Source organism: Klebsiella sp. 64 (assembly GCF_018223915.1).
GTDB classification, from domain to species: Bacteria; Pseudomonadota; Gammaproteobacteria; order Enterobacterales; family Enterobacteriaceae; genus Klebsiella; species Klebsiella pneumoniae.
The window spans coordinates 1-54,231 of sequence record NZ_JAGRQZ010000044.1; the positions used below are offsets into that span (position 1 = coordinate 1).

Annotated in this window: 52 protein-coding genes and 1 pseudogene; 18 read left to right on the forward strand and 35 right to left on the reverse strand. The window is 57.1% G+C overall.

Annotated features, from left to right (window positions below; all coding sequences use genetic code 11):
- A pseudogene (locus tag KHQ23_RS24695) lies at positions 1-168 on the reverse strand ((2Fe-2S)-binding protein); the annotation flags it as partial.
- A gap of 125 nt (positions 169-293) precedes the next feature.
- Between KHQ23_RS24695 and hpxR the strand changes: the two are divergent.
- Positions 294-1,217, forward strand: a complete 924-nt coding sequence (gene hpxR / locus KHQ23_RS24700) for a LysR family hpxDE operon transcriptional regulator HpxR (RefSeq protein WP_002904781.1) — start codon at positions 294-296, stop codon at positions 1,215-1,217.
- Here hpxR and hpxO read toward each other — a convergent pair.
- On the reverse strand, positions 1,198-2,352 hold the full coding sequence (gene hpxO / locus KHQ23_RS24705; RefSeq protein ID WP_002904783.1) for an FAD-dependent urate hydroxylase HpxO: 1,155 nt from the start codon (positions 2,350-2,352) through the stop codon (positions 1,198-1,200). The genes hpxR and hpxO overlap by 20 nt on opposite strands.
- 345 nt (positions 2,353-2,697) lie before the next feature.
- Between hpxO and KHQ23_RS24710 the strand changes: the two genes are divergently transcribed.
- The 5 genes from KHQ23_RS24710 (at position 2,698) to KHQ23_RS24730 (ending at position 6,732) form a co-directional block, all read left to right on the forward strand.
- Complete coding sequence (locus KHQ23_RS24710; protein ID WP_004184021.1) at positions 2,698-4,077, forward strand: nucleobase:cation symporter-2 family protein; 1,380 nt, start codon at positions 2,698-2,700, stop codon at positions 4,075-4,077.
- The gene (gene uraD / locus KHQ23_RS24715) at positions 4,055-4,555 is read left to right on the forward strand and encodes a 2-oxo-4-hydroxy-4-carboxy-5-ureidoimidazoline decarboxylase (RefSeq protein ID WP_032434523.1); all 501 of its coding nucleotides are present in this window, start codon (positions 4,055-4,057) and stop codon (positions 4,553-4,555) included. Before KHQ23_RS24710 ends, uraD begins: the two co-directional genes overlap by 23 nt.
- Entirely contained in the window at positions 4,552-4,878 is a 327-nt protein-coding gene (gene uraH / locus KHQ23_RS24720) for a hydroxyisourate hydrolase (protein WP_002904788.1), read from the forward strand. Before uraD ends, uraH begins: the two co-directional genes overlap by 4 nt.
- Positions 4,879-5,143: 265 nt before the next feature.
- Complete coding sequence (hipB, locus tag KHQ23_RS24725) at positions 5,144-5,410, forward strand: type II toxin-antitoxin system antitoxin HipB (RefSeq protein ID WP_002904790.1); 267 nt, start codon at positions 5,144-5,146, stop codon at positions 5,408-5,410.
- Complete coding sequence (locus tag KHQ23_RS24730; protein ID WP_004176197.1) at positions 5,410-6,732, forward strand: type II toxin-antitoxin system HipA family toxin; 1,323 nt, start codon at positions 5,410-5,412, stop codon at positions 6,730-6,732. Before hipB ends, KHQ23_RS24730 begins: the two co-directional genes overlap by 1 nt.
- 16 nt (positions 6,733-6,748) lie before the next feature.
- Here KHQ23_RS24730 and KHQ23_RS24735 read toward each other — a convergent pair whose 3' ends face one another.
- The 5 genes from KHQ23_RS24735 to KHQ23_RS24755 all read right to left on the reverse strand — a co-directional run bounded on the left by KHQ23_RS24735 (position 6,749) and on the right by KHQ23_RS24755 (position 13,028).
- A complete protein-coding gene (locus tag KHQ23_RS24735) occupies positions 6,749-8,041 on the reverse strand; it encodes a glycoside hydrolase family 10 protein (protein ID WP_002904794.1) in 1,293 nt (430 codons plus the stop codon).
- A 141-nt stretch (positions 8,042-8,182) separates the two neighbouring features.
- Positions 8,183-9,187 (reverse strand): fimbrial protein, encoded by a 1,005-nt coding sequence (locus tag KHQ23_RS24740; RefSeq protein ID WP_032434525.1) that lies wholly within the window; start codon positions 9,185-9,187, stop codon positions 8,183-8,185.
- Positions 9,175-11,676 carry a fimbria/pilus outer membrane usher protein gene (locus KHQ23_RS24745; RefSeq protein WP_032412215.1) on the reverse strand — a complete coding sequence of 834 codons (2,502 nt, stop codon included), beginning with the start codon at positions 11,674-11,676 and terminating at the stop codon, positions 9,175-9,177. The genes KHQ23_RS24740 and KHQ23_RS24745 overlap by 13 nt, the downstream gene beginning before the upstream one ends.
- A 15-nt stretch (positions 11,677-11,691) precedes the next feature.
- Positions 11,692-12,387: a molecular chaperone gene (locus KHQ23_RS24750; RefSeq protein ID WP_004176194.1), complete on the reverse strand. Its 696-nt coding sequence runs from the start codon at positions 12,385-12,387 to the stop codon at positions 11,692-11,694.
- 77 nt (positions 12,388-12,464) lie between these two features.
- A complete protein-coding gene (locus KHQ23_RS24755) occupies positions 12,465-13,028 on the reverse strand; it encodes a fimbrial protein (protein WP_032434527.1) in 564 nt (187 codons plus the stop codon).
- Between the two features lie 445 nt (positions 13,029-13,473).
- Here KHQ23_RS24755 and KHQ23_RS24760 point away from each other — a divergent pair, with 445 nt between their 5' ends.
- Positions 13,474-13,761 carry a hypothetical protein gene (locus KHQ23_RS24760; RefSeq protein WP_004176193.1) on the forward strand — a complete coding sequence of 96 codons (288 nt, stop codon included), beginning with the start codon at positions 13,474-13,476 and terminating at the stop codon, positions 13,759-13,761.
- Between the two features lie 227 nt (positions 13,762-13,988).
- Here KHQ23_RS24760 and map read toward each other — a convergent pair whose 3' ends face one another.
- The 3 genes from map to KHQ23_RS24775 form a co-directional block, all read right to left on the reverse strand.
- Positions 13,989-14,771 carry a type I methionyl aminopeptidase gene (gene map, locus KHQ23_RS24765; protein ID WP_032412217.1) on the reverse strand — a complete coding sequence of 261 codons (783 nt, stop codon included), beginning with the start codon at positions 14,769-14,771 and terminating at the stop codon, positions 13,989-13,991.
- Positions 14,752-14,970 (reverse strand): ParD-like family protein, encoded by a 219-nt coding sequence (locus KHQ23_RS24770; protein WP_002904808.1) that lies wholly within the window; start codon positions 14,968-14,970, stop codon positions 14,752-14,754. Before KHQ23_RS24770 ends, map begins: the two co-directional genes overlap by 20 nt.
- 289 nt (positions 14,971-15,259) lie before the next feature.
- Positions 15,260-15,508 (reverse strand): hypothetical protein, encoded by a 249-nt coding sequence (locus KHQ23_RS24775; RefSeq protein WP_002904810.1) that lies wholly within the window; start codon positions 15,506-15,508, stop codon positions 15,260-15,262.
- A gap of 296 nt (positions 15,509-15,804) precedes the next feature.
- Here KHQ23_RS24775 and KHQ23_RS24780 point away from each other — a divergent pair, with 296 nt between their 5' ends.
- Positions 15,805-17,460: a bifunctional diguanylate cyclase/phosphodiesterase gene (locus KHQ23_RS24780; protein ID WP_004143447.1), complete on the forward strand. Its 1,656-nt coding sequence runs from the start codon at positions 15,805-15,807 to the stop codon at positions 17,458-17,460.
- 33 nt (positions 17,461-17,493) lie between these two features.
- Here the strand turns inward: KHQ23_RS24780 and iroE are convergent, their stop codons facing one another.
- The 7 genes from iroE to KHQ23_RS24815 all read right to left on the reverse strand — a co-directional run bounded on the left by iroE (position 17,494) and on the right by KHQ23_RS24815 (position 24,933).
- The gene (gene iroE, locus KHQ23_RS24785; RefSeq protein WP_032434529.1) at positions 17,494-18,429 is read right to left on the reverse strand and encodes a siderophore esterase IroE; all 936 of its coding nucleotides are present in this window, start codon (positions 18,427-18,429) and stop codon (positions 17,494-17,496) included.
- Positions 18,430-18,615: 186 nt separating this feature from the next.
- Entirely contained in the window at positions 18,616-18,756 is a 141-nt protein-coding gene (locus KHQ23_RS24790; RefSeq protein WP_002904814.1) for a hypothetical protein, read from the reverse strand.
- Positions 18,757-18,780: 24 nt separating this feature from the next.
- Positions 18,781-19,020, reverse strand: coding sequence for a hypothetical protein (locus KHQ23_RS24795; RefSeq protein ID WP_004143442.1), 240 nt, complete (start codon positions 19,018-19,020; stop codon positions 18,781-18,783).
- A gap of 416 nt (positions 19,021-19,436) precedes the next feature.
- The gene (locus KHQ23_RS24800; protein ID WP_002904819.1) at positions 19,437-19,880 is read right to left on the reverse strand and encodes a PTS sugar transporter subunit IIA; all 444 of its coding nucleotides are present in this window, start codon (positions 19,878-19,880) and stop codon (positions 19,437-19,439) included.
- Complete coding sequence (locus tag KHQ23_RS24805) at positions 19,870-21,315, reverse strand: sugar porter family MFS transporter (protein ID WP_032434534.1); 1,446 nt, start codon at positions 21,313-21,315, stop codon at positions 19,870-19,872. Before KHQ23_RS24805 ends, KHQ23_RS24800 begins: the two co-directional genes overlap by 11 nt.
- Positions 21,316-22,060: 745 nt before the next feature.
- Entirely contained in the window at positions 22,061-23,389 is a 1,329-nt protein-coding gene (locus KHQ23_RS24810) for a 6-phospho-alpha-glucosidase (protein ID WP_032412224.1), read from the reverse strand.
- 11 nt (positions 23,390-23,400) lie between these two features.
- Positions 23,401-24,933 carry a PTS transporter subunit EIIC gene (locus KHQ23_RS24815; RefSeq protein ID WP_016528926.1) on the reverse strand — a complete coding sequence of 511 codons (1,533 nt, stop codon included), beginning with the start codon at positions 24,931-24,933 and terminating at the stop codon, positions 23,401-23,403.
- Positions 24,934-25,200: 267 nt separating this feature from the next.
- On the opposite strand from KHQ23_RS24815, the gene KHQ23_RS24820 reads away from it, so the two are divergent.
- On the forward strand, positions 25,201-25,899 hold the full coding sequence (locus KHQ23_RS24820) for a GntR family transcriptional regulator (RefSeq protein WP_002904825.1): 699 nt from the start codon (positions 25,201-25,203) through the stop codon (positions 25,897-25,899).
- 5 nt (positions 25,900-25,904) lie between these two features.
- Here KHQ23_RS24820 and KHQ23_RS24825 read toward each other — a convergent pair whose 3' ends face one another.
- Positions 25,905-26,648 (reverse strand): sulfite exporter TauE/SafE family protein, encoded by a 744-nt coding sequence (locus KHQ23_RS24825; protein ID WP_032434536.1) that lies wholly within the window; start codon positions 26,646-26,648, stop codon positions 25,905-25,907.
- Positions 26,649-26,759: 111 nt separating this feature from the next.
- Between KHQ23_RS24825 and KHQ23_RS24830 the strand changes: the two genes are divergently transcribed.
- Together KHQ23_RS24830 and KHQ23_RS24835 are read left to right on the forward strand one after the other, a co-directional pair.
- A complete protein-coding gene (locus KHQ23_RS24830) occupies positions 26,760-27,644 on the forward strand; it encodes a LysR family transcriptional regulator (RefSeq protein WP_004190135.1) in 885 nt (294 codons plus the stop codon).
- Positions 27,645-27,755: 111 nt separating this feature from the next.
- Positions 27,756-28,631, forward strand: a complete 876-nt coding sequence (locus KHQ23_RS24835) for an NAD(P)-dependent oxidoreductase (RefSeq protein ID WP_032434538.1) — start codon at positions 27,756-27,758, stop codon at positions 28,629-28,631.
- An 82-nt stretch (positions 28,632-28,713) separates the two neighbouring features.
- On the opposite strand, the gene KHQ23_RS24840 is transcribed toward KHQ23_RS24835, so the two are convergent.
- From KHQ23_RS24840 to KHQ23_RS24905, 14 genes are all read right to left on the reverse strand, one after another.
- Positions 28,714-29,871, reverse strand: coding sequence for a sugar diacid recognition domain-containing protein (locus KHQ23_RS24840; protein WP_004190131.1), 1,158 nt, complete (start codon positions 29,869-29,871; stop codon positions 28,714-28,716).
- On the reverse strand, positions 29,868-31,043 hold the full coding sequence (locus KHQ23_RS24845) for a glycerate kinase (protein WP_021314357.1): 1,176 nt from the start codon (positions 31,041-31,043) through the stop codon (positions 29,868-29,870). Before KHQ23_RS24845 ends, KHQ23_RS24840 begins: the two co-directional genes overlap by 4 nt.
- Before the next feature lie 13 nt (positions 31,044-31,056).
- Positions 31,057-32,427, reverse strand: a complete 1,371-nt coding sequence (locus KHQ23_RS24850) for an MFS transporter (RefSeq protein WP_004176181.1) — start codon at positions 32,425-32,427, stop codon at positions 31,057-31,059.
- A gap of 76 nt (positions 32,428-32,503) precedes the next feature.
- The gene (locus KHQ23_RS24855; RefSeq protein ID WP_004148392.1) at positions 32,504-33,382 is read right to left on the reverse strand and encodes an SMP-30/gluconolactonase/LRE family protein; all 879 of its coding nucleotides are present in this window, start codon (positions 33,380-33,382) and stop codon (positions 32,504-32,506) included.
- 13 nt (positions 33,383-33,395) lie between these two features.
- Positions 33,396-34,733, reverse strand: a complete 1,338-nt coding sequence (locus KHQ23_RS24860; protein WP_002904838.1) for an MFS transporter — start codon at positions 34,731-34,733, stop codon at positions 33,396-33,398.
- A 135-nt stretch (positions 34,734-34,868) separates the two neighbouring features.
- Entirely contained in the window at positions 34,869-36,059 is a 1,191-nt protein-coding gene (locus tag KHQ23_RS24865) for a thiolase family protein (protein WP_004179834.1), read from the reverse strand.
- 11 nt (positions 36,060-36,070) lie between these two features.
- Complete coding sequence (gene fabG, locus KHQ23_RS24870; RefSeq protein WP_002904841.1) at positions 36,071-36,805, reverse strand: 3-oxoacyl-ACP reductase FabG; 735 nt, start codon at positions 36,803-36,805, stop codon at positions 36,071-36,073.
- Positions 36,806-36,816: 11 nt separating this feature from the next.
- Positions 36,817-38,409 (reverse strand): acyl CoA:acetate/3-ketoacid CoA transferase, encoded by a 1,593-nt coding sequence (locus KHQ23_RS24875; protein WP_004179836.1) that lies wholly within the window; start codon positions 38,407-38,409, stop codon positions 36,817-36,819.
- On the reverse strand, positions 38,406-39,962 hold the full coding sequence (locus KHQ23_RS24880; RefSeq protein WP_021314359.1) for a class I adenylate-forming enzyme family protein: 1,557 nt from the start codon (positions 39,960-39,962) through the stop codon (positions 38,406-38,408). Before KHQ23_RS24880 ends, KHQ23_RS24875 begins: the two co-directional genes overlap by 4 nt.
- Before the next feature lie 248 nt (positions 39,963-40,210).
- A complete protein-coding gene (locus tag KHQ23_RS24885; protein ID WP_004176179.1) occupies positions 40,211-40,600 on the reverse strand; it encodes a VOC family protein in 390 nt (129 codons plus the stop codon).
- A 1-nt stretch (position 40,601) separates the two neighbouring features.
- Positions 40,602-41,936 (reverse strand): L-fucose:H+ symporter permease, encoded by a 1,335-nt coding sequence (fucP, locus tag KHQ23_RS24890; protein ID WP_002904849.1) that lies wholly within the window; start codon positions 41,934-41,936, stop codon positions 40,602-40,604.
- 36 nt (positions 41,937-41,972) lie between these two features.
- Positions 41,973-42,914 (reverse strand): ribokinase, encoded by a 942-nt coding sequence (locus KHQ23_RS24895; protein ID WP_004184063.1) that lies wholly within the window; start codon positions 42,912-42,914, stop codon positions 41,973-41,975.
- 11 nt (positions 42,915-42,925) lie between these two features.
- Entirely contained in the window at positions 42,926-43,615 is a 690-nt protein-coding gene (alsE, locus tag KHQ23_RS24900) for a D-allulose 6-phosphate 3-epimerase (RefSeq protein ID WP_004151641.1), read from the reverse strand.
- Positions 43,616-43,724: 109 nt separating this feature from the next.
- Positions 43,725-44,525, reverse strand: coding sequence for a DeoR/GlpR family DNA-binding transcription regulator (locus KHQ23_RS24905; protein ID WP_004143408.1), 801 nt, complete (start codon positions 44,523-44,525; stop codon positions 43,725-43,727).
- A gap of 362 nt (positions 44,526-44,887) precedes the next feature.
- Between KHQ23_RS24905 and deoC the strand changes: the two genes are divergently transcribed.
- From deoC to KHQ23_RS24920, 3 genes are all read left to right on the forward strand, one after another.
- Positions 44,888-45,637: a deoxyribose-phosphate aldolase gene (gene deoC / locus KHQ23_RS24910; protein WP_032416188.1), complete on the forward strand. Its 750-nt coding sequence runs from the start codon at positions 44,888-44,890 to the stop codon at positions 45,635-45,637.
- Positions 45,638-45,690: 53 nt separating this feature from the next.
- Positions 45,691-47,196 (forward strand): FGGY-family carbohydrate kinase, encoded by a 1,506-nt coding sequence (locus tag KHQ23_RS24915; RefSeq protein ID WP_032416189.1) that lies wholly within the window; start codon positions 45,691-45,693, stop codon positions 47,194-47,196.
- A 61-nt stretch (positions 47,197-47,257) separates the two neighbouring features.
- A complete protein-coding gene (locus tag KHQ23_RS24920; protein WP_004213051.1) occupies positions 47,258-48,031 on the forward strand; it encodes a DeoR/GlpR family DNA-binding transcription regulator in 774 nt (257 codons plus the stop codon).
- Positions 48,032-48,167: 136 nt separating this feature from the next.
- Here the strand turns inward: KHQ23_RS24920 and KHQ23_RS24925 are convergent, their stop codons facing one another.
- Entirely contained in the window at positions 48,168-49,082 is a 915-nt protein-coding gene (locus tag KHQ23_RS24925) for an AraC family transcriptional regulator (RefSeq protein ID WP_004199872.1), read from the reverse strand.
- Positions 49,083-49,262: 180 nt separating this feature from the next.
- Positions 49,263-49,502: a hypothetical protein gene (locus KHQ23_RS24930; RefSeq protein ID WP_002904864.1), complete on the reverse strand. Its 240-nt coding sequence runs from the start codon at positions 49,500-49,502 to the stop codon at positions 49,263-49,265.
- A gap of 29 nt (positions 49,503-49,531) precedes the next feature.
- Here KHQ23_RS24930 and KHQ23_RS24935 point away from each other — a divergent pair, with 29 nt between their 5' ends.
- The 4 genes from KHQ23_RS24935 (at position 49,532) to gap (ending at position 53,431) form a co-directional block, all read left to right on the forward strand.
- Complete coding sequence (locus KHQ23_RS24935) at positions 49,532-50,629, forward strand: alpha/beta hydrolase (RefSeq protein ID WP_073553713.1); 1,098 nt, start codon at positions 49,532-49,534, stop codon at positions 50,627-50,629.
- Between the two features lie 199 nt (positions 50,630-50,828).
- Positions 50,829-51,200 carry a DUF2255 family protein gene (locus KHQ23_RS24940; RefSeq protein WP_004176172.1) on the forward strand — a complete coding sequence of 124 codons (372 nt, stop codon included), beginning with the start codon at positions 50,829-50,831 and terminating at the stop codon, positions 51,198-51,200.
- A 161-nt stretch (positions 51,201-51,361) separates the two neighbouring features.
- Positions 51,362-52,342, forward strand: a complete 981-nt coding sequence (locus KHQ23_RS24945) for a GlxA family transcriptional regulator (RefSeq protein ID WP_002904870.1) — start codon at positions 51,362-51,364, stop codon at positions 52,340-52,342.
- A gap of 78 nt (positions 52,343-52,420) precedes the next feature.
- Complete coding sequence (gap, locus tag KHQ23_RS24950) at positions 52,421-53,431, forward strand: type I glyceraldehyde-3-phosphate dehydrogenase (RefSeq protein WP_002904873.1); 1,011 nt, start codon at positions 52,421-52,423, stop codon at positions 53,429-53,431.
- Between the two features lie 421 nt (positions 53,432-53,852).
- Here gap and KHQ23_RS24955 read toward each other — a convergent pair whose 3' ends face one another.
- On the reverse strand, positions 53,853-54,017 hold the full coding sequence (locus tag KHQ23_RS24955) for a hypothetical protein (RefSeq protein WP_004221585.1): 165 nt from the start codon (positions 54,015-54,017) through the stop codon (positions 53,853-53,855).
- Positions 54,018-54,231 lie beyond the last annotated feature (214 nt).

Below are 54,231 nucleotides of genomic sequence, written 5' to 3' on the forward strand. Positions count from 1 at the left end.
GCCTTTAATACGATAGATAACCAGCTGTTCGTCCAGCAGGGTGGCTTTCACCGGGGCGCCGGCAATATCGCAGGCGCGGGCCACCGGGTGCCAGCAGCGGGCCAGCCGCAGCCAGTCTTCCGGGTCAAAGGTGCAATGGGCGGGGGGCGTGGGGGGGGTTGTCTTCATGATTTCTCTTCCTGCTCACATCGGTGATTGTTTTATTGTTGTGAGATTATTGTTGTCATATTAGGGTGTTCACATCCATCACCATTAATTCACTCTGCTGTTGCAAAAAAGAGTACAGGGGCGCCATGAGTCCATTTTCCCGTTTCGCGCACTATTTCATCGCCGTGGCCCGCTGCGGCAGCCTGCGCCGGGCCGCCGAGCAGCTGCATATTTCCGCCTCGGCGATTAACCGCCAGATCCTGCAGGCTGAGGAGGCCTTCGGCACCCCGCTGTTCGAGCGCCTGCCGGAGGGACTGCGGATGACCACCGCCGGTGAGTTGCTGTATGACAACCTGCTGCGCTGGCAAAAGGAGTTTCGCCAGACGCGGCAGAAATTCGATGAGCTGCAGGGGATGAAGCGCGGAAGCGTTAGCGTTGGCATGGTGCAGGCGCTGGCGGAAGGGGGTTTCGCCGCCGCGCTGGCGGAGATCATCGCCAGCTGGCCGTGGCTGGAGCTGGATCTGCAGGTGGCTGACAGCCACACCGTCAGCCAGAAAGTGCGTCAGGCGGACCTGGACGTCGGCCTGATCCTCGATCCGCAGGGGCAGGCTGGACTCAGCGTGCTGGCCTTTGCCGAACTGGAGGTTGGGATTGTGATGCGTCCGGACCATCCCCTGGCGGGGGCGAAAGCGCTGTCTTTGGGCGAGCTCAGCCTGGAGCGGCATATCGTGCCCGGCGCGCCGCTGATCGTCCATGAGCGGGTGGCGCTCCTCTATCGCCACCATGACTTTGCGCCGGAGAATACCATCAGCTGCAATGATATCCGGCTTATCAAGTCGTTGGTGCTGCGCGGCAGCGGCGTGACGCTCCTTAGCCTGCTCGACGTGCTGGACGAGGTCCAGCGTGGACAGCTGGCCTTTGTCCCGCTGCGCAGTACGCTGCTGCGACCGCTGACCCTGGCGCTGTGTACTGCGCCCTCGCGTCAGCTTTCGCGGCCCGCGCAAATGGCCATTCAGACGCTGAGTGCGGTGATCGAATCCATGGCGACGGTCAGCCCAGCGGCCCGCTGAGGATGGTGTCGCACATGCCGTTGATAATGCGCTCCCCGGTCTCCTCACGCAGCTCCTGGTACCAGGCTTCGGTGAGCTGCATATCCTTCCCGTGGGTAATATCGCACCGTTTGCGCGCCTTCAGCACCAGGTCACGAACCCGGTCGCAGCGCTGGGCTTCATACTCGCGCAGGGCGGCCGCAATATCTCGGGTCTGGCGGAAAACGGCGCCCAGCACCACTGCATCTTCCATCGCCGCGCAGCCTCCCTGGCCAATATCCGGGGTGGTGCTGTGTCCGGCATCGCCGAGCAGCGCGACGCGGCCGCGCACCAGGCGGCTGAAAGGTTCGATATCATGGATTTCAATGCGGTTGGTGGTCTGCGGGTCGAGGGCGGCTATCAGCTTCTGCACCGGCGGCGCCCAGCCGGCAAAGTAGCGGCTGAGGTCAGCGCGCAGGGTGTCACGATCTTCCGCCAGACCCGCCGGCAGCGGCACATCAAAGAAAAAGTAGAACCGGCCGGCGGAGACCGGCATCAGCGAGACGCGCTTGCCTTCGCCGACAAAGGTGGTCCACTGATCGCCGGGGGCCAGCGCTTCATCTATCTCCACCAGACCGTTCCAGTTGACGTAGCCGGCGTAGCGGCGCTGCGGGGTAAAGCCCAGCACCCACGGACGCAGTGCGGAATGGCTGCCGTCGGCGGCAATCAGCAGATCGCCGCTGGCGCTGCTGCCGTCGGTAAACCATACCGTCACGCCGTCGGCGTCTTCTTCACAGCGGGTGACGCGTTTGCCGAACTGCACGCTGTCCCGTCCCCAGTAATCCAGCATTTCCCGCTGCAGTTCTGCCCGGGAGACCGGGCAGGGGCGGCTGCCGGTGCGTTCGATCAGCGGGGCGAGACTGAACTGGGTCATGTTCTCGCCGCTGCGGAAATCACGATACGCCATCCGGCGCAGCGGCCCGCCGAAGGTCTCCATGATGTCGCCCATGCCGAGGTGGGCCATGCACTTCACGCCGTTGGGCCACACGGAAATCGCTGCGCCGACCGGTTTGATCTCTTTCACCGCTTCATAGACGTCGCAGTCGATCCCCGACTGTTTGAGCGCCACTGCCGCGCTTAAACCGCCGATGCCGGCGCCAATCACGATTGCTTTCATTTTTTTCTCCTTCTCCCGATGTTGTGACTGACTACAGCAATTTGCGTACCAGTTCGCCGGAGGGAGGAAAACCGCCTGCCTGAGGCACAGCGATGGCTCATGACGCACCGCATCGGTGCAATATGAGGTATTGGTTGCCTTTTTATGAATCAAAAGTTTCTGTATGTTGCATTAAGAATCTATCGTTTCAGGCGCCTGGTTCAGCAGCGGAGAGGGGTGATGCATCACGAGCGTAATCTAAGTTGATGATTTTGGAGTGATAATAAATTTATTGGTGCCCTTTTGTCGTCTCTGGCCTGCTTTGTGCACTAGCCCATGCACTTCTCTTTGCTACGGGATATCACTATGTCTGACGAACATCACAGTGGCCTGCTTTACGGCCTTGAACAGCGGATCCCACCGCTTCCGGCCTTTTTCAGCGCTCTCCAGCATGTGCTGGCGGGCCTGGTGGGGATCATCACGCCGCCGCTGATTATCGGCGCTACCCTCGGGCTTGGCGACTGGCTGCCGTATCTCATCAGTATGTCGCTGCTGGCCTCGGGCATTGGCACTTTTCTGCAGTCCAATCGGGTATGGGGCATCGGCGCCGGGATGATCTGCATGCAGGGCACCAGTTTTGCCTTCCTCGGCGTGACGGTGGCCGGAGGGATGTGGGTAAAAGCGCAGGGCGGCGGGCCGCAGGATATGATGGCGATGCTGTTTGGCGTTAACTTTGTCGCCGCTCTGGTGCCGGTGATTGTCAGCCGCTTTATCGAACCGCTGAAGAAAATCTTTACTCCCATCATTACCGGCAGCGTGATTGCGCTGATCGGCATCAGCCTGATCAAGGTCAGCGTCATCAACTGGTGCGGTGGGGAAAAGGCAGAGGATTTCGCCAGCATGAGCAACATCGCGCTCGGGGCGGGCACCCTCGGGGTTATCGTCCTGCTGAGCTGCGCCAAAAACCGCTGGCTGCGTCTCTCCTCGGTGGTGGTGGGCATTGCCGTGGGCTGCATCGCAGCGGGGCTGAGCGGTCAGTTCCATCTCCACAGCCTGGGCGACACTCTGTTTCGCCTGCCGACGCTGTTTCCGTTCGGCTTTCAGTTTAACAGCGCGATATTTCTGCCGGTCGCCCTGGTGTCGCTGGTCTGTATTCTGGAGGCGGTGGGCGATCTGACGGCCAACTCGCTCATTTCGCAACAGTCTGTTGACGATCGCGCTTTTCGTAACCGGCTGAAGGGCGGTATCCTGGCGGATGGCGTCAGCTGTATGGTGGCGGCCATGCTCTGTGCTTTTCCGAACACCACCTTCGCGCAGAACAACGGCGTGATCCAGATGACCGGGGTGGCCAGCCGCTATGTCGGACGCTACATTGGCGTGATTCTGATCCTGCTCGGGCTGTTTCCCCCGGTGGGCGAACTGCTGCGGCAGATCCCGGCGCCGGTGCTGGGGGGCGCCACGATGGTGATGTTTGGCTGCGTGGTGGCGGCCGGGATCCGGATTATTACCCAGACCCCGCTGAGCCGTCGCGATGTGCTGATCGTGGGGCTGGCGTTTGGCGCGGGTCTTGGCGTGGAGTCGGTGCCGGCGTTTCTCAGCCATTTTCCGCCGATGGTCGGCGATCTGTTCGGTTCGGCAGCCACCAGCGGTGGGCTGGTAGCGATAGCGCTGAACCTTATTCTGCCGCAGGAGCAGGCGGCGACGAAATCGTTAAGGAGTCAGGATGATCGCGCTGAGTCAGTTTAACAGCCTGAGCAAAGATGAGGCGGCGGGGCTGCTGGCCCCTTGCGTGGCGATCCCGGCCTGGGGCGAGATGCTGGTGAGCTTACGACCTTTCGCCAGCCGCCATGCGCTGCTGCAGGCCGCCCGTAAGGCGATGGCTAACTGGGGAGAGGACGAGCTGAACGCGGCGCTCAGCGCCCATCCGCGGATCGGTGAGAAGCCGACCGGCGGCCAGGCGCACGCGGCGCTGTCGCGCCAGGAACAGTCGGCGGTGGACAGCGAGAATGAGCGGCTCGCGCAGGCCCTGCGGGAGGGCAATGCCCGCTACGAAGCCCGCTTTGGCCGTGTGTTTTTAATCCGCGCCAAAGGGCGCAGCGGCGAAGAGATTCTGCAGGCGCTGACGCGCCGGCTGCAGCATACCGCTGACGAAGAAGTGGCCGAGGCGCTTGCCCAGCTGCGGGAAATTACGATGTTAAGACTGGAAGGAGCGATTGGCGAATGAGCACCCTGAGCACCCATATTCTGGATATTTCCACCGGCACGCCGGCGGAAGGCGTGACGGTCAGCCTGAGCCGGGAGGGCGAGACGCTGGCGAACCTGGTGACCAATGCCCAGGGGCGTATCGCCACCTTTAGCGCCGCGCCGTTGCCGGCGGGGCGCTATTGCTTAACAGCGGAAACCGGGGCGTGGTTTGCCCGCGCCGGGCGCGAGAGCGTCTTTACCCGGGCGCAGATTGATTTTGTTATCGGCGAGGCGGCAGAGGACCATTTCCATCTGCCGTTTCTCATCGCCCCGGGCGGGTGGTCGACCTACCGCGGCAGCTAAGCCCGTCTGCCCGTTGCCGGGCGGCGCTGCCCTTGCCCGGCCTGGATCGTTACGGAGCGGTGAGAGACAGCCCGTAGGCCCGGTAAGGCGCAGCCGACACCGGGCATGTACAGGTGGCTCCGGCGATCATCCTTCCTGTTTTATCCCCACACAAGGATAATTATTCTCTTATCCCCACCAGGGGATATCCTTGACATTATCCCCTGTAGGGTATAAAACCAAGTTTATCCCGACAGGGGGATAAATGATGGTGAGGAACAAGGCGATGAATTCCCCGCAGATATACAGTCCCGTGCAGCTGGCCAATTACCTGAAGCTGCTGCGCCAGCAGAACCACTGGACCCAGGATGCGCTGGCCAGGCGGATCGGCATTAAGCAGGCCACGCTGTCCAATTTTGAAAATCACCCCGACAAAACCACCTTAACCACGCTGTTTAAGATCCTCCAGTCGCTGGGGGTGGTGATGACGCTGAACGCCAAAGCTGCTGAGACGGCGCCGGCTCCCGATAACAACACGGACCTTGACTGGTAATGGCGACGCTTACCACCTGGATGAACAATGTGCGCGTGGGAACCTTAACCCGCCAGGCTAACGGGGCGCACAGTTTTCGCTATGACGAAGAGTGGCTGCGCAGCCCGCGCGCCAGACCGCTCTCCCTCTCACTGCCGCTGCAGTATGGCAATATCACTGCCGACGCGGTGTATCACTACTTTGATAACCTGCTGCCCGACAGCCCGCAGGTCCGCGACCGGATCGTCAGGCGCTATCAGGCGCGCTCGAAGCAGCCGTTCGATCTGCTGGCCGAAGTCGGGCGGGATAGCGTAGGGGCGGTGACCCTCCTGCCGCCGGGGGAAGAGGCGCACCTGGAAGGATTACGCTGGCAGACGCTGGACGAGGCGCAGCTTACCGCCTTGCTGACCGCTTACCAGTCGGATATCCCCCTCGGGATGATTACCGGCCAGGACGATTTCCGTATCTCGGTGGCCGGCGCCCAGGAGAAAACGGCGCTGCTGCGGATGGGCGAGCAGTGGTGTATTCCGCAGGGCGCCACGCCGACCACGCATATCATTAAGCTGCCCATCGGCGAGATAAAGCAGCCCAATGCGACGCTGGATCTGCGTGAAAGCGTGGATAATGAGTATCTGTGCCTGGCGCTGGCCAGAGAACTGGGCCTGGCGGTGCCGGAAGCGGAGATCATCGCCACCCCGCGGATCCGCGCCCTGGCGGTAACCCGCTTCGACCGGCGCTGGGCGCAGGAGGGACGGGTGCTGCTGCGTCTGCCGCAGGAGGATCTGTGTCAGGCTTTTGGTCTTCCTTCAGCGATGAAATATGAGTCTGACGGCGGGCCGGGTATCGCCGCGATCATGACCTTTCTGCTGGGCTCGAGTGAAGCGCTGAAAGATCGCTATGACTTTATGAAGTTCATGGTCTTCCAGTGGCTGACGGGGGCGACGGACGGTCACGCAAAAAACTTCTCAATTTACCTGTTGCCCGGCGGCAGCTACCGCTTAACACCGTTCTACGACATTATTTCGGCGTTTCCGGTGCTGGGCGGCACGGGACTGCATCTGCGCGATCTGAAGCTGTCGATGGGGCTCAATGCCACAAAAGGGCGTAAAACAGAGATTAACGCCATCTATCCGCGTCATTTTCTGGCGACGGCCAAAGCGGTGAACTTTCCCCGGGAGCAGATGCTGGCGATCCTCCAGGAGTTTGCCGGGCATGTGCCGCAGGCAATCGAAAGCGCTCGCCGGACGCTGCCGGCGGACTTTTCCAGCCACGTCTGGCAGGCCATTACAGAGAACATGCTGAAGCTGCACGCCCGCCTGCAGCAAGGGCTGCAGGCGCTATAGCAGAGCCGGCTGGCGGCTAGCTCTGCGGCTGCCCCCAGCGGCTGCGCAAATAGTTAACCGCCTGCCGGGTTTGCGGCTGATTGAGGTTGTTTTCGCGGAACAGGATGGTGCCCTGGATCTGCGGCAGAGTCTCATTGAGATCGAGCTGCTTTTTCAGCTCCGGCACGCCGCCATCCACCGTCCAGTCAGGCTCATTTTTGGACGGTTCACCCACCTTGTACAGCGCCACGCCGATATACAGCCGGGTATGCGTCGGTTTAACCACCTCGGCCCACCAGTTGGCCAGCACATCATAGCGCGCGGCATCGCGGGCAAACGGCCAGTAGATCTGCGGCGCGATGTAGTCGAGCAGTCCCTGCTGCACCCAGCTGCGGGTATCGGCATAGGATTCATCATAGGCGGCCGCGCCCCGGGTATCGGACCCCGCCGGATCGTGGGAGCGGTTGCGCCACACCCCGGCCGGGCTCACGCCAAACTCGACGTTCGGATTGAGCTTTTTGATGGTGGTGGAAACCTGGGCTATGAGCTGCTGGGTGTTATGCCGCCGCCAGTCGCCCTTCGAGGCATAGCCCTGCCCGTAACGGCGGAAAGTCTCGTTGTCGTTAAGCGGGGAAGAGGCGGTTTCGGTATAGAAATAGTCGTCGAACTGCACGCCGTCAATCGGGTAGTTCTGCACCACTTCAGCGACGATGCTGGTGATCCAGTCACGCGCTTCGGGAATGCCCGGGTCGAGAACAAAGCGATCGCTGGCGGTGCGGATCCAGTTACGGTGCAGGACGAACACGCTGGCCGGTACCTGGGTGAGGGTGTTGTTCAGCTCGGCAATCGTCGACGGTTTGGTGTTGACCGAGACGCGATAGGGGTTAAACCACGCGTGAACCTTCATGCCGCGCTTGTGCGCTTCATCCAGCATAAACTGCAGCGGATCGTAGCCAGGATATTCGCCGATTTTGCCGGTCAGCATATCGGACCACGGCAGAATATCAGACCGCCAGAGCGCCGTACCGTCCGGTTTCACCTGGAAAAAGACGGTGTTGATCCCCAGGCGCTGCAGGTTATCGAGTTTAGCGATCAGCGCCAGCTTCTGCTGCGTGATGCGGCTCTCCGGCGTGCTGGCGATAATCGACCCGACCGGCGGCCAGTCAAGGCGCGAAACGGTGGTGAGCCACACGCCGCGCACCGGCTCCCGGTGCGCCTGCCCGGCTTTGACGGCGGCAGCGTTCGGCGGCGTGACAAGGGATTTAGGGGCTTTACTGGTGCAGCTGAACAGCATGCCAGCGGCGATGAGCGCCGCGCCTGCCAGCGCCACTTTGCTGGCTAAGGGGAATCGACGAGAATGGCTGATGATGAACTCCCGTGTACTCAGATCGTCGCGTGTAGGCGCTATTCTCTTACTATTCGCCGGTCAGAGCAATTCCTTCATCCGCTTCATCCGTCGGTTCGCCATCGCCTAGTCATAATGCAAGGTATAGGTCGCGACGGCCGACACCTGGCCGGCGGTGATCCGGGAACGTGTCTGGTAGTAGCGGGCAGTGAGCGGCAGGGTAAACCGGCCCGCGCTCGCGCTGCCCAGCGTCATCTCATGATTCAGTACGACCGACTGACGATGGTAAAGCAACTGCACGCCAATACCCTGCGCCCGATCGTCGGTGGCGTCATTGCGCAGAACGCCATGCCCCCGGGCGGTGAGGGGCTCCGCGCCGTCAACTCGCAGGGAAACCGTGACCGCGCTGTTGCAATCCAGCTGCAGCGCGAAAGGGGTGTCGCCGGTGGTTTTGCCGACGCCGCCGAAGTGGTCAAGCATCGCCGCAGGGAGCTTGATCAGGGCTGGCGTGGCGTCATTCACTGAACATCCCGCGGTGCTGATCCTGCCGGTTAAGTCTAACGCGGCCAGCGGGGTATGCTCCGCCATTAAAAAGCGCTCGCTGTGATACTCAAGCTCGCCCGGCGTCGCCGCGGGACCGGTTTTAATGAGCTCAATCGTCAGGCGGAAATAGCCCAGTTTCCACACCGCATCGGGCAATGCGGCGGGATTGTCCACCCGTTGGCTAAACGGCGAGGGCGTCGGCCGGTCAGGAAAGCCGCCATAGCCGCCGATAGCGCGCAGCGATACGCGAACGCCAATGCCGGCGAGGTTAGTTTGATAAACCGTCGGTCGCGTCACTCCCCCGGACAGCAGACTGTCCAGCAGCAGCGGTGACAGCCCGTGCGGATCGTCCGCGCAGCGGATCCACTGTTCGCCGCCGTCGCTAAGGCGGTTCCAGGCGAAACTTTTATGATACAGCGGGGTGCCGGGTCTGGCGTCAGCCGGAACCGTGAGCTGCCCCACGTTCAGCCGAAGGGGGGAGGCCTGGCCGCGGACAAACACTGGCGTACAGGCCCATCCGCTGGCGGCCGGTAACAGAATAAATAACAGCGTCAGGGCGACCCGACGCAGGAGAGTTAAAAAGGACATGATAACGTCTGCTGTAAGATGAGTGGATGGGGGGTCTGCGCCAGCGTCGGGGTGAGATCGTAGCGGGCGCTACAGCGCTGCTGAGGGCCTGGCCCCCATTGCGCATACAGGGTGCCTTTTGGCGCCAGGCCGGCCAGGTACACCTGACCCTCGCTGGCAACGATGCTGTTGGTGTCCTTAGCGCGTACTTCGCTGCCAAAGGGCAGCGGTTGTCCCCGCGACTGCAGCGTAAACAGCGCCTTATAGCCAACGTGGGTGTGAAAGCGCGCCAGAACCACCGCGTCTTTGGTAGGGACCAGCGTCACGGTGCTGTTGGCCAGATCCACATTCTCCGGCAGCGAATGGCTGTCGAGAGACACGTCGTTGCGGTGATAGGCGGTGGCGAAGGGCAGCACGGCGTACCCGTCACCATTGGTGGCGATGGTTTTCTGGTTGGCGAGGGTCACACCCCCGGCGCCACCGGCGTCAATCAGGACGACAGCGCCATTCATTTCCGGTGTAAAGACTACCCCGTGGCGGTGAATCAGAATGCCCCCGCTGGCGCCGTAGTTCAGACGAGCGGCCTGCGAATCGTGGCTGTAGCCGAGATTCAGATCGCCTCTTCCACTGCTGTACCCGGCCGTCAGGCTGCCGCTGGACCCGTTTTGCCGATCGCGGGTTTGGCTGACGGCGTAGCTAAGCGCGTGATTGTCCAGCAATGTGCCGTTGAGGCTGACCATCTGACTGCCAACGCTGTGGCGGGAGGAGGTCAGGGTATAGCCGGCATAGCTCCCCGGCAGCAGGTGGCTCAACGGCACGGAAAGTGACAATGTCACCACTTTGTCGGAATGCGGCTCGTCATCCTCCTCGTCACCGTGGCTGCTGCGGGAGTCGCTGTAGCTGAGCGACCACGCGATACCGTGAACCTGGCTGCTGATCCCCATATTGGCGGTACGCTGTGAGGCGCCCCCTGACCAGTAGCTGTCCTGGTCGAGGCTCAGATAGAGGGTGATATCGTACGGCAGGCTCTGGCTGGCGGTGATTTGCAGGGTTGCTTTTTTGTTGTCGCTATCCTGCAGGTCGTCTTCGTTACCCGGGCTGGAAAACGCCTCGCTCAGCGTGGCATAGCGCTGATGCGAATAACGCCAGCCGGTGAAAGTCAACTGCGTGCCGAGACGATCAAAACCTTTGCTGTACTGGAGCTGCCAGGCCCGGCCATCGATCGGATCCTGCTGGTGCCGGTCGCGGGCGTTTAACAGCTGCAGCGAGAGCGCCCCGGCTTCTCCCAACCCCTGTCCTTCGCCGACCGAGAGGTTATGGTATTGCGCCGCGCTCTGCAGTCCGCCAAACAGCGTCAGGTTATGGGCGAACCCGCGCATCAGCGACAGCTGCATCATCAACGGTCGCTGGCTGGCATCGTCGCTATGGTAGCGCCCGGCGACCAGGTTGTATTTCAGGCTGCCTTCGCGCTGCATGCTGGTCACCGAAGCATACGGCTGGGTGAAGCGGCGGATTTCGCCATCCGACTCTTTGACGGCAACCTCAAGATTGCCGCTGCTGGCGGTGGGATAAAGATCGTCAATCACGAACGCGCCGGGGGTGACGTAGGTTTGATACAGCACGTAGCCATTTTGCCGAACCGTGACCTGGGCGTTGGTTCTGGCAATCCCGCGGATGGTCGGGGCAAAACCTTTCTGCGAGTCCGGGAGCATTGCATCGCTGGAGGCGAGGGATATTCCCTGAAACTGTACCGCGTCAAACACATCGCCCGACGTGAAGGTATCCCCGAGGGTCAGTTCACTCTGCCAGCGCGTGAGGTCGCGCTCAAGCCAGGCGCCGCTGGTCGTCCACTGGGGCTTATCATCGCTGTTGGCGGTCAGGCTATTGCTGGCGCGCAGGCGCCAGGCGCCGACGTTCACGCCGCTTTTCAACATCAGATAGTTATCGCGCTCGGTGCTGCCCTCGCGGGTACGCTGGCTGGCGCCTGAATAACGATAGTTACTCTGAAAGGCGCTAATACCTTCGTCCCACAGCGCAGAGGGAACATTATCCCTCGCCCGGTGCGTCATCAGCGCCTGAGGAATGGTCATTACCAGCCGCTGATGAGCAAAATCGAAATTGACCGTGCTGCCCGGCAGCAGCGCGTTGAGCTCGGGACATGAGCGGGACGTTGCGCCGGTCGCCTGGGACAGCACGGCCGGGTTAACTCCGGCCTGCAGCAGATCTTCCGGCTTAAGGCAGGGCGTGAGCTGTCCGCGATCGTTCTGGCGAAACGTGACGGTCTTACGGGCGTCCAGCGTGACGCCGTTGACCTGCCAGCTCACCGGATAGACGCCTGGCGGCTGGCCCGCCTGCTGATTGAAGCGTTGCAGATCCACTGCCGGCAAATGGTCGTTTTTCTCCAGCAGATCCATATTAAAGGTCGCCTGGGCGTGCAAGAGCGCGCTCTGTCCGCCCAGCAGGATGGAGAGGCTGACGACGGTAACGGTATGAGCCGGGCCGTGGCGCATCGCGACATCAGACGCTTAGTGCGCCGAAACGGGGGCGCTAAACGTCTGCACAGCGCCAAAGTCATCCAGAATGCGCCAGCTCACCTCGCGGGCGCAGGCCTCGCCGGGGAGGGAATACTCTTCACGGCTGTGAGGAGCAATCACGCTGCGCTCAAGCGGCGTTTTCTGGTTCTGGCCCGCGCAGGTGAGCGTGGTGATAGTCACATAATAGGGGGAGGCATTCTCCGCCTGCAGGTGGTTGCCGCTGACCCGCCAGCGCAGGTGCTGCGCCGCGTCGAGCGCCGAGCCAGGGAGCCCTGCCGGGCGATAAATGAGCTTCAGTTGATTCTTAATAGCAAATTGCAGAATGTTCTCGCCAGCCGGCGCGGTATTGGCAGGGATCACTTTGATATTCAGGGTGAACAAACTTTCCCGATCGTTTGGCAGTTGCGCCGAGGTTAATAACACGCGCAGATCGTTGCTGTCTCCGGCATCCAGACGGAACAATGGCGGGGTGACGATAAACGGTGATTTATTATTATCAGCCAGATCGTCTACCCAGCTCTGAATAAGCACCGGATCGTGAGGATTGGTGTTTTTTACCGTGATGTCTGCCTCATGGCTTTGTTCATTATAAATGACACGAGTGCCGGCAATGGCAACCCCGGCGGCAGACGCCAGGAACGGGCAAAAGAGAAGGCTCAGGATAAAAGCCGCTTTATAACACTGCATAATTGAGGATCCGGTCACGAGGAATGAGAATAAGGGCAGGGGGACGCTGCCCTTGGAAAAGTGGCAATCAGGACATTCTATTCGTACACAATATCAATATTGGCCGTGGCATTAATATTGCCGGCGGTGACATCCTGTGAGGAATCGCTCTTCAGATCGGCAATAAAGTTAAATGCAATATCACCGTTTTCGTCGGCTTGCGAAACCGCCGTTTTGCTCTGCTTGTCAAAGGTCAGCTGAGTGCCTTCCGTTGAGCCGTCAGGGGAAGAGAAGACTTCAATGCCCACCCCTTTAGCGGTATCCGCGGCGTCAGAGAGCGCCAGCACGGCGGCGCTGGTGCCGTTAGCGTTGGTGTCCGGAGTACCTTCCAGGCTGATACTGATGTTCTGCGCCAGTGGGCAACCGGTGAGGTTGATAGTGAACGGCGTTTCTGCGGTTTTCGCTTCATGGGATTTCAGCGCCGACATATCGACGTTGCCAAAATCGACATTAACATCGCCACCGTTATTGGCGATCTGGCAGGACTCGTTAATAATTTTACCGGTGAAATTCAGTGTACCCGCCGCGCGGGTGGTGGTCACAGTAGCCAGACTTAAGGCCAGCAGTGAACCAACAACCAGCAGGGTGCCTTTTTCTTTCATACTCAAACCTTATTAAATAATCACAAGTTAACAAAAGCGTTTAACATTTTTAAAGCATGTTTTTTATTTCTGTTCACAAAAAAACGGTAAGCATCGCTAATGTATATTACCGTCGGGGGCGGGATTATACGGAGAACATCGTAAAGGCCCATTGATAAGATGTGTTAAGCTGTAACATTATTTATTTTTTGGTGTAAGTATAATCTCATTAAATATTAAAAAGAGCCCCATACGTATAATGCATTATTTCCGGGAGATAACTGTTCTGAGCAAATTTTACGAAAAAGTTGCTGTTATTCCCGGCAGTTGACCGGGTGGCCCGGAATAATCATTTACGCTGCCGCTATTTTGCAGTAGCGTGGAGTGACGGCAGGAAGCCGCAGGTTGTAGGGCACAGAAACGATGCTGTGCCGCGCAGTGTCACCCGTTATCAAGGAAGATTGCTATGTCTCCATTCCGTCTCGCTCTGCTATGTCTGTGCCTGGCGCCGCTGGCGTCGTCTGCTGCGCTTTCCGGCCAGGTTCATTTTTCAGGACGGGTCATCAATCCGGCCTGTGTTATCGCCCCCCGGCACGATCGTATCGATGTCTCGTGCCAGCACCATTCACCGGAACAGGTCGCCTTGACAAACAACCGTCCTCGCTACGCCATGCCGGACAATCGTGGTGAGGTCAGTATTCACTGGCGAAATGCGCAGCATAGTGAAGCGGATGTCATTATTCGCTATCGCTAAGGCGGGATAAAGGCAATGAAGAGTAAGCTGATGCAAGGAGGTAAAGGATAAACCGTTGTGCGGTTTATGCGCGCATCAGCCATAACCAGCGGGCAGGCGCGCGCGCAGAAAATCATTCATGAAAACAATTATTGCCGCCGCCCGGCGGCAGAATCAGGTGTCGTCTGGCGCCCAAGCGAGCTCCGGGATCGGAAAGCGGCCCACCGTCATAGAGAAAGGGAAGCAACTCAGCGGATCCGCGACTGTTCATCGTCGCGTAACGTCAGCACCTCAAAACCGTTGGCGGTGACGGCCACGGTGTGCTCCCATTGCGCGGAGAGTTTTTTATCGCGGGTAACCACCGTCCAGCCATCTTTTTTGGTTTTGATACGGCTGTCGCCCTGGTTGACCATCGGCTCAATGGTGAACACCATGCCTTCCTGCAGCACGGCGCCTTCTCCGGGGCGGCCGTAATGCAGCACCTGCGGTTCCTCATGCATTTCCTGACCGACGCCGTGACCGCAATATTCTCTGACCACGCTATAGCCATGTTCCTCCACCCAGCGCTGAATAGCGTGGCCAATATCGCCCAGCGTCGCGCCAGGCTTCACCACCTCAATGCCTTTCCACATCGCTTCATAGGTAGTCTTTACCAGCCGGCGGGCCAGCGGGGAGACATCGCCTATCAGGTACATCTTACTGGAGTCGGCAATCATGCCCGCTTTCTCGAGGGTGATATCGACGTTAACAATCATCCCGGAGCGCAGATGTTCGCTCGCTTTGGGGATCCCGTGGCACACCACATCGTTAATGGAAGTGTTCAACACATAGGGAAAATCGTATTGCCCCTTGCTGGCCGGGCGGGCGTGCAGCTGGTTGACGATAAAATCTTCCACTCGATCGTTAATCGCCATCGTCGTTACGCCGGGAACGATAAAAGTATCCAGCATATCAAACACTGACGCCAGCAGCTGGCCGGCATGGCGCTGCCGGGCGAGTTCGTCGGCGGTTTTAATGATTATTGATGGCATTGATCACCTCCAGCAGACGGTCAGAGCCGGATTTCAGCATCAGCAGTTTGATCTGCTGGTGGTTAAGCTCAGGGTAGAGTTCGCTCATCATGCCCAGACGGATCCAGTATTCCGCCTGGGCATTGACGGAGCGGGACATGGCTTTGCTGGCATCACGAATATCATCGTGCAGCAGATCGGAGATTTTGACGATTCCCATAGATATATACCGTAATGATTCGTATATACATCGTATACAATCCAGCGCGGGATGTCCTTGGCATTTTGTGGCGTGGATGGCGAGCACCATGCAAAAAAGCCCGACCAGCGGGCTTATATTCAGCATTTTTTCGGGTTAAAAATTCGCGCTGTGCACCATGGCGAAAATTACCCATTAGATTATCGGTATGCAGAAAGAAAATAACATGATGGCGACGCATCAATATATTTAATGCAGGTGTTAATTTTGCGTATTAATATTCTCCCGTCAGGCCGGGAATCCGAAGGATTTACAGCGCGTCAGTGAGTTTATCCACCACCACTTTACCCGCATTATCGAACTGCGTAATGCGGAAACTGTCGCTCCAGGAGCGGCGGGTGGTGAAGCGGTCAAACAGGGATACCCGGCCTTTGCGCTGGCCATCTTTACTTAAAATAACCCATTCGGTCACCGAAGAATAATGCTGGCTATTGTCATGCCGACTCTGTTGTTCAACAAGCTGGTCTTCTTTTTCCACTTTTAAATAATCGCGCAACATATTTAACCTCCATAGAAAGTATTATTAACATTACTCCTTTTATTTATTCTTTCAATCAAACTTTTTAATCAATAAAAGTAACTATTAGTGGGCGACCTAAGTGCAAAAATCGCGGGGAATATCACTCCTTCGGACGGCCTGGTCCACTACGCTTAACGAGATCGTCCGCCGCGCCTACTGCGGTGTCCGGGTCAGAAAGAGGCCAACAAAAGGCTATCTCCTTGTATTCTTAATAGGCGTAATTCTGCTATATCTAATGCGTTTTGCCACGATCAAGCCACAGAGAGCGCTGTACCATGAGTAACGATCACCTGACGGATATTGCCTATCGCCACTTTATTGAAAGCGTTAAAGATTATGCCATCTATATGCTGAGCGCCGACGGCACGGTCATTAGCTGGAATGAGGGCGCCCGCCGGGCAAAAGGGTACCTGAGCGATGAGATCATCGGTCGCTACTTCGGTCTCTTCTATAGCGAAGCTGAGCAACTCTCTGGTGTACCCGCAAAAAACCTGGAAATCGCCCTGCGTAGCGGGCAGTTTGAAGGGGAAGGCTGGCGGTATCGCAAAGACGGGTCCCGATTCTGGGCGCATGTCATGATCGATACCATCCGCGATGAGCAGAACACCCTGCTGGGTTTTGCCAAAATTACCCGCGACATTAGTGAACAGAAGGCGATTAACGACCGCATCGCCTGGATGGCGCGCTACGATGCGTTAACCGGTTTACCCAATCGGGTGGAGTTTTTTGAACGGGTGGAGAAGCTGATCACTGGAAATGATGCCCGCCGCTTTGCCATTTTCACGATCGATTTAGACAAATTTAAAGAGATTAACGATCTGCAGGGCCATCTGATTGGTGACCAGCTGCTGCAGCGCGTGGCGGGCGCCGTGCTCAAAACGCTGCAGAAGGAGGAGATGGTCGCCCGCTTCGGCGGCGATGAGTTTGTGGCCGTTAAACCTTTTTCCGATGAGGGTGAAGTGGATGCCTTTGCTGCGCGCCTGTGGCACTGCTTCAGCGGTAAGCAGACGTTTGCCGCGACGGAAGTGGTTCTCTCCGCCAGCATTGGCATCTCAGTCTACCCGGAGGACGGCACGGATATTAATACGATACTGAGCAATTCCGATCTGGCTATGTATCGGGCAAAAAGCAGCCTCGACCATAAGATTTGCTGGTATGAACGTGAAATGGATGACAAGACGCGGCAGCGCAATATGATGGCCGCCGATATCCGGCGCGGTATTCACGCCGGGGAGTTTTCGCTCCACTATCAGGCTATCCGCAACATCAAAGATCGTAGCATCACCGGTTACGAGGCGCTGCTGCGCTGGCAGCATCCGCAGCTGGGGACGATCCCGCCGGACGTGTTTATTCCCATCGCCGAAGAGAGCGGCGCCATCGTGCCCTTAGGTTACTGGGTGCTCGAGCAGGTGTGTAACGAATCGCTGGAAAATGGTTTGAACAGAAAAGTTTCGGTCAATATCTCTCCGGTGCAGTTGCGTCATCGTAGCTTTATCGAAAAAGTCCGCGAGATCCTGATGCGTACCGCCTACCCGGTCAGTCTGCTGGAGTTTGAGGTCACCGAAACGGCGTTTGTGATCAATAAACAGCTGGCGTTCAGCGTTCTGCATCATCTGCAAAAAATGGGGATCAGTATTGCGCTGGATGACTTTGGCACCGGTTACTCCTCCCTGAGCATGCTGCGCGATTTTCATTTCGACGTCATCAAACTCGACCGCAGCTTTATGACAGATGTGGAGAGCAACCCTCAGGTACGCTCATTCGTGCGAGCCATTATTTCGCTGGGCAATTCGATCAATACGCCGCTTATCGCCGAGGGGGTGGAAACGGCTGGACAACTGCAGATCCTCGAAGAGGAGGGATGTGACGAGATGCAGGGATTTCTGTTCGGCGAGCCGGTCGATATCAAACACCTGCCCGACCGGCGCTGATGCGCCCACCCTCCGCTGGTGGGCGTAAGGGCGTTATTGATGCGCAAGCGCTGCCTGCCCGGAAAGATGCAGCAGCGCCGAGCGCAGCGAGACCTCGAACATCTGACCGTGCGTCAGGCCGGGGTAGCGCCAGAAGGCTACGGTCAACCCTTTACTGGCAAGCTGCTGTTGGGTTTGACGCAACACCTCAAGCGAGGCCTCGTGCCCGGACGGCTCTCCACGGGCTTTACCGTCACCCTCGAGTAGGTACAGCGATTTCCCGCGAAAGCGGACGGCATCAAGACTTTGGCTTGCCTGCAAAGGCGATTGCTGGGCCTGACCTAGCGACGGGCTGGCGGAATAGTAGATCCCGAACGGCGAAGCCTTCCTCCACGCGTCGAGCACAAACAATCCGCCGTAGGAGTGGCCCCAGATAGCGCGCTGGTGGGGATCTATTTTCAGGTTAGCTTCCGTCTGGGGAACCATCGTTTCGGTCAGCAGCTGGCGAAAAGCATCATTGCCGCCGGTTTTACGCGGCGGTAGCGCGGGTTTCCCGGCGCGAGGCTCATGCGTCTTTAGCGGTGGAGTGTAATCCCAGGCGCGGGCTGCGGTATCAAAGGGCAGCGCGGTCTGGTAGCCGATAGCGACGATCACCGGCGGGGAGCCGGCGAAGAGCTGCTGCAGAAACGCGTCGTCGAGTTTATCCATCACCGCGTTGCCATCCAACATATACAGTACCGGATAGCCGGCGGCGGGCGGGGCTTTGTCCGGCACTGCGGTCCATACCCGGTAGTGACGTTCGCCATCGGCAGAATCATACTGGCGTTGCGTAAAGTGGTAAAACGCCGACCCTTTATCCGCAATGTTCGGCCCCAGCGGCTGAAGATCCGGCCGGGCAATACTGCCGCTGCTGTAGAAGAGTGCGCCAATCGCCAGCGTCAGCAGCCCGCTCGTACGACCTGTTGTGATGCTCCCTGAACTCAACTTCACCTCGTCTGTCCCCCTGTTTTGTTGCTTCTGGCGTTATTGTTGGGCTGACACGTTAGCACAGCTTCTATGATAATGGTTCTCATTTCTTTTTCTGGCGTTGCCACAAACTGTATGCTGGGGGAGCGGGTGACGGGATAAACGGAGATGACGAAGATAAGGACCCTGTAGGCGGTCATAAAAGAAAATTCAGGAACGATCGTGAAGGTGACTCAACAGTTTTTTGACCAGCGGAGTGAGCGCAATAAACAGCAGCGCAATAATTACGATCAGCAAGAGCGTCAGCCCTTTATGGTGGCTGATAAGCACCAACAGCATCGCCAGCGTCATGGTATGATCCTTTAATAAATGGCGTTAACCACCGCCAAGGTGAATAAAATTCAACAGAATGGTTATGACCACCCAGGCCAGCAGCAGATAGCGTCGTTTATCGCGTCGAGCTTCCAGCGCAGCAAAATAGTTAGCGCTGTACCAGGTCGATATGATAATAGCCAGCGTGATGATGACCTGCCAGATCGCCTCGCTGAAACCGGTGACGATGCTTATGCCACGAAAGCAGAGGACAATCGCAATACCGTTAAACGCATTACACATCAGCCATCCCCACAGACTTGCGGGTCGGCTAAATAAATATCCCAATCGTAAAACCAATGTCGTATTCACCCTGCAAAAATAATCGCGCTGTAAAATGCATTTTAACGATCGAACAGGTATTGATATAAATCAAAACTAATGGAATACCGCAGGAATCACTGGCGTACGGTGCTAACAGCGCGAGCAATAAACCTGAGGATCAGTAGCCCTGGAGAATATTTAACTCATTGTTTTAATGACATTTTAGTTATGAGACACCTGCGGTAACGTGCGTACTTCAAGCAAGTAGCAATACGTTGGTTTCTCTGGTTATTATTACCATTGAGGTTATAACGGGGAGAATCAGATTATTCGCCATGTTTGCTGGGCGAGGGGTGAAAATCCGACCGGGGCCAGAGCTCCGGTCGGTGTCATACTTAATGGGGCAAGGCGTTATGCTGCAGAATTTTCAGGAAATCATGTTTGTCTGAGATTAATGACAGTGCGTTAGCGATCAGCTCATCGCTAAATATCGAGGCAATTTCCTTGAGTACGTCAATATGCTCTTTCTCTTTCGCGATCACGCCGATGGCAATAAACATTACATTGCTCCGATCCCAGATTACGCCATCAGGAAACTGATAGATCTCAATCCCGGTTTTAAGGATGATATCCGTCGCGGATTTCGGCAAATGCGGCAGGGTGATGCCATTGCCTAAAAAGGTCGAGACCTGATGTTCACGCTCCAGCAGAAAGTGGACACATTCCTGATTGACATAGCCTTTGGCTTTAAACTCCGCGCCGATCATGGCGATGACTTCCGCTTTATTACTGGCTTTGCAGCCAATATGCAGATTATCCAGCGTGATGTTATCGATCATAACCAACCTCCCTGGTGAGACAAGTGGATTTTTTATCTTCATGGTTTGCTGACAGCTCTGCTTCTAACTGCTCAAGCGATTTATTGGAGGTCTCGGGCAGGGCAAAGACCACGAAAAGAATGGCTAAATAGTTAATGGCGGCGAAGATAAAGAAGACTGGCCCAAGGCCCAGTTTTGCCTGCAGCAGCGGGAACAGATAGCTGACCACCGCGTTCATGATCCACATGAAAAATACCGAGATCCCCATCGACAGTCCGCGGAATTTCAGCGGGAACAGTTCGGCTAATACCACCCAGGTAATAAAGCCCATGGAGCCCTGCATCACGCCGACGAACAGCGCGCCCAGCAGCCAGATGGCGGTAGCTTTCAGGTCACCCACCAGGGTGTAATCGACAGCGGCGATAATCAGATGCAGGGTTGCCATAATGGCGAAACCGTAGATGATGATTGTCTTACGTTTGAAGCGGTCGACAAGGAACAGTACCCCGATCAGCATACCGCCCACGGAGAAAACACCGTTCAGCACGTTGCAGATCAGCGAAGTACGCTCTGAGAAACCGGCGGCACTCAGGATTTCCGTACCGTAATACATAATGACGTTAACGCCGGTGGTTTGCTGCAGTGCGGCCCAGGTAATGCCGACCAGCAAAATTTTGAGGATCCAGGGTGTTTTGACAATCGTCGCAAAGGTGCTCTGGGCGCTGTACTTATTACCAGCTTCAATTTTGATCAGGGTAGAGATGTCATCGTACTCCTTCTGCGCGCGTTCCGCCGGGCGGATTTGTTTGAGGATATGCAGCGCTTCATCATGACGATTTTTGCTGATCAGCCAGCGCGGGCTTTCCGGCGCGCGCCACATGCCAACGAACAGGCAGATGGCCGGAATCGCTTGTACCAGCAGCATATAGCGCCAGACGTCCGGCAGATGGCCCCAGATGATGCCAATGATCGCGTTGATGGCAAACGCCGCCAGCTGGCCAATGACGATGGCGACTTCATTCAGGCCGGTCAGCTTGCCGCGCATCTCGGTAGGCGCCACTTCTGAAATAAAAGTGGGGGCGGTGACCGAAGCGCCGCCGACGGCATAGCCCAGCAGGGCGCGGGCAATCAGCAGGGTAGTGATATCGGGGGCCGCGGCGGAAAGCAACGCGCCGATGAGAAAAACAAAGGAGAGAAAGAGTAAATATTTACGCCGGCCGAAGTAATCGGCAAATTTGCCGCCAAACACGCTGCCCAGCGCGGCGCCGACCAGCAGAACGCTCATTACCAGCCCTTCGGTGGTTGGGGTCAGCGCCATGTACTGCTTCAGTGAGGAAAAGGCGCCGTTGATAACGCCGGTGTCGTAACCGAAAAGCAGGCCGCCGAAGGTGGCCACTAAGGTGATCTGATGAAGTCGTTTTCTCTGTTGCTGGTTCAGGTTTGTTATAAATGACATGGTAGTCCCTTTATTTTGTTGAACGACACAAGATAAAAATACATCTCCCCAGTCAGGATTTATCACGCCTGTGTTGTCGTATCTAACTGAATTAAATGATTTTCTTCTTTGTGTAATTGCTCAGCACAAGGCAGGGTACGCTAAGCAATGGCGGTCAAAGAGGTTTACGGCTTGGTGTTGACATGGATGTAGTCGATATCCGTTCTCCTTTGCGGGTTAGCGGTCTTTAGTGCGTCAGTCGCGACGACATTTGCCGATGAACAGCGCTCTGGTGTGGCACGTTGCTGTCGCTCCGGCGATTTACCGTGGTAAGAATATGGCACAAAGAAATGGAATGAACATGCAACAAGATCACATTATGAAAATTTAATTTCAAGTCAGTGTTGCAGAATGGTAAATGCATGAAGCCAATCACAAAGGCTAAAGGGAGTATATCCCCATGAAAAGCAGGTTAAATTTACAGTGAGGTAATAACGATGTTGTTTTCAGTGGGTTAATGTAAATCGGAGAATACTACGCAGATCACATTTTTACGCCATAATATTGAAGAATAGAATTTATATTTCATTGTCACGATCGGGGCAAAATGAAGATAGAGGCCTTTTACCTCCGGTCTGAAGGGGGAAATGAGCGATTCGCTTTGCCCACGGGGGCGGAGGTTAAGGATGAATGCATCACCGGGGGAAACACCGGGTAAAAATGCAGAGAAGGTGGATTCTCTGCATCTTACCCATCACGAAAAAGATCAGTGCAGTGCGGGCCAGTAGCCTTCGTTGGCGACGATCAGTTCATCGAGGATGGCTTTCGCCACCGAAGCGCTGGGCACCGTTTTCGACAGGGCGATGGCCTGCCACAGTTTCTGGTAACTGCCCTCAATCCAGGCGTCAACCACCAGTTTCTCAACTGCCACCTGCTGCTCCATCAACCCTTTCTGGAATGACGGGATTTTCCCCATCGCCAGCGGTTCCGGACCATTAACGCCCACCAGGCAGGGGACTTCCACCATCGCCGTCTCATCGAAGTTGGCGATGGCTCCGTTGTTCTCGACGATCAACAGCATCCGCTCCTGGGTGTTAAAGGCGATGGCGCAGGCGAGGTCGACGATAAAGGTGGCATGGGCCCCGGCATGGAAATGCGCGCCTTCCGCCGTGCCGCGACGGGTGATCTCCCGGGCCATATCAAAGACCTCTTTTTCGCGTCCGGCCATCACCTCGTTGGCCCGCGTAAACTCCGGGTCGGAATGCGCCACTTCATAGTCCGGGTAGAGATAGTATTTCAGATAGGTGTTAGGCAGCGTCGTCGGATCGAGGGCAAACACATCCTTCACCTTTTTAAAGGTCTCGATCCAACTCGGCGCCTTATGCTGAAAGTCTTCTTTTGGGCTGCAGTATCCCTGCTCCGCCACGTGACGCTTCAGCGCCGGCATCAAATCGTTACCGGCTTTATCGGTGATGCTGGTCCACCAGCCGAAGTGGTTCAGGCCATAGTAACGAACGTTCAGCGCTTTGCGCGACGGCAGGCCGAGGATGTCGGCGAACAGACCCTCGATAGCCACCGGCATATCGCAGATGTTGATGATGCGCGCGTCGGGCCGCAGGCGACGGGTCGCTTCCGCGACGATAGCCGCCGGGTTGGAGTAGTTGAGCATCCAGGCCCCTGGAGCGTACTGCTGCATATAATCGACCAGCTCCAGCACCCCGGCAATCGAGCGCATACCGTAGGCAATCCCACCCGGACCACAGGTCTCCTGGCCCGGCACGCCATATTTCAGCGGGATCTTTTCATCCTTTTCCCGCATCTCATACAGGCCAACGCGAATATGCGCCATCACGAAATCGACGTCGGTAAAGGCCGCCTGCGGATCGGTGGTATAGCTGAACTTCACCTGTGGGAAGCGTTCAGCCACCAGGATGGCGCAGGCGTCGCCGATAGTCTTCTGACGCTGGTGATGGTTGTCATACAGACGGATCTCCCGCAGGGGAAAGCGCGACATATTTTCCAGTAACATCATCACAATCCCAGGGGTATAAGTACTGCCGCCGCCGGCAATGGTGACCACAAAATTATCTTTCATTTACCACCTCGTTATTCAATAACACCCAGACTGGCGTTGACCGCCGTTCGAATTTTGTTAACTCCCAGGCCATAGATAACCTGGACATGGTTTCCTTTAATCAGCACGCTGCTCCCGCCGCTCTCTTTCAACAGCGTCTGCTGGATAAGGGCGGGGTCCCGCACATCAACCCGCAGACGGGTAAAACAGTTGCCCACCGCACAGACATTCTCTTTCCCTCCCAGCCCGGCAATCACCAGCGCGCCTTTATCCGGATGCTCGCTATTAGCCTGTTGCGAATGCTCATCTTCGGCTGCGGTTTCGCGGCCCGGGGTGAGCAGCCGCAGACGGGTAATACAGAAGGTGCCGACCAGGTACATGGTCGCGGTTTCCAGCAGACCGAGGGCGACAAACACCGGCCAGCGCGTCGCGCTGACTCCCGCCGGGAGGTTATAGACGACGAAATCGATGAGACCGTTAGTGGCGCAGACCCTGACGTGAAGCAGCCAGGCCAGCATCTGGAAAAAACCGTCCAGCAGGGAGTAGATAAGCCACAGCAATGGGGCGGTGAAGATAAAGAGAAACTCAAAAGGTTCGGTGATCCCCACCAGGACGGAGGTAACAATCAAGGGGATCAGCGTGACTTTCAACCGCTGCTTATTCTCCGGTTTCGCCGTACGGTAGAAGGCGAGCGCCATGCCGGCGGTGCCAAAAATCTTCACCATCCCATAGGTGAGGAAACGGGCGGAATCACTGAGCGCGTCAACGGGGTGGCGGGCGATTTCGGCCAGGAAAATAGGCTTAGCGCCAATGACGGTCTGACCATCGATCAGCAGCTGACCGCCGATAGAGGTAAAAACGAACGGCGACCAGATCAGATGATGCAGCCCGGTGGGGATCAGGAACCGGTTGAGAAAGCCGTACAGGAAGACCCCGATGGCGCCAAAGGATTTCATAAAGCCGGTCAGCGCCGAAATGCCCAGCTCCACTACCGGCCAGAGATAGACGGTGGCGATGGCGAACATGCCAACCAGCGGCAGCATCACGATCAGCACCAGCTTACTGTTGCCGTAGATCGACAGCGCGCCGCGAAACTCAATCCCAACCACGCGATTATGGACAAAGGCGACAGCGCAGCCAAGGATAATCCCAAGGAATACGCCCATATCGATAACCTGAAAACCGAAGATAAAGGTTTGTCCGCTGCCGTACAGTTGCGCGTTGGTGGCTCCGGTCGCCAGGCGATGGGTGAGGGTTAGCCAGCTATTATTCGCCGCCAGGTACATCAGCCAGGTCATGGCCGCCACGAAGGCCGCTTCGGCCTTGCGGGTTTTCGCCAGACCGCTGGCCAGCCCAAGGCAGAACAGAAACCCAAGATGGTTCATCAGCGCCCAGAGCATACTGGAGACAAATTTCCCCATCAGGTAGAGCCCGCTGCTTTCATCCACCCACAGCCGGTTGGTCGTCATGCTGAACAGGGCGATCAACAGGCCGATAGCTGGCAGATACAGCACCGGCCCGATCATCGCCTTGGAAAAGTCCTGAAGCTTTTTCACTCCAATCATGGTTGTCCTCTCGTCTTTGCAGACCGCTGTCATCACCTGATGAATAGGCTTATCAGACTAGGAGCAGACCACCGGGATCCCGAGCAGGAAAAGGGCCATCTGTGACGAAAGTCATATATATTATTGCTGGACAGATATATAAATATGGCGTGATTTATAGATGTGTCATTGTTGATTTTTTCGCTGCAAGATAAAAATAATCATCTAATTACATGAAGTTATTCATGGTTACCGTTGACTGGCGCCACTCCATCGAGACATCTAAAAGTGATTTATAAAAAGATTGCCACTGAACTGAGGACCCGCATCAACAGCGACGACTATGCCGTCGGCGATATGCTGCCCAGCGAAAAAGCGCTCGCCGCGGAGCTGAAGGTCTCGGTGATGACGCTGCGCAAAGCGCTGGCGCTACTGGAGGAAGAAAAGCTGATCGCGCGGCGGCACGGCAGCGGAACCTGCATTGTGCGTAAAAGTAACTATCATGGCGGGGAACTGGAGGGCTTTAACTACCAGATGCAGGTGGTGGGCGTCACCAACTACCGTAACAAAGTTATTGAATTTACGCTGCTTGATGCCCCGCCAGCCATTGCCCAGCAGTTAAAGATCCAGCCGGGGGAGAAAGTGTATTACGTCAGACGGCTGCGGCTGATCGATGAGGTCCCAATCCTGGTGGAAAACAGCTATATCCCCTTCGCCACCTTCCCCTGGCTCAGCGTGGGTAACCTCGAGCAGTCTAAGTTCAACTATTTCAAAAAAGAGTGCCATATAACCATCATCGAGAGCCACCGCAGCTATACCCCGGTGCTGGCGACCCGTGAGCAGGCGGAGCTGCTGCAGGTGGCGCCAAACAGCCTCCTGCTGCGGGTGCAGTCGATCAGCTACGCCCAGAACCGGGCGATCGTCGATTTCTCAGAGATCTACCAGAACACCAGTAAGTACAATGTGAAGCACATTACCCGCCGCTAGAGGATTCAGACCAGCCATCCCCGGGCGATCAGCTCTATCCCCAGCGCCAGCAGGAACAACAGAAAGCCCTGACGAAAGCGCTGCGGGCTGAGACGCGAGCGGATCCGCTGTCCCAGCCACATGCCGAGCAGCGCCGGCAACAGCGCCAGCGCCGACAATAGCCATGCATCATCATGCCAGCCATCGTGCAGGGCGAGGCCAGCCGCCAACGCCAGGGTGGAAAGGGTGAACGACAACCCCAGGGCCTGCACCAGCTCGTCGCGACGAAAGCCCAGCGCCTGTAGCCAGGGAACGGCCGGAATAACAAATACCCCGGTCGCCCCGGTGATAACGCCGGTCAGCCCGCCCATGAGCGGCGACAGCCACTTCTCCACGCGGCCGGAAACCTGAAACACCGGACTGCAGAGCGCATACCCGGCATAGACTATCAATGCGGCGCCAAGCGCCAGCGCCGACCACCGAGGATTGAGGCCGATCAGCAGTAAGGATCCGGCCAACGTGCCAATAATAATCCCGGTCATCATAAGCCAGAGACGGCGTACAATCTGCGCCAGCGCCGGGCCTGCCAGTAACTGCCAGAGATTGGTGAGCAGCGAGGGAAGGACCAGCAGCGCCGCTGCGGCCTGCGGCGGCATCAGCAGGCCAAGCAGGCCCATCGCCACGGTGGGCAATCCCATGCCGGTCACCCCTTTGACCAGCCCGGCGGCAATAAAGATCAACAGGAAAGAGATCGTGTGTAAATCGAACATTATGGCTCACTTTTCAGGGTAGAAAGGGGCATTGAAACAGCTGGTCGTGAGGGCCACAATGCGGTATGTTGGCCATAGACTACGGAAAAACCGAAGGGAAAGGAGGGCCTGATGCGACTGGATCTGGCCGATCTGCGGCTATTTATCGCCATCGTGGATACCGGCAGTATCACCGGCGGAGCGGCGAATGCCCATCTGGCCCTGGCGTCCGCCAGTGAGAGGCTGCGCAAGATGGAGGCCGAGATCGGCGTGCCGCTGTTGCACCGTCATGCCCGCGGGGTGACGATGACAGAGGCCGGGGAGGTACTGGCGCGCCATGCCCGCCCGCTTCTTGCGCAGCAGCAGCGTCTGCGCCAGGCGATGCACGCCTTCGCCTGCGGTCAGCGGGGGACGCTGCGCCTGTTCGCCAACACCTCGGCGATGTCGGCCTTTCTGCCGGGGAAGCTCGCCGCCTGGATGGCAGCGCACCCGGCGGTGCAGATCGAAACCGAAGAACGCACCAGCGCGGATATCGTCAGCTGTATCCTGGCGGGCGTGGCGCAGGCCGGAGTGGTGTCCGATGCGGTCGACCCCGGGCCGCTGCGCCTCGATCCCGTCGCTGACGACCCGCTGGTGCTGATCGTGCCGCCAGCTCGCCCTCTGGCCGAAAAACAGGAAGTGGCGTTTGCGGCGGTGCTCAACGAGCCGTTGGTCGCCCTCTATCAGACCAGTGCGCTACAGCAGCATATCGAACAGCACGCAGCTGAACTCGGCCAGGCGCTAAACGTTCGGGTCAGGATGAGCCATTTTGCAGGGCTTTGCGAGATGGTGGCGCACGGCGCCGGCGGGGCGATCCTGCCGCGCGTTATTGCCGAGCGTTACCGGCAGCGCTATTCGTTTGCCGTCATCGGGTTACAGGACCGCTGGGCGCAGCGCCGTTTGTGCCTGTGCTACCAGGATGACGCCAGCCTGTCGCCAGCGATGCGCCGCTTACTGGAATGGCTTCGTCAGCCTTGAGAATATCAGTGACAGTGTCACTTTTCATGCCCGTTATTGCTACTGACATCCGTGCCAGAGATGCGATAGTAGAGGTCCGCTTTTATTAAGACGCGAATCAGGACAGACAAGATGAGTACATTACCAAAGGTCGCGGTGCTGGGACTCGGCGCCATGGGACACGCTTTTGCCAGTAACCTGCTGAAAAACGGCTTTACCGTTGCCGGCTGGAACCGTTCGCCAGCCCGCGGCGAAGATTTACAGGCGCATGGGTTATCTCTGCACGCCACGCCGCAGCAGGCGGTGGCCGATGCCGAGGTGATCATCAGTATGCTCGCCGACGGTGAGGCCACCCTCGAGGTACTGGCGCAAATCGCGCCCGCCTGTCAGCCGCAGGCGATCTATTGCCAGATGGGCACCATTGGCCTGCCGGAGACCCGGCAGGCCATCGCTATGTTGCGGGAACTTCAGCCAGCGATGACCTATATCGATGCCCCGGTGTCGGGGACCAAAGCCCCCGCGGAGAAGGCACAGATCCTGGTGCTCGCCAGCGGAGATAGGGAAAAGGGCGCCGCTGCCGAACCGGTGTTTGCGGCTATCTCCCGCGGGACGCAGTGGTTTGGCGAGGCGGGCAACAGCCAGAAAATGAAGCTGGTCCTCAATGCCTGGCTGATTTCGATGATGCAGGGCATCGCGGAGAGCGCCCAGCTGGCGAAGACGCTGGGCTTCACCCCCGACCAGCTGTGGAGCGCCCTGGAAGGCGGCCCGCTGGCGGCGCCCTATGTCAAAGTGAAACTGGACGCCATCGCCAGCGAGCAGTATACCCCGCAGATGCAGCTGGCGCATGCCCTGAAAGATGCCCGGCTGGCGCTTTCCCTGGCCGAGCCGCACACCATGCCGGGGCTGGAAAACATCGCCGAACTGTGGCAGCAGGCGGCGGACGCGGGATATGCCGGAGAGGATTTGTCTGCGGTATATCAGTGGCTGTCGCCGTCGTCAAAAGCGTAGTTTCCTACCCACGCCTGGAAAGAAGTGGCCATGGTGGCCACTTATCCTGGCGGATGGGGCATCAATTCGAATCTACCGTACGTTAGCTTAAGCTATCAATCCATTCGCTCTGGCGCGGATTCAGCCGGCGATAACAGTGTACCGACACCGCCAGCTGCGTCAGGTCGGTGAAGACCATCGGATCGAGCTGTATATGCTTTTTAATTTGCTGCAGCCGATAGGTGAGCGTATTACGATGAATCCCCAACAGCAGCGACGTTTTGCCCGGTTCGGCATTATTGGCAATAAAGCTGCTCAGGGTATCCAGCAACACTTCGCCGGAATCATGCTCAAGCAGCTGGCGTACGTTATTGATAAAAAAATTGACCATATAGCTGTCTTCCAGCACCCTGAACAGGCAGAGCATTGCCATTTCGCGAAAGTAGTAGATCTGCCGCTGCGGCTGCACTTTGCTACCCACTTCGATCACCGAGCGGGCGAACCGAATGGCCTCGCGAATGTCCGGGGCGCTGTCCGTCTGCACGCCAATCCCGATATGGTAATGGCTTATCTGATTACTCAGTACAAACTCAATGCCCCGCAGCAGAGTTTCCTGGGCTTCGCTTAGCGCGTTGAGGATCAATATTTCATGGCTGCCCAGCAAAATAACGTCACTTACGCCGGAGAGCTGCGAGAATTCCCGCAACAGCGTACTCAGTATGTCGCTTAACTGATGCTGTTCGACCTGCACGGTCACTACGATCGGAACCCGCGGTGTATCAAAATCGAAACCAAGTTCCAGCAGGCGATGAAGCGCTTCTTGCCCGGCGGGCGTAGCCCCTTGTTCCAGATACTGACAAAACAAGGTGTCACGCAGACGTTGCCGCCAGTTGGTTTCCCGCATCTCTATGGCCTGGCGGACCAGCAGTTCGGCGGTGAGCACCGCCAGTTCAGCATAGCGGCTTATCGCCGCGGGATCGCCGCTGATGCCTACCACCATCACCACGCGATCGTCATAGATAATGGGATGATTAATACCAGGATGCACGTTGTGAAAACGCGCGGCTTCCGCGGCGTTGTTAATACAAATGCGTTTCCCGGTGCGTATTACCTCCCGGGCGACTTCATGCTGTTCGCCGATACGATGCCGTTCACCTGAGGCAATGATCTGTCCATGATGGTCAATCACATTCACGTTATGATGAATTATCGCCATTGCCCGGGCGACAATTTCATTAGCCAGCGCTGTTGTAATAATCATACAGTTATCCGCTTATGTGCCTCTCCGCGCCACCCGCTCAGAAAGGTTCGTAGAACATTCTCCGCGGCGTCGGCGAGGAGCGGTTCGCATGTGTTCATCGACTCTGCCAGCGCCATAGGGCGCTGGCAAATAGACCACATTGCGTCAATATGGTGTTGATATAATTGCCGGCTGCTCTCATCACGCCCGCCGCAAAGGGCCACAACCGGCACGCCATGGCGTGCGGCTTTGCCTGCCACGCCCACCGGGGCCTTACCAAAGGCGCTCTGCCGATCGAGCCAGCCTTCACCCACGATCGTCAGCGCGGCATCGCGAAGATGGTCGTCGGCGTTAAGCAGTTCCAGCACCAGGTCAATGCCCGGACGCAGCGTGGCGCCGGTATAGGCGATAAGCGCAGCCCCCATACCGCCCGCGGCCCCGGCGCCGGGCCGCTCGCTGACGTCGAATCCGAGGGTTTGCGTAAGCAGCTGGCTATAATGCGCCATTCCCGCCTCCAGCTCGCTGAGCGCTGCCTCGTCCGCGCCTTTCTGCGCCCCATACACCCAGGTGGCGCCATGCTCGCCAAGCAGAGGGTTAGTGACATCGCAGGAGGCCTGTATTTCGCTTTGCTGTAGACGCGGGTCCAGACCGCTCAAATCGATGCGCTGAATATGCGCCAGGTCCTGACCTGCCGCGGGAGCCGGCAGCAGGGTGCCGTCCTTACGCCAGAATCGTGCGCCGAGCGCCTGGGCAAAACCGATGCCGCCATCGTTGGTCGCGCTGCCGCCCAGGCCGATAATCAAGTGCCGACACCCGGCGTCCAGCGCCGCCTTTACCTGTTCGCCCAGCCCGTAGCTGCTGGCCTGACGCACATCCCGCTGCGCTGGCGGCGTGAGTTCGAGCCCACAGCTTTGCGCCATCTCGATAATGGCCCGCTCGCCGGGCAGGATCAGGAAATCCGCCTGCACGGAGAGGCCATAAGGCGAGGTACAGCGCTGCTGTTGCCACACCGCCCCCTTAAGCAACGGACTATCCGCCAGAGTCGACAGCAGTCCCTCTCCGCCGTCGGACACGGGCATTTCGACCAGTTCCAGCGTCTGGTCAACCCGGCGCAATCCCTGGGCTACCGCTGCGCAAGCGGCCTGCGCGCTACAGCTACCTTTAAACGAATCCAGCGCGATAACAATCTTCATACGTTCTCCTGCGTTAATGCGCTTTGCGCGGCGTTTTATCGGTGGTCATGAGCTGTAATAACATCCCCAGCAGCGCACATCCCGCCATGGTAAAGAAGGCGTAGATATAACCCGCTGGATTTTCCCAGCCGCCGCCAAACTGAATGAGCCAGCCCATAAGCAATGGCGAAATGCCGCCGCCGATAAACATCGCCGTGGTGATAATTCCGTTAGCGGTAGAGGTGGCGCGTTCTTCGGCGGAGTCCGACGCCATGGCGTAGTAGATAGGCCACACGGCGTTGGCCACCAGGCCAAAAAATAGCTGAATGGCGATAAGGCGCGGCATATTGGTGGCGAAATAGAACAGCGCAATGCCGATACTCATCCACAGACCGCAGACGATCAGGGTTCGTTTACGGCCAAAGCTATCCGACAGCCAGGGCCAGATTACCTGACCCAGGGTACCGGTAAGCGTGAAGATAATACTCAGCCCGGCGGACGCCGCCAGCGACAGGCCGGAGACGTGATAAAGATACGGGGGCAGTACAACGTTAATGCCCATATAGACGATTTGCGTCAGCAGGGTATTGCCCGCCGTCAGCGAAATATTGCGGTTGCGCAGGGTGCGTAAAAAGGTCTTCATCCCTTCGCCTTTGGCGACATGGCTGCTTTCCTGCGTCGCCGGGCGCGTCAACCCCTGGCTGTCGATATGCTGATAAAGCGTGTTGATGCGGTCGGCGGTAGAATATTTTGCCCAGAAGATCATTAGCGGGATGGCGACGAGCAGCGCCAGCAGGAAGCAGTAGCGCCAGCTGCCTTCGCCAAACGTGGCAAGCACCAGGCTTGCCACCACGCCGCTCAGCAGCGCGCCAATCGGATAGCCGGTATGATGCACCCCCAGCGCAAAACCGCGCTTCTCTTTCGGCCACCACTCCGCGGTGTTGCTGACGCCGACGGGTTCGCCCCAGCCGGCCCCAAGGTTGACGCCCACGCGCAGCAGCACAAAGGCCGTCAGCCCGTGGCTGATCGCTTTTATCCCGGAAATAAAAGACAGCGCGGTATAGCCCAGCACCAGCGGTACCTGAAAGCGCGCTCGTTTCCAGCCAGACCCGTAGCGATCGCTCCAGATGGAGCCGGGAATATCCAGCACCGCAAGGGCTACCATGATCAGGGCGACGATATTGCCCCACTGTTCCGGCGAGAGCGAGAACTCCTTAGAGATGACCGGGCCAAGGCGCAGGATCATCTCGCGATCGTAGGCGTTAAGCACCCAGATTAGCCAGCAAACCAGTAGCGAAACCCAGGAGAAGCGATGTATCAGCCGCTTTTTGCCACGTTGTTCGCCGGCAGGTGTGTGATTGATTGTTGTCATAGTCGTGTTTACTCCGCGGCGTCGCGACAGCATGATGCGCGCCGCCTGGTGTCAGGGTCAGAGTCAGTTCGCCGGGTATTATTGTTATCGCGGCGAGCCGGTGGTTCGTTTAGCCGGCGAAGCGCCGTTCCGCTACGCCGGTCACGCCCAGGTCGTAAATGGCGAACAGGCTGCCGCGCAGCTGATTATCTTCCGGGAAGCGCGGCAGGGGCGGCTGCGCCATGGAGGTGACGTACAGCACATCAAGGTTTTCGCCGCCGAACATCACGCTGGTCACTTTTTTCACCGGCATCTCAATGATGCGATCGACCTTGCCCTCCGGGGTATAGCGCACCAGCTTGCCCGCGTAGACCAGCGCGTTCCACAGATAGCCTTCGCTGTCCACGGTGGCGCCGTCCGCCGCGCCGCCTTCGCTGCGATCGACATGGCAAAAGACCCGTTCGCCGGAAAGATCGCCGGTCGCGGTGTTGTAGTCCCAGGCGCAGATTTCGCCCGTCCAGGTATCGGCAAAATAGAAGGTCTCGCCGGAGGGGCTCCAGCAGGGGGCGTTAGAGACGATAATGTCTTTCTTCAGCACGTGCAGGGACAGATCGGGGTCCAGGCGATATAGCGCGCCGCTCGGTTCCTCTTCGCGCATATCCATTGACCCGAACAGAAAGCGTCCCTGACGATCGACTTTGCCGTCGTTGAGCCGGTTAAAGGGTCGGTCCGCTTCCGGATGGTGCAACAGCGTCAGCTCGCCGCTGGCGAAGTCGAGCAGATGAACGCCATTCTGCAGCGCCACCACCGCGCCTTCGCCGTTCTGGCGCAGGGCGAAAGAGCCAATTTTCTGTCGCACGTCCCAGCTCTTGATCGCGCCGCCCTGCGCGTTGCAGGCGAACAGGCGCCCGTCGAGGCTGTCCACCCACCAAAGACGCTGCTGTTCGACATCCCAGACCGGGCTTTCGCCGAGTCGGGTTTTTAAATCCAGTAACACTTCAATGCGCATAATGGCCTCCTGATTACACTTTTTCGCCGTGGGCCTGTTTCGCCGATACGGAGCCTGGGGATGAGGAACTTTTGAGAAACAGGGACACCAGCGCGCCGATAATCAGTAGCGCGACAGCGAACCATAAGCCGGACGTTGCCGCACCGGTGCGGTCCTCAAACGCGCCGAGAATAAACGGCCCGAGAAAGCCCCCGCACAGCCCGAGGCAGTTGAGCAGGCCGAAGCTGCCCGCCAGCATATGCCCGCTCATGATGGACGGGAGCCAGTTAAAGATGATGGATTGCATAGCGAAGAACATGAAAGCGGCCAGCGAGAAGCCAAGCAGCGCCACACCGTGGCCGGCAATGGCGCCAATCGCCATGCCGGTCGCCATGACCAGATATCCGGCCATCAGCATGCTGCGGGAACGCTGTTCCGTGCGGGCGAATCGCGGCAGCAGGATCCCACCCGCGGCGGCGGCAATCCACGGGATGGCGGTCAGCAGACCAACCTGCAGCGGAGTAAGCTGGCCCCAGCTACCGATGATCCCCGGCAGGAAATAACTCAGGCCGTAAACCGAAAACTGATGGGTAAAGTAAATCAGCACCAGCAACAAAAAGACTCGGGTGGACAGCGCGTTTTTCAGGGAGAAACGGCTCGGCGTATGGCGCGTTTCCTCGGCTTCTTTCGCCAGTACCGCGTTAATGGCTTGCACATCGTCGCTGTCCAGCCAGCGGGCGTCGGCTGGTTTATCCGGCAGTCTGCGCCAGACGACGAACGCCAGCGCTATCGCAGGCAGCCCTTCGATAAAGAACATCCACTGCCAGCCGTGCCAGCCGGACATGCCATCAAGGCTTAATAACAATCCGCCCAGCGGCGCGCCGATAATATTGGCCAGACAGACCCCCAGCAGGAACAGGCCGGTGGCTTTTGCGCGCTCTTCGCGGCCAAACCAGAGGGTGAGGTAGTAAATAATGCCCGGATAGAGTCCCGCTTCGGCGGCGCCGAGCAGAAGGCGCATCACGTAAAAGGACGTAGGCCCGGTGACAAACGCCATACCGCAGGAGAGGATGCCCCAGGTAATCATGATGCGAGCTATCCAGCGCCGTGCGCCAATCCGGGTGAGAAACAGGTTACTGGGGATCTCCAGCACTGCGTAGGTGAGAAAAAACAACCCGGCCCCGAGGCCGAATGCGGTTGCGGAAAGGCCGATATCCACCGACATGGTCGCTTTCGCCATGCCAATATTGGTACGATCAATAAAGCTGATGATGTACGCCACGATAAGCAGCGGCATCAAATGGCGGTAGATTTTTTTATGGGTGCGTTGCAGCTGCGTCCCGTTTACCGCCTTTTCATTTATTGCGGACATGGTTATTATTTCCCCGTATTCGTGGTAAGAAGCCTTGCCGGGATCGAGACGATCCCGTTCGTCAGCTCACAGGTTGTCGCCGGGTGCTGACCCGAACGACGCCCGGCCCGAAGCCCCACTTCGGGCCGTCTTTTGCTAAGCGCCTTCGCGCTCGAACAGCATAGAAATCCCCTGGCCGCCGCCGATGCACATGGTGACCAGACCAGTGCGTGCGCCGCTGCGCGCCATTTCATACATCAGTTTGACCGGCAGGATCGCACCGCTGGCGCCTACCGGGTGGCCGAGAGCGATCGCGCCGCCGTTGACGTTAACGCGGGCCGGGTCGAGACGCAGATCGTTCATCACCGCCAGCGCCTGAGCGGCGAAAGCCTCATTGAGTTCAATTAAATCAATGGACTGCACATCTATATTGAGACGGTCCATCAGGCGTCGGGTGGCGGGAGAGGGACCAAACCCCATAATCTCCGCCCCGCAGCCGGCGACCGCCCAGCCGCGAATGCGCATGCGCGGGGTTAAGCCGCGTTTTTCCGCCTGCTGGCGGGTCATCATCACCAGCGCCGCCGCGCCGTCGTTAATGCCCGATGAGTTGGCCGCCGTCACCACGCCGTCGGCTTTAAACGCCGGACGCAGCGTGGCGAGCTTTTCACGCGGGGTGTCGCGCGGGTGTTCATCGGTCGCAAACAGGCGGGTCGCTTTTTTGCCGTCCGGCACCTCAAGGGCCAGGATCTGCTCGCGAAAGCGACCCTCCGCGATCGCCTTCAGCGCCTTCTGCTGGCTCGACCAGGCAAAATCGTCCATCGCTTCGCGGGTAATACCGAAGCGTTGCGCGACGTTTTCCGCGGTGATGCCGTTGTGATAAGGGCCTTCCGGCCAGGTGAGAATGGAGATCAGGCCATCTTCCAGCTCGCCATGGCCCATGCGATAGCCATCGCGCGCTTTACGCAGGTAGTAGGGCAGCTGGGTCATATTTTCAGTGCCGCAGGCGACGACCACCTCGGCCTGGCCGCTTTGCAGCTGCATCATGCCGTCCGCCAGGGCCTGAAGTCCGGAACCACACTGGCGGTTAACGGAATAGGCGGTGCTCTCCTGCGGGATCCCCGCGCGCAGTTGGCAGATGCGGGCGATAAAACCGCTTTCGGCGATTTGCCCGACGTTGCCGACGATCGTTTCGTCGATATCCTGCGGCGCAATCCCGGCGCGGGCGATCGCTTCGCGAATGACGGCGGCCCCAAGGTCATGCTGATGGGTATGTTTAAGACTGCCGTTAAACGTGCCAATAGCGGTACGGACGCCGCTGACAATCACAATATCATTAGCCTGGGTCATTGTTTTTCTCCTTACAGCACCATGCCGCCGCCGACGTTAATCACTTCACCATTGATATAGCGCGCGCCATCGGACGCCAGAAACGCCACACACTCGCCGACGTCTTTCGCCTCGCCGGCGTAACCCGCGGGAATTTTGCTGATCATGATTTGCCAGACGTTTTCCGGTACGCCGCGCGTCATGTCGGTGTCGATAAAGCCCGGGCAGATGGCATTCACCGTGACACCTTTTTTCGCCAGTTCGCGGCAGGCGGTTTTGGTCATTCCCACCACGCCGGCTTTTGACGCCGAATAGTTGGTTTGCCCGACGTTGCCAAGCCAGCTGGCGGAAGCGATATTGATAATGCGGCCCGCGCCGCGCTCGCGCATGCGGATAGCGGCCTGCTGCATACAGAGGAAAGTGCCTTTCAGGTTAACGTCGATAACCGTGTCCCAGTCCGCTTCCGTTAATTTATGCAGCATGGCGTCGCGGTTGATTCCGGCGTTATTCACCAGAATGTCTACCGGGCCAAACGCCTCTTCGGCCTGGGAAAACAGGGCTTCGACCTGCGTTTTTTCAGCGATATTGCAGCTGATAAACAGCGCCTGTGCGCCCGATTCGCGCAGGGAAGCGGCGGCGGCTTCGCCGTGTGCATCACGATCGGCGATAATCACTCGCGCGCCTTCCCGCGCAAGCACCTGGGCAATGCCAAAGCCGATACCGCGTGCGGCGCCGGTGACAATGGCGGTTTTACTGGCAAGTTTCATAGCAATGTTCCTTATGAGTCAGAGGATGAATTCCGGGACAGATGTTCCGCGAGACCGCAGGGCGGCGGGGCGAACAATCGGCTGTCCATAACCTGAAGATCCGCGGCGATCGCCGGATGAAAATCCATATGCGCCAGGATGTCGCGCTCAAGATCGATGCCGGGGGCGATTTCCGTCAGCACCGGTCCTTCCGGGCGCAGTTCGAAAACCGCCCGTTCGGTGACGTAATGCATGGTTTGTCCTTTGGCGCGGGCCAGTTCGCCGTTGTAAGAAATCTGGTTTACCCCGGCGACGAATTTACGCACTTCGCCTTCGCGGCGGATATGCAGCGCCCCGTGTTCACAGGCGATCTCCAGCCCCTTGGCGGTAAAAGAGGAGCAGAACACGACGTGGCGGGCATTCTGGGTGATATCGATAAAACCGCCCGCGCCGGGGCAGGATGCGCCGAGCCGTGTGGCATTGACGTGCCCGTGCGGGTCCATCTCGCCGGCGCCCATAAAGGTGATGTCGACCCCTGCGCCGTTGTAGTAGAGCATTTGATCCTGGTGGCTAATCATCGCGCTCAGATTACGGCCGATACCGAAATCCACGCCACCCGCCTGCTGCCCGCCGTAGATCCCTGACTCGACGGTGATGGTGACCTGCTCGCCGAGCTGTTCCTCATGAATGATGGCGCCAATCACGTCATTGGGTATACCGGTGCCGAGATTGATGACGCAGCCGGGGGTCAGATAGCGGCAGGCAATCCGCCCGATAAGCTTGCGCAGGTCCAGCGGCAGCGGCGCATTTTGCGCGGCGGGCAGCTGGATATCGCCGCACAGCGCTGGGTCGAAGGCCCAGCTTGAAGTCTGGCGGTGATCCGTCTGCGGCTCTTCGCACACCACAATGGCGTCGATCAGGTTGCCGGGAACGGTGATGCTTTTCGGATGCAGCGAGCCTTTCGCTACGCGATATTTCACCTGCGCCAGCACCTTCGCCCCGTAGCGTCTGGCGGCGAGAACGGCGTGCAGGACTTCCAGCTTCATCACCTCTTCATCGGTCGTGAGGTTGCCGTCTTCATCAGCATGGGTGCCGCGCACAATGACCACGTCCAGAGGAAGAGCCGGATAAAACAGATATTCGTCGCCGCGAAACGTGACGTGCTCGATCAGATTGGGTCGTTCGCGGGTGCGGGCGTTCATCCTTCCGCCCTCTATGCGCGGATCGACAAAGGTACCGAGACCGACGGGAGAAAGCCGCCCCGGCAGTCCGGCGGCCATCGCGCTATAGAGATGAACGATCTGCCCCTGCGGCAGGCACCAGGCTTCCACTTCGTTGTTGTTGATCATCGCCATCCAGCGCGGCGCCAGGCCCCAGTGCGAACCGATAAGGCGGGTCACCATACCCGGATGGGCAAAGTGCTGGATACCGCGCTGGCGATCGCTTTGCCCCGCGGCATGCAGTAGCGTCAGGTCACGCGGTTCGCCCGCGGTCAGAAAGCGCGCTTCGATGGCGCTTAAAATGGACTCCGCCGCGCCGATAAGCGTCATCCCGACGGTGCAGACGGTGTCGCCGCTGGCGACCCACCGCGCCGCCTCATGGGCGTCGATAAATTTGCTGCTCACTTTTTATCCTCCGTTGATAGCGTGATGATGGATTCTGCGAGACGCGTTTTGAGCTGCTGTTTGCTCACTTTGCCGTTGTGGGTACGCGGTAAAGCACGGGTGAAAATAATGCGCGCCGGTAGCTTAAAACGGGCGATTTTGACCTTCAGCCAGTCGAGGATCTCTTCGCTGGTCAGGTGATGCTGGCCATCCGGCACGATAAACGCCACGGGCTCTTCGCCGTAGACCGGGCTGGGGGTCGGGATGACGGCAACCTCCCGTACTCCCCGATAGGTAGAGAGAATGTTTTCCAGCTCCAGTGAGTAAATTTTCTCGCCGCCGCGATTGATCATGTCCTTGCTGCGGTCTTTGATGTACAGCCAGCCTTCGTCGTCGAGATAGCCCAGATCGCCGGTACAAAACCAGCCCTGCGCATCGCAGCTCGGGCGTCGCTCGCTGTGCTGCCAGTATTCGCGGATCACCACATCGCCTTTTAGCCAGATATGGCCGATTTGTCCGGCGGGGAGGGGCTGCTGGCGATCGTTGCGGATGGTAATGGCGAGACCCGGGATCGCCTGACCTGAACTGCCGCATTTATCGCTGCCCCAGACGTCGCCCGGAAAAATCGTCGCAGGCGAGGTCGTTTCGGTGAGGCCGTAGATTGGCTGAATCGCGGTATGCGGGAACAGGGTTTTTAACTCCTTGATCAGTCCATCGCTCAGGTGGCCAGCGCCGCAGGCAATCGTGCGCAATGCCGGAAAATCGCTGGGATGGTTGGCGCTCTGCTCACGCGCAGCCTGGCAAAGAAGGATAAAAATGGTGGGCGAGCCGTGCAGAAAGGTAATGTTCTGCTCGCGCAGGGTGGTGATCACCTGCGGGGCATTGAACCGATGCTGCAGCCAGATGCTCGCGCCGAGGCTAATAAACAGCGCCAGCAGCGCCGACAGGCCGGTGATGTGATAGATAGGTACCGCCAGGATGGTGCTATCCGCGGCGGTGAGATTCAGTTTTTGCGTATAGGCGTCAATCGCGCAGAGCAGGTTATTGTGGGTGATAATCGCCCCTTTAGGCTCTCCGGTGGTGCCGGAGGTGAACATCATCACCGCCGTATCGTCGCGGTTAACCGGGACCGGCGGGCGGGTCAGCGGTTCGGGAAGGCAGAGCGCCTGCCATTCGCTGAGTGAAACCGCACGCGCGTCGGGGGTGTTTTTCAGCCAGTCCTGCACGGTCGCATCGAACAGGACAACCCGGGGAGCGATATGGCCTACCAGCGCCTCGCTTTCGGCCTGCTTAAGCTTGGTGCTGAAAGGCACCACTTCGATGCCCAAACCCAGCGCGGCAAAAAGGACTTCGCAAAAAGCGGGGTGATTGCCCCAGGCCAGCAGAATACGGTCGCCTTTGCGCAGCGACCAGCCGCGATCAAGCTGCGCCATCGCCCGCTGTACCCGCAGATGAAAATCGCGGTACAGATAGCGCCGATCCTCAAACGCCAGCGCCAGGGCATCCGGGCTGCGGGCGGCGCTGTGGCTCAGGGCCTGGTACAGATTCTGGAAGTCGGCGGAGGTGCTGTTCATGTGTCTCTCCTGATATCGCGTATTGAGTAGGAGTAGTCTGGGGAAATTCAGGAGAGGAAATTGCCGAATGGCTCACAATAGAAAATCAACAAAACAGAAGCAATTTTGTAACATTGCACAATGGGCAGGAGAGACCGGGTGGGGGAGAGATATCCGCGAATCAAACCGACGTGAATAATGCCAGAGGACGCTATCTTTTAGACCCGTGTTAACCGGGCCTAAAAGAGTGAAGGGGTCAGCCCTGCCGCTTAGCGTTTACAGGCATCGAACTCGAGCCGTTCGCCATCGGGGCCGCGAATAAGCAGGAAGCGCACGTTGTCTTCTTCTATCGGCCCTTCATCGAGCGGATAACCGAGCGCCGCCAGCCGCTGCTGCACCGCATCCAGGTCGCTGACTTCCAGCGCCAGATGATCGATACCGCAGCGAGGGGCGTCAAAGGGCGTTCCAGCGGGAAGCTGATACAGCTCGAGGACGGCGCCCGCCATTTCCAGGAACGCAACTTCAATAGTGCCCTGTGGCGATGGCTTGCTAAACCGCTGCTGGCGCTGAAAGCCCAGCGGTTCATAGAAGGCAAGCGAACGCGTTAAGTCACTGACCTGATAGCCAATATGAGCAATCGTGTTGATAAGTTCGCGCATGTTATACCCCCTTACGCACGCACCAGAAGCCGTAGAAAGCGACATACACAAAGCACAGGAGCGGAGCGATAAAGGCGATTTGCATATTGCCGCCGTTCATATCCGAGATAATGCCCATCACCAGCGGAATTACGGCCCCGCCGATAATCGACATCACCACGATCGAGCCTGCGGTCTGGGTATCTTTCCCCATCCCTTTGATCACCAGACCAAAGTTCGTCGGCCAGCATGGCGCCATACAGAAGCTGACCAGAATGAGCGCATAGACCGCCAGCATTGAACCGCTGAAAACGGCAATCAGTAACAGGGCGGTGGCGGCCAGGGCAAACGTTCCGAGCAGCATCGCCGGATTCAGACGGTTCATCAACCAGGTGGCCACGGTTTTTCCCACGGCGTAAATCACCAGAGAAGCCAGCAGCCAGTAAGTCGCGGAGTGCTCGCTGGTGCCTTGCTGCACGAGCTGCACAAAGCGAATCGTGAAGCTCCATACGCCAACCTGGGCGCCGACGTACAAAAACTGCGACAGGATCCCGAGGCGAAAGCGCGGGATAGCAAACAGGCGTTTCAGCGTTGGCCCCATGCTTTCCGTCGGGAGTTGCTGTTGTTGAGCGGGCGCGCCCTTGCACGACGGGAATTTAATAAACACGAACACCAGCGCCAGCACCACCAGTACGGAGCCGATAATCAGATAGGGCCCGACTACCTGACCAACCATCTGATGGCGGGCAACGTCTGCAGCGGCGGCGGGCATCGCCAGCAATTGTTCATGACTCGGATCGTTTTCGCCAAAGACCATCAGCTGGCCAATTAATACGCCGGAGATCACGCCCAGCGAGTTGAAGATCTGCGAAAAGTTAATACGCTGGGTGGAGGATTGAATCGGACCCAGCAGGCTGGAGTAGGTGTTTGCCGACGTTTCCAGAAAAGAGAGTCCGCAGGCGATAACTCCGAGGCAGGCGAGGAACGCGCCGTAGGTCATGATCTGTGCGGCCGGAACGAACAGGAAGCAGCCGAGGGCGTACAGGCACAGCCCAATAATAATCGCCGCTTTATAGGAGAAACGCTTAATCAGCGCCGCCGCGGGCAGGGCGACAAAAAAGTAGCCGAGGAAAAAAATCGACTGCACCAGCGCTGTCTGGGTATCCGTTAAATCGAAGCCCTTTTTAAACTGGGCGATCAAAATATCATTCAGGTTGCCCGCCATCCCCCATAGCGCAAACAGGCAACAGACCAGTAAAAATTGCAGCCAGGGGGTATGGGGTAAATACGCACTGGTGTCCAGTTTTTCTTTTTGGACCGCTGCGTTATCGACCTTATCCGTGATTAGCGTACTCATTGAGCTATCCTCTTAATGTTTTTTATACAGTAGGGTTTATGCCATTTCATAATCAGCGGCGGCACGGAGAAGCCGTTCCTGTGCCTCCAGGTACTCAGGTAAAGATGAGGCGCCTTGCTTTTCGACACTGACGGCGGCATAGGCCGCCGCGAATCGGGCTGCGGCCTGTAGCGGTTCCCCGCAGGCCAGCCGCGCCGCCAGCGCGCCGTTGAAGGCATCGCCCGCACCGGTAGTGTCTCGGGGGTGAGAAGGAAAGCAGGGAATAGGGGATTTCACCCCATGCTCGCTCAGCAGGGCGCCGCTGGCGCCGAGAGTGATAATGACGTTGCGCGCGCCCTGAGCATGTAACACGTCGGCGGCCTCAGCCGCGGCCGTCAGACTGTCAACCCGGCGTCCGGTCATTAACCCGGCCTCCGTGGCGTTCGGTGTAAGTAAATCCACTTTGCGTAGAAGGGCGTGCTCAACGGGCTGCCAGGGCGCGGGATTGAGTATTACCAGGGCCCCGGCTTGTTTGCCGGCGTCTATGACCTGTTCAATAGCAGAAAGATTGTTCTCCAGCTGAACCAGAACCACATCCGCGCAGCCGATAGCGGGAATGCAGCCGGCGATTTCATCATCGGTCACCGTCATATTCGCGCCGGGATCGACGGCAATCATGTTTTCGGCATCGTTACCGGCGACATAAATCAGCGCATTGCCGGTGGGGATCTCTTCGGCGACCAGCAGCGTCACAGCATTGAAGCCCACGCCTTTCAGATGACGGCGGGCAAAATGGCCGAAGGTGTCATTGCCAATCTTGCCGATATAATGGACATTTGCTCCCGCTTTTAGCGCGGCGGTGGCCTGGTTCGCCCCTTTACCTCCGGCGCTGGTCATACTTCCGCAGGCCACTAACGACTCACCTGGTACCGGAAAGCGATCCACCCTGGCGACCATGTCGAAATTGAATGAACCAAAAACACAGACTTTTCCTGACATCATTCGCTCCTCTATACCAGCTCGGGGGAGTGCAGCGCGGCGGACAGTTCGCGGGACATGGTTTCCCAGGCCAGCTCGAGCGGCATATCAGCGCGGAATAAACCGCTGCTGCCCATCACTAATATCTGTGCGCCGGCGCCCAGCAGCGCGCGGTAGGTGTTGCGGTTACAGGAGCCATCGACTTCCAGCAAGAAGCGGAGGCTGCCGGTCTCTTTGAGCTGATGAAGCTGCGTAATTTTGGCGAGCATTTCAGGAATAAACGGCTGACCGGCATAGCCTGGGTCGACGGTCATCACCGTCACCTTATCGAGCAGATGCAGATAGTGCTGGATGCTCTCAACCGGTGTGGCGGGATTGAGCACCATTCCCACCTCTTTCCCCGCCTGACGAAGCATATTGATAACCCGGAACGCTTCGCGGCAGATGGTCTCCGGATGCAGTGAGAAGGCGTCTGCGCCGGCGTCTAACAGCGCCGGTATAAACGAAGCGGGCGCTTCGACCATCAGATGGACATCGATAGGAAGCGAGGTGTAGGGACGGATCTGCGCCACAAAGCTGGCCGACAACGCCAGATTTTTGACATAGTGGCCGTCCATGATGTCGACATGCAGCCTGTCGGCTTTGCTGTTTAGAAAGCGCAGCTGTTCCGTCAGCTTCATCATGTCCATACACATCAGCGAGGGAGAAAGGTAATAACGCATAAGGCCTCATTTATTCCGGTGGTGGCTGAATTCAGGCAAAGTCTGGCCCTGCCGCGGTAAGCAGCGTTTCGACATTGCGCGTATTAACCGTCACGTCATGACGGCGTACTCAGGCGATTTGCAGGCTGACGTTATGCCAGGTCATCTCTTTTTCCAGCAGCGGATCGACAAACCTTTCAGTCACCAGACAGTCCAGCTCGCCCAGTCCGCCGATACGCGCGACGCCGGTTCGCCCCAGCTTGCTGCCGTCGACCAAAGCCACAGTCTGACGGGCGGCCAGCAGCATCTGTTTCAGCAGGGCGGCGTGGGCTTGCGTACCCGCATACAAGCCGCTATCGCGCTCCAGCCCCTGGCAGGAGAAAAAGAGCGTATCAATGGCATATTCGCGTAGCGTTCGTGAAGCGGTTTCCCCGAAGAACGACTCTTCGGTCGGGGAGAAATCACCCCCCAGCCCGACGAGATGCAACGAGCGTCGGCTCATCAGAGTTTGTAAGATGCGAATGGAGGGCGTAATCACCGTCAACGCCATCTCCGGCATCTGCCGGGCCAAAAACCAGCTGGTGCTACTCCCGTCCAGGACAATGGTCTGTCCCGGTTGGAGAAACTGCAGTGCTTTACGGGCCACGCGCATTTTGCCTTCGCTGTGCAGCAGCGTTCTGTGCTGAAAGCTTCCCTGGCTATCTTCAACTGGCAGGGCGGATGCCGCCGCCCGGGTCGCCGGCAGCGGATTTTCCGCCGCCAGCGCTCCACCGTGGCTTCGGGTTAAGATCCCTTTGCGTTCCAGCTCGCTCAGATCGCGGCGAATCGTTTCCCTGGAGACCCGAGTCGCTTGCGCAATCTCATTCACCCGCATGACGCCGTGTTGGCCCAGCAGTTCAACAATCAAACGATGACGTTCCAGCGGCAACATAGCTCTCTCCTGAAGTACATAATCAGATTACCTTTCCCTTGCGCAGAGCGTTGAGACCTCGGGAATGTCCCACGAAGGCAAGCTATCCGCAGCCGAACACTGTGATAGCGCACGCATTTCGCTTCACTTCCGTCAGCGGTTTGCGCTATTTCGCCCGTGATTCAGGCATAAACAAAAACAAACAAAAATAAATGCAAGATTGCTTTTGCGCCCATTTATGCCCGATTACGCCTGCTCTGCAAGGTTAACGCTTATTTCCTGCTGCTAATTAAAAACAAATGAAAATAAAAAAATGCTAATTTGATCACGTTATTTTCATTTAATGCGTTTTTAAATGGATTTAAGCCAAATGTCAGCATTAAATGAAAGCAATTAAAAACAAAGGACAGGATAAGACCATGAATGAAACAACCCATCGTTTTGCACGTTTAGTTGATCTGAGCGCAGTTCAGGCCACCAGTACCGAAGCGGATGTTCGCGCCTGCGCCGAGCTGGCTGCCAGATACAACATTATTTCCGTCCACGTACTGCCTTGCTGGACGCGCTTTCTCAGTACGTTGCTGCCGCAGCAGGGTACGGGAGAGGTGATGATTGGCGGTCCGGTCGGCTTTCCCGGCGGTGGGCATACCACCGATACCAAGGTTCAGGAAGTGCGGCAGCTGATTGCCGACGGCGCTCGGGAAGTGGATATGGTCGTGAATATCGGCAAAGTGCTCTCCGGCGATTATGACTATGTGCGCGAAGATTTGCGCCGCGTGGTGGAAGCCGCCGCGCCGGTTCCGGCCAAAGTGATCCTTGAAACGCACTATCTCAATGAGGAGCAGATTCGCCGCGTGTGTGATATTGCCGTAGAGGTGGGGATGAAGTGGGTCAAAACCTCTACCGGCTGGGCGCCCACCGGCGCCACGGTAGAAAAAGTCAGGATCATCGCCGACCAGCTTAAAGGCCGAATCGATATTAAAGGCGCCGGAGGCATTCGCGATCTGGCCACGGTGCGCGCGCTCTACCAGCTTGGCGTACGCCGCTTTGGCATGAGTCATGGCGCGGTAACCAAGGTGCTGGCTGAACTGGAGCAGCACCCGGAACGTTTTCCCGAGCTGAACGCCGATTAAACTGAGAGACCGCGGGCCTGATGGCCCGCCTTAAGACGTCACCGGAGTCAGTGATGAAAGATAAAATACTCACGATTGATGTTGGCACTGGCAGTACCCGCGCCGCAATTTTGCGCATTGACGGCGCGATGATCGGCTTTGCGCAAAGAGAGTATGAGCAAACCACGCCCTGTGCGGGATGGTCAGAACAGGCTCCGTCTTTATGGTGGCAGGCCGCCTGCGACTGTATACGCGAGGTGCTTTATCGCTATCCAGAAACGGCAGCGCAGATTGCGGTTATTGGCGCCTGCGGGCAAATGCACGGCACCGTCCTGCTGGACGAGCAGGGTGAGCTGGTGGAGGACAGGGCGCTGTTATGGAATGATAAGCGCAGCCAGCCGCAGGTGGATGCCTTTATCGCGCGCGAAGGGCGGGAAAAGTGGCTGGCGCATTTAAATAATCCGCCCGCGGCAGCCTGGCCCGCTTTCAAATTAGTCTGGTGGCGTGAACATCATCCGGAGCGCTGGCCGCAGCTTGCTAAAGTATTGATGCCGAAGGACTATATTAATTTCATGCTGACCGGTGCTATGGCGACCGACTATAGCGAGGCATCCTGCTATTTTCTGATGGACAGCGAAACCCGTAGCTGGTCATCGCAAGCATGCGAAACGTTTGGTCTGCGGGTCGACCAGCTACCGGACCTGAAACTTTCCAGCGACATCATCGGCCAGGTAACACCGCGCGCTGCCAGCCTGACGGGCCTGCCGGCGGGTATCCCGGTGGTTGCCGGGACGTCGGATATGGCGGCCTCTCTGCTGGGCTCGGGTGTGTATGAACCGGGGATGGCGTCCGATTCGACCGGCACGTCGACGCTGATGACGGTGGTGTCGTCGCGGCCGTTACACCATCCACTGGTCAATAACCTTCATCTTGCCAACGCCGCCTGGGGCGGATTTACCATCCTCGACGCCGGCGGCGATGCCGTCCGCTGGGCGCGGCTGGCGCTTGCCGATAACCAGATTACGCATCCACAGCTTTTGCAGGAAGCCGCAGCGGTGCCGGCGGGGGCAGAAGGGCTGCTCTTTCTTCCCTATCTGACGGGCGAACGCCTGGCCGAACACACCAACTCGCGGGCGCAGTTTTTTGGCCTGCAGCGCAAGCATCGCCGCGGACATTTATTCCGCGCCGTTCTTGAAGGGGTGGCCTTTGCGTCCTGGCGTAATCTTCGCCAGCTGCAAAAGTGCGGGCAATATCCGCAACAAATGATCGCTTCCGGTGGCGGCGCGCGCAGCTCGCTGTGGCTTGAAATCAAAGCCGCGGCGTACAATCTGCCGATATTATCTACGCGTAATCAGGAGAATGGCGTCACCGGATGCGGTATTATCGCCGGGGTTGGCGTAGGGTTGTACGCCGATTTTGCCAGCGGCGTGCGGCAAACGGTGCAGTTCGACAAACTGATCTCACCGGATCCCCGTCTGCGGGATTATTACCACGCCTGCTGCGAGCTTTTTGATACGCTGTACCGGCAATCCGCTGCCTTATACGACAGGCTGGATGCGCTCAGCGTAGGACCCGACTGATACGCAAAGGTAAGCCAGCGCCGCTACGCGCGTAACGAGCTGTAAAAAAGAGAGAGGCAGAATGTTTGCAGAAGAAAGACAGGAGAAGTTACTCGGTATTCTCAGGGAAAAACGCAAAGTTGCTGTTTCTGAGATGTGTGACGTCTTTAATGTATCTGGCGCTACCATTCGTGCCGATCTCCGCCAGCTGGAAGAGGAGGGGTTGCTGACCCGAACGCATGGCGGAGCCGTTCTTCGTACCCGAGCGAGCTTCGAACAAGCATCGGACGCCCGCGAAATTGTCAATCTCAGCGCGAAAGAACGGATCGGCCAGCGCGCGGCGGCGCTGGTTGAGGATGGCGATATAATCGTGCTGGATACCGGTACCACGACGCTACATATCGCGCGCAATATTCGTGACAGACAGAACGTCACGGTGGTTACCAATGATTACCAAATCGCCCGAGAGCTTGAGGCCAGTCCCTCGATTCAAACGATTCTGCTCGGGGGGATCGTTAAGAAGGGATACCACTGCGTGGTGGCGATCAACGGACGTTCCATTCTCGACACGCTAAACGTCGATAAAGCATTTATGGGCACCAATTCGCTGTCGCTGAAACACGGCGCCTGCGTGGCCGATATCATGCTGGCAGAAACGAAACGAGGCATGGTGGAACACGCCAGTCAGGTGATTATTGTCTGCGACTACAGCAAGCTGAATAACACCTCGCTTGCCCAATTTACCGCCGCAGATCGAATTGACACGGTGGTGGTGGATCGTCTGCCTGATGATGTTCAGGCGTATCGTAATGCCGGCATTCAGGTGATCTCGCTGGATGAAGAGGAGTATCTTTAGCGCGCTGCTGTGACGTTGTCACTAACCAGCGCGTCGTAAAATCCCGTCCATCAGGGCGGGGTAAAGTTTTGGGTATTAGACTCACGTGCCGGGGGGATATCGAAGACCAGGCATGGTACAGGCGGTCCAGAATTGATTAAAGCTTACCCGCTGACTTTCTCAGTTCAGTAATATCCCTCTTGGGCGATTCCCCGAACATCCGCGTATATTCCCGGCTGAAATGGGACAGGCTTTCGTAACCGACCGCATAGGCTGCTGTGGTGACATCGTAATGTTCATTCAGCATCAGTCGCCTGGCTTCATTGAGGCGCAGCCATTTCTGATACCGTAGCGGGCTCATCCCCGCAAGCTGCCTGAAATGGTGGTGGAAAGAGGGCGTGCTCATTTGCACCCGACTTGCCAGTTCCTCGACGCGTAAAGGTGATGCAATATTGGTCTTTAACCAGTCGATAGCTTTACCGATACGGTAGCCATGGCCGTCGACTGCTGCAATCTGTCTGAGATGATCGGACTGATCGCTCATCAAAAGCCGGTAGTGTATCTCTCTTTGGATCAGCGGCCCGAGAACAGGAATGGCTTCAGGTTCGTCAAGCAAAGAAAGCAGACGGCAGAAAGGCTCCAGCAAAGCATCGGTAATAGTACCTATCCCGACACTCGTTCCCGCGTCTCGTTTTTTGACCGGCGGCAGGCTTCCCTGGGCAATTAATTCCATTAGCACGCGCTGGTCAAGCTTATAGGCTACGCCGACGCAGGGCTGGGATGTCGAAGCCTGCAATATTTCCGAACTGGCCGGCAGGTCAAGAGAGGTTATCAGGAATTTTTCCGCATTATATTCATAAGGTTCACCCCCAACCCACATGATCTTCGCGCCATCGGCCACCAGAACGATACTGGGAGGGACCAGGCAGCTTACCGGGGGAGCGGGTTCGTTTCGGCGAAACAATTCGAGCCCTTCTACGGCGGTAGGGAAATCGCCGGTGCCGGGTGTGCGCTGTGCAATATCCCTCGATAGCTCACCCAGCAGTATTTCAACCGATTTGTCAGGAATCATTCTGTAATGCCCCACACTTTTGACCTCTTTTGAGGTTATCAACTTAGCAGCTATGAAAACTGAAATACACGCTTTGAGATTAGGTTCAGAGGATCAGGCAAATAATGCAGAGTATTTTAATAACACCTTATATTAAAGACATTCAAAATAATAACTCTGAAATGAGGCAGTGTCCTGAAATCAGGGTTCACCGCGAGCAAATTTAACCCGTTCAGGTTTAAGCCATTTTTTAACTGCCACGACGGCATCGCTGCGCTTGAGAAGTGGTTTGAAGAAATTGGTACGCCAACACGTCTTGAACAGCTGAACATCAAGGAAGCAGATCTGCCCGCTATCGTTGAGAACGTCCAGATCAATGTCAAAGCGTTTGGTATCGCCAGTGATTACCGGCCGAAAGTTGTAACTGAAATACTCATGCATGTTGTCTGAAATAGGTCCCTCAATATCCAATGAAAGGTTTTAATATCATGACGCTAATATCTTCGACGCGCTTTTTTAATGGCGCACTCCTTGCCGGGGCGATGGCTCTGATTTCAACAGAAGTTGCGGTGGCCCAGCCTGCACCAGGCACAGCAGATTCTTCAGGCCGTCTGGTTCAGACGTGGGATAAAACTTTCCCAAGGAGCGAAAAAGTGGATCATCAAAAAGTTACTTTTAAAAACCGTTACGGCATTACGCTGGCCGCAGATGTGTATCTTCCAAAAGATCGCGGGAACAAGAAGCTTGCTACGCTTGTTATTTCCGGGCCTTTTGGCGCGGTAAAAGAGCAGGCCTCGGGTCTCTATGCTCAGACTTTAGCAGAGCGCGGATTCGTGACGCTGGCATTTGATCCGTCTTATACCGGTGAAAGCAGTGGTGAACCCCGCAATATTGCTTCACCCGATATCAATACCGAAGACTTTATGGCTGCAGTCGATTTTATGGGACTACAACCTTATGTGGATCGTGAACGTATCGGTGTCATCGGCATCTGCGGCATGGGGGGGATTGCCCTGAACGCTGTTGCCGTGGATAAGCGCGTAAAAGCGGTCGTTGCCAGCACCATGTATGATATGAGCCGCGTAATGTCAAAAGGCTACAATGACAGCGTAACACCGGAGCAACGCGAGCAGGCGCTGGAGAAGATGAGTCTTCAACGCTGGGAAGATGCAGCAAACGGCAAACCGGCATACCAGCCAGCCTATAATAAACTGAAGGGCGGTGAAGCACAGTTCCTCGTGGACTATGCGGACTACTACATGACTAAACGCGGCTATCATCCCCGAGCCGTCAACTCTGGCAATTCATGGTCCGTGACAACGCCGATGGCCTTTATGAATTTCCCGCTCATGACCTATATTAAGGAAATTTCTCCGCGCCCGATCCTGTTCATCCATGGTGAAAAGGCGCATTCGCTTTACTTCTCCAAAACGGCTTATGAAGCGGCAAATCAGCCAAAAGAGCTGCTGATTGTAAAAAATGCTACCCATGTTGATTTATATGATCGTATGGACAAGATCCCGTTCGATAACATCACTGCATTTTTCAACAAAAATCTTAATAAATAAGCCATAGCACCGTCCGGTGTTTTCAGATGCAGTGTCTGTGGGACAAACGACAGATACTGCTCTCTTAGCATGGGGTGTTGGGTATTCTATTGTTACTGATAAAGCTGGCACTAATTCCTGATGCGATATTAATTTCCGAATATTATCGAGTTAATCCTGCGACAGAAAAAAGCAACCGCATATGAAAGAGGAGAGGTATATGTACTGGAACCCTGAAGTATTAACAAGAATAGATGCGGCCGACGACCTGAAAATCGCACCGTATCATCCCGATATGAATACGACCGGTACGCCGACATGGATATGGGAAGTGAAGGTGGACAACCGACTTTTCGTCCGAGCCTATAGTGGTATCCGTTCAAAATGGTATCAGGCTGCATTGTCCCAGCAGGCAGGTAAGATACTGGCTATCGGACAGGAATTCGACGTACTGTTCGCAAAACCCTCGGACCCTGAGCTTGAAAGTAAAATTGATCAGGCTTACCTGAAAAAGTACTCCGGCAGCAGCTATGTTTCCGCAATGACAGGGATACGCGCCAGGGCAGCCACGATTGAGATTCTACCTTCGTGATGTCCTGTCAAAGTGATGCTGCCTGTACTGTGAGGCAAAATCTACCTGTTTAACGTTCATCTCCCTGAAACTGAAGGCACGTATGAAACCACTCTTTCCGAGCCTTCAGGTTTTTACATCCTTTTGTTGACTTATTCTGTAAAAAGATTACTTTTCAGGACATGAAAAAGATACTTATTATTGTACCCGATGGCGGCATGCTGTTTGAATCCGCCGGTATTGCTGACATTCTGATGCAGGCCAACCGCCTGCACCCGGAAGGTGCCCGGGAAATCTGCTACCAGGTCAAGCTAGCGACAACTCAACCGCATCAGGTTATCCATGGTCAGTCAGGTTTAAATCTGCTGGCCGACCATCGTCTGCATGAGATTGACCCTCGCGAGCCCCTCGATACCATCATGATTACCGGCAGAGGTCAAAACCCGCAGGAGGGGATGGCGGTGGTTGACTGGTTGCGCCTTGCCGCTCCCCATGCCCGCCGCATAGTCTCCATTTGCGGCGGTGCGATGCTGCTGGCGCAAACCGGACTGCTGGACGGCAGACGGGCCACTACCCACTGGAAGCTGCTGGAAACCATGCAGGCGGAATTCCCGCAGATCCGCGTCGAGGGCGGGCCGCTCTATATTCAGGACGAACATATCTGGACCTCTGGCGGGGTCAGTTCCGGCTTTGATCTTACGCTGGCGCTGGTTGAAGAAGACTATGGCTTCAGCCTGGCGCGCGATATCGCCCAGGACTTCGTCATGTATCTGCGTCGCCCGGGAGGCCAGCTGCAGTTTAGCCGCTATAACCTTCAGCAGACCGCCACCCAGGGCCCGATTAACGATCTGCTGGCGTGGTTGCTCGAAAACCTCACCGCCGACCTCAGCGTAGATAAGCTGGCGGAAAAAGTCGCCATGAGTCCGCGAAATTTCACCCGCGTCTTTACCCGGGAAACCGGCGCTTCGCCAGCGCGGTACGTCGCGGAAGCCCGCCTGGCCGCCGCGCGGCAGCGTTTGGAGCAGACTCACGAGACGCTGGATCGTATCGCCGAGCAAACGGGATTTGGCAGCAGTATTAACCTGCGACGCTTGTTTGAGAAACAGCTTAACCTCACTCCAGGTGAATATCGTCAACGATTTCACTGTCGCAAAATGGCGTAAAGTGATCCTTTTTTGTCATTTACGCCATAACCCGTCCGTCCTACTCTGACTCCAGCGATAATCGATAAGGAGTTAATTATGGTAAAGGTCGGTATTAACGGTTTTGGCCGGATCGGACGCAATGTACTGCGCGCAGCACTGAATAATCCGGATATTCAAATTGTGGCAATCAACGATTTGACGGACAGCAAAACGCTGGCGCATCTGCTGAAATACGACTCGCTTCTCGGTAAGCTGGATGCAGAGGTCACCGCGGGTGAAGGGGGGCTTGTTGTTGATGGTAAACCCATTACCGTATTCAGTGAACGCAACCCGGCCAGTATTCCGTGGCGTCAGTGTGAAGTCGACATCGTTATTGAGGCTACAGGATTATTCACGGACCGTGAAAAGGCTGCTGTACATATCCACAGCGGTGGCGCCAAGCGCGTGATTATCTCTGCCCCGGGTAAAAACGATGATTTAACCATTGTGATGGGCGTTAATGAGAGCCTTTACTCCCCGGATAAACACTACGTGATCAGCAACGGAAGCTGCACCACCAATGGTCTTGCACCTGCTGCGCAGGTCCTGCACCAGCATTTCGGTATTAAACATGGTCTCATGAACACCACCCATGCCTACACCAACAGCCAGGCGCTGCACGATCAGCCGGAAAAAGATCTGCGCGGGGCTCGCGCCGCCGCATTGTCGATTGTGCCTTACTCCAGCGGCGCAGCGAAGGCTCTGGGTAAAGTTATTCCTGAGCTGGATGGGCGTTTAACGGGATACTCGCTACGCGTCCCTGTGCCAGTGGTGTCCATTGTTGACCTCACCGTCACGCTTGAGCGAGATGTGACGGTCGAAGAGGTGAACAATGCTTTTCGCGAAGCCGCCGCAGCGGGACCTCTGAAAGGGATCCTGGGTTATAGCGATGAACCGCTCGTCTCCAGCGATTACCAGGGAGACCCACGCTCGTCGATTATCGACGGTCTATCAACGCTGGTGATTGGCGGTAATATGGTCAAAATTCTGGCGTGGTACGACAATGAATGGGGATTCTCTAATCGTCTCGTTGATCTGGCATTGATGATGGCAAAGCGTGAAAGCTAATCCACTGTGTGTTGTATTCATCTGTAAAAGTATAAGCAGTTCAGCTGGATGAATAGTGGCTCGAGTATCATTCATAGATGAAACATAACAAATCTTTCTGACCGCGATATAAAAGCATAAATGCCCGAGAGAGCATTTATGCTTTTTCGGCGATGAACGGAATTGCGATATGTTGTAGTCAGGTGCTCCCTGGTGGTAGCTAATCACCAGATACAAGGGAAGGGGGAGGTGAGGCAGAGCCTGTCAACATGGAAGCCGGCTGCGTTGGGCTTCAGTACACCATTCAACTTCAGCTGGCGGTTCTGTTTATGGTCGCGATGGCACTCGCCATTTGAGTGCGGAAAACGAAGCTGGCATCTTTTTGATAATCACGTCTGTGGCTGATCAAGCCCGGTTGATACACACTGCAGGCGGCGCGCTATCAAATGAGCATTTCATCTGGCATCCCGTGACGCGTTCGGTCAGAAAATGCAACAGCAGTAAGATATGCCGGACAGTACAAGCAGCAGGTGTGGCTGAATGAATTTCCCTGGCTTTTACTGTAGGAGAACAGGCTGTAGTGGGCGAAGTGATTGTTAAAAGCCATGCTTGATTTATCACCTCGAACATTTTGCCTTATAGCGCAGCATTCACGTGCATGAAAGGAATGACGGTCATAGTGTTGATGTGGGAAGAGGCAGCTATCAAAGATGACGTTATTGAGTACGACATTGCATTTAACATAATATACATTATGCGCACTCATATTGCAGTAGCTAACTTGAGATGTCCGTCTCGGGGCTGCGGATGTTTTCCTGGAC

Bases quoted from the DNA above. Each gene is read 5' to 3' on its own strand.
- KHQ23_RS24940 (WP_004176172.1), top strand. From the start codon at position 50,829: ATGTACTGGAACCCTGAAGTATTAACAAGAATAGATGCGGCCGACGAC.
- KHQ23_RS24865 (WP_004179834.1), bottom strand. From the start codon at position 36,059: ATGACCCAGGCTAATGATATTGTGATTGTCAGCGGCGTCCGTACCGCT.
- KHQ23_RS24860 (WP_002904838.1), bottom strand. From the start codon at position 34,733: ATGTCCGCAATAAATGAAAAGGCGGTAAACGGGACGCAGCTGCAACGC.
- KHQ23_RS24945 (WP_002904870.1), top strand. From the start codon at position 51,362: ATGAAAAAGATACTTATTATTGTACCCGATGGCGGCATGCTGTTTGAA.
- fucP (WP_002904849.1), bottom strand. From the start codon at position 41,936: ATGAGTACGCTAATCACGGATAAGGTCGATAACGCAGCGGTCCAAAAA.
- KHQ23_RS24730 (WP_004176197.1), top strand. From the start codon at position 5,410: ATGGCGACGCTTACCACCTGGATGAACAATGTGCGCGTGGGAACCTTA.
- uraD (WP_032434523.1), top strand. From the start codon at position 4,055: ATGATCGCGCTGAGTCAGTTTAACAGCCTGAGCAAAGATGAGGCGGCG.
- gap (WP_002904873.1), top strand. From the start codon at position 52,421: ATGGTAAAGGTCGGTATTAACGGTTTTGGCCGGATCGGACGCAATGTA.
- KHQ23_RS24815 (WP_016528926.1), bottom strand. From the start codon at position 24,933: ATGATTGGAGTGAAAAAGCTTCAGGACTTTTCCAAGGCGATGATCGGG.
- KHQ23_RS24880 (WP_021314359.1), bottom strand. From the start codon at position 39,962: ATGAACAGCACCTCCGCCGACTTCCAGAATCTGTACCAGGCCCTGAGC.
- KHQ23_RS24775 (WP_002904810.1), bottom strand. From the start codon at position 15,508: ATGTTGCGCGATTATTTAAAAGTGGAAAAAGAAGACCAGCTTGTTGAA.
- KHQ23_RS24790 (WP_002904814.1), bottom strand. From the start codon at position 18,756: ATGACGCTGGCGATGCTGTTGGTGCTTATCAGCCACCATAAAGGGCTG.
- KHQ23_RS24920 (WP_004213051.1), top strand. From the start codon at position 47,258: ATGTTTGCAGAAGAAAGACAGGAGAAGTTACTCGGTATTCTCAGGGAA.
- KHQ23_RS24710 (WP_004184021.1), top strand. From the start codon at position 2,698: ATGTCTGACGAACATCACAGTGGCCTGCTTTACGGCCTTGAACAGCGG.
- KHQ23_RS24885 (WP_004176179.1), bottom strand. From the start codon at position 40,600: ATGCGCGAACTTATCAACACGATTGCTCATATTGGCTATCAGGTCAGT.
- KHQ23_RS24780 (WP_004143447.1), top strand. From the start codon at position 15,805: ATGAGTAACGATCACCTGACGGATATTGCCTATCGCCACTTTATTGAA.
- KHQ23_RS24850 (WP_004176181.1), bottom strand. From the start codon at position 32,427: ATGCTGTCGCGACGCCGCGGAGTAAACACGACTATGACAACAATCAAT.
- uraH (WP_002904788.1), top strand. From the start codon at position 4,552: ATGAGCACCCTGAGCACCCATATTCTGGATATTTCCACCGGCACGCCG.
- KHQ23_RS24745 (WP_032412215.1), bottom strand. From the start codon at position 11,676: ATGCGCCACGGCCCGGCTCATACCGTTACCGTCGTCAGCCTCTCCATC.
- alsE (WP_004151641.1), bottom strand. From the start codon at position 43,615: ATGCGTTATTACCTTTCTCCCTCGCTGATGTGTATGGACATGATGAAG.
- map (WP_032412217.1), bottom strand. From the start codon at position 14,771: ATGCCATCAATAATCATTAAAACCGCCGACGAACTCGCCCGGCAGCGC.
- KHQ23_RS24825 (WP_032434536.1), bottom strand. From the start codon at position 26,648: ATGTTCGATTTACACACGATCTCTTTCCTGTTGATCTTTATTGCCGCC.
- KHQ23_RS24795 (WP_004143442.1), bottom strand. From the start codon at position 19,020: ATGTGTAATGCGTTTAACGGTATTGCGATTGTCCTCTGCTTTCGTGGC.
- KHQ23_RS24810 (WP_032412224.1), bottom strand. From the start codon at position 23,389: ATGAAAGATAATTTTGTGGTCACCATTGCCGGCGGCGGCAGTACTTAT.
- KHQ23_RS24750 (WP_004176194.1), bottom strand. From the start codon at position 12,387: ATGCAGTGTTATAAAGCGGCTTTTATCCTGAGCCTTCTCTTTTGCCCG.
- KHQ23_RS24925 (WP_004199872.1), bottom strand. From the start codon at position 49,082: ATGATTCCTGACAAATCGGTTGAAATACTGCTGGGTGAGCTATCGAGG.
- hipB (WP_002904790.1), top strand. From the start codon at position 5,144: ATGAATTCCCCGCAGATATACAGTCCCGTGCAGCTGGCCAATTACCTG.
- KHQ23_RS24915 (WP_032416189.1), top strand. From the start codon at position 45,691: ATGAAAGATAAAATACTCACGATTGATGTTGGCACTGGCAGTACCCGC.
- KHQ23_RS24835 (WP_032434538.1), top strand. From the start codon at position 27,756: ATGAGTACATTACCAAAGGTCGCGGTGCTGGGACTCGGCGCCATGGGA.
- KHQ23_RS24895 (WP_004184063.1), bottom strand. From the start codon at position 42,914: ATGTCAGGAAAAGTCTGTGTTTTTGGTTCATTCAATTTCGACATGGTC.
- KHQ23_RS24905 (WP_004143408.1), bottom strand. From the start codon at position 44,525: ATGTTGCCGCTGGAACGTCATCGTTTGATTGTTGAACTGCTGGGCCAA.
- KHQ23_RS24760 (WP_004176193.1), top strand. From the start codon at position 13,474: ATGTCTCCATTCCGTCTCGCTCTGCTATGTCTGTGCCTGGCGCCGCTG.
- KHQ23_RS24840 (WP_004190131.1), bottom strand. From the start codon at position 29,871: ATGATTATTACAACAGCGCTGGCTAATGAAATTGTCGCCCGGGCAATG.
- KHQ23_RS24935 (WP_073553713.1), top strand. From the start codon at position 49,532: ATGAAAGGTTTTAATATCATGACGCTAATATCTTCGACGCGCTTTTTT.
- KHQ23_RS24740 (WP_032434525.1), bottom strand. From the start codon at position 9,187: ATGTCCTTTTTAACTCTCCTGCGTCGGGTCGCCCTGACGCTGTTATTT.
- KHQ23_RS24770 (WP_002904808.1), bottom strand. From the start codon at position 14,970: ATGGGAATCGTCAAAATCTCCGATCTGCTGCACGATGATATTCGTGAT.
- fabG (WP_002904841.1), bottom strand. From the start codon at position 36,805: ATGAAACTTGCCAGTAAAACCGCCATTGTCACCGGCGCCGCACGCGGT.
- KHQ23_RS24845 (WP_021314357.1), bottom strand. From the start codon at position 31,043: ATGAAGATTGTTATCGCGCTGGATTCGTTTAAAGGTAGCTGTAGCGCG.
- KHQ23_RS24830 (WP_004190135.1), top strand. From the start codon at position 26,760: ATGCGACTGGATCTGGCCGATCTGCGGCTATTTATCGCCATCGTGGAT.
- KHQ23_RS24755 (WP_032434527.1), bottom strand. From the start codon at position 13,028: ATGAAAGAAAAAGGCACCCTGCTGGTTGTTGGTTCACTGCTGGCCTTA.
- hpxR (WP_002904781.1), top strand. From the start codon at position 294: ATGAGTCCATTTTCCCGTTTCGCGCACTATTTCATCGCCGTGGCCCGC.
- KHQ23_RS24805 (WP_032434534.1), bottom strand. From the start codon at position 21,315: ATGTCATTTATAACAAACCTGAACCAGCAACAGAGAAAACGACTTCAT.
- KHQ23_RS24955 (WP_004221585.1), bottom strand. From the start codon at position 54,017: ATGGCTTTTAACAATCACTTCGCCCACTACAGCCTGTTCTCCTACAGT.
- KHQ23_RS24855 (WP_004148392.1), bottom strand. From the start codon at position 33,382: ATGCGCATTGAAGTGTTACTGGATTTAAAAACCCGACTCGGCGAAAGC.
- deoC (WP_032416188.1), top strand. From the start codon at position 44,888: ATGAAAGCAATTAAAAACAAAGGACAGGATAAGACCATGAATGAAACA.
- KHQ23_RS24800 (WP_002904819.1), bottom strand. From the start codon at position 19,880: ATGATCGATAACATCACGCTGGATAATCTGCATATTGGCTGCAAAGCC.
- KHQ23_RS24930 (WP_002904864.1), bottom strand. From the start codon at position 49,502: ATGCATGAGTATTTCAGTTACAACTTTCGGCCGGTAATCACTGGCGAT.
- hpxO (WP_002904783.1), bottom strand. From the start codon at position 2,352: ATGAAAGCAATCGTGATTGGCGCCGGCATCGGCGGTTTAAGCGCGGCA.